Origin of the sequence: Paenibacillus typhae (assembly GCF_900099765.1) — a bacterium.
GTDB lineage: Bacteria > Bacillota > Bacilli > Paenibacillales > Paenibacillaceae > Paenibacillus_AQ > Paenibacillus_AQ typhae.
In genome coordinates this window covers 1-57,671 of record NZ_FNDX01000014.1, presented here as the reverse complement: position 1 = coordinate 57,671, position 57,671 = coordinate 1, and the positions used below count along the sequence as shown (strand labels likewise).

Annotated in this window: 46 protein-coding genes (1 of these 46 running past the window's edge); 7 read left to right on the top strand and 39 right to left on the bottom strand. The window is 53.8% G+C overall.

What is annotated here, in order from left to right; genetic code table 11:
* The 25 genes from atzF to BLR64_RS13920 all read right to left on the bottom strand — a co-directional run.
* Nucleotides 1-1,792, bottom strand: partial view of an allophanate hydrolase gene (atzF, locus tag BLR64_RS14030; RefSeq protein WP_090715020.1) — the 5' portion only. The gene continues 68 nt to the left of window position 1, outside the view; only the first 1,792 of its 1,860 coding nucleotides appear in the window; its start codon is at nucleotides 1,790-1,792; the stop codon falls past the left edge of the window.
* Nucleotides 1,793-1,796: 4 nt separating this feature from the next.
* The gene (locus BLR64_RS14025; protein WP_090715018.1) at nucleotides 1,797-3,431 is read right to left on the bottom strand and encodes a PucR family transcriptional regulator; all 1,635 of its coding nucleotides are present in this window, start codon (nucleotides 3,429-3,431) and stop codon (nucleotides 1,797-1,799) included.
* A gap of 15 nt (nucleotides 3,432-3,446) precedes the next feature.
* Nucleotides 3,447-3,878, bottom strand: a complete 432-nt coding sequence (locus BLR64_RS14020) for a cupin domain-containing protein (protein ID WP_090715016.1) — start codon at nucleotides 3,876-3,878, stop codon at nucleotides 3,447-3,449.
* 24 nt (nucleotides 3,879-3,902) lie between these two features.
* Nucleotides 3,903-4,973 (bottom strand): cyanuric acid amidohydrolase, encoded by a 1,071-nt coding sequence (gene atzD / locus BLR64_RS14015; RefSeq protein WP_090715015.1) that lies wholly within the window; start codon nucleotides 4,971-4,973, stop codon nucleotides 3,903-3,905.
* A complete protein-coding gene (locus tag BLR64_RS14010; protein ID WP_090715013.1) occupies nucleotides 4,973-5,725 on the bottom strand; it encodes an ABC transporter permease in 753 nt (250 codons plus the stop codon). Before BLR64_RS14010 ends, atzD begins: the two co-directional genes overlap by 1 nt.
* Nucleotides 5,722-6,543 carry an ABC transporter ATP-binding protein gene (locus BLR64_RS14005; protein WP_090715012.1) on the bottom strand — a complete coding sequence of 274 codons (822 nt, stop codon included), beginning with the start codon at nucleotides 6,541-6,543 and terminating at the stop codon, nucleotides 5,722-5,724. Before BLR64_RS14005 ends, BLR64_RS14010 begins: the two co-directional genes overlap by 4 nt.
* 11 nt (nucleotides 6,544-6,554) lie before the next feature.
* Nucleotides 6,555-7,568, bottom strand: a complete 1,014-nt coding sequence (locus BLR64_RS14000) for an ABC transporter substrate-binding protein (RefSeq protein ID WP_090715010.1) — start codon at nucleotides 7,566-7,568, stop codon at nucleotides 6,555-6,557.
* Nucleotides 7,569-7,608: 40 nt separating this feature from the next.
* Entirely contained in the window at nucleotides 7,609-8,310 is a 702-nt protein-coding gene (biuH, locus tag BLR64_RS13995; protein WP_090715008.1) for a biuret amidohydrolase, read from the bottom strand.
* A gap of 346 nt (nucleotides 8,311-8,656) precedes the next feature.
* A complete protein-coding gene (locus BLR64_RS13990) occupies nucleotides 8,657-9,457 on the bottom strand; it encodes an ABC transporter ATP-binding protein (RefSeq protein WP_090715007.1) in 801 nt (266 codons plus the stop codon).
* A 30-nt stretch (nucleotides 9,458-9,487) separates the two neighbouring features.
* A complete protein-coding gene (locus BLR64_RS13985) occupies nucleotides 9,488-10,606 on the bottom strand; it encodes a taurine ABC transporter substrate-binding protein (protein WP_244157702.1) in 1,119 nt (372 codons plus the stop codon).
* 30 nt (nucleotides 10,607-10,636) lie between these two features.
* Nucleotides 10,637-11,497 (bottom strand): ABC transporter permease subunit, encoded by an 861-nt coding sequence (locus tag BLR64_RS13980; protein WP_090715005.1) that lies wholly within the window; start codon nucleotides 11,495-11,497, stop codon nucleotides 10,637-10,639.
* Between the two features lie 95 nt (nucleotides 11,498-11,592).
* Complete coding sequence (locus BLR64_RS13975; protein ID WP_090715004.1) at nucleotides 11,593-12,501, bottom strand: LysR family transcriptional regulator; 909 nt, start codon at nucleotides 12,499-12,501, stop codon at nucleotides 11,593-11,595.
* Between the two features lie 97 nt (nucleotides 12,502-12,598).
* Complete coding sequence (locus tag BLR64_RS13970; RefSeq protein WP_090715002.1) at nucleotides 12,599-12,979, bottom strand: thioredoxin family protein; 381 nt, start codon at nucleotides 12,977-12,979, stop codon at nucleotides 12,599-12,601.
* A gap of 7 nt (nucleotides 12,980-12,986) precedes the next feature.
* Entirely contained in the window at nucleotides 12,987-15,044 is a 2,058-nt protein-coding gene (locus tag BLR64_RS13965; protein ID WP_090715001.1) for an alkaline phosphatase family protein, read from the bottom strand.
* 161 nt (nucleotides 15,045-15,205) lie between these two features.
* Nucleotides 15,206-17,554, bottom strand: coding sequence for a glycoside hydrolase family 95 protein (locus BLR64_RS13960; RefSeq protein ID WP_482194140.1), 2,349 nt, complete (start codon nucleotides 17,552-17,554; stop codon nucleotides 15,206-15,208).
* A gap of 328 nt (nucleotides 17,555-17,882) precedes the next feature.
* Entirely contained in the window at nucleotides 17,883-19,022 is a 1,140-nt protein-coding gene (locus tag BLR64_RS13955) for an SGNH/GDSL hydrolase family protein (RefSeq protein WP_090714997.1), read from the bottom strand.
* Nucleotides 19,023-19,054: 32 nt separating this feature from the next.
* Complete coding sequence (locus BLR64_RS13950) at nucleotides 19,055-20,722, bottom strand: type 2 periplasmic-binding domain-containing protein (RefSeq protein ID WP_167360678.1); 1,668 nt, start codon at nucleotides 20,720-20,722, stop codon at nucleotides 19,055-19,057.
* A 98-nt stretch (nucleotides 20,723-20,820) separates the two neighbouring features.
* Nucleotides 20,821-21,726 carry a carbohydrate ABC transporter permease gene (locus BLR64_RS13945; protein WP_090714996.1) on the bottom strand — a complete coding sequence of 302 codons (906 nt, stop codon included), beginning with the start codon at nucleotides 21,724-21,726 and terminating at the stop codon, nucleotides 20,821-20,823.
* 15 nt (nucleotides 21,727-21,741) lie between these two features.
* Nucleotides 21,742-22,674 (bottom strand): ABC transporter permease, encoded by a 933-nt coding sequence (locus BLR64_RS13940; RefSeq protein ID WP_244157701.1) that lies wholly within the window; start codon nucleotides 22,672-22,674, stop codon nucleotides 21,742-21,744.
* A 393-nt stretch (nucleotides 22,675-23,067) separates the two neighbouring features.
* Nucleotides 23,068-23,850 (bottom strand): helix-turn-helix transcriptional regulator, encoded by a 783-nt coding sequence (locus tag BLR64_RS30790; protein ID WP_244157700.1) that lies wholly within the window; start codon nucleotides 23,848-23,850, stop codon nucleotides 23,068-23,070.
* Complete coding sequence (locus BLR64_RS13935) at nucleotides 23,777-25,357, bottom strand: cache domain-containing protein (protein ID WP_244157699.1); 1,581 nt, start codon at nucleotides 25,355-25,357, stop codon at nucleotides 23,777-23,779. The genes BLR64_RS30790 and BLR64_RS13935 overlap by 74 nt, the downstream gene beginning before the upstream one ends.
* A gap of 141 nt (nucleotides 25,358-25,498) precedes the next feature.
* A complete protein-coding gene (locus tag BLR64_RS30330) occupies nucleotides 25,499-25,666 on the bottom strand; it encodes a hypothetical protein (protein ID WP_167360677.1) in 168 nt (55 codons plus the stop codon).
* The gene (locus tag BLR64_RS13930) at nucleotides 25,647-29,525 is read right to left on the bottom strand and encodes a X2-like carbohydrate binding domain-containing protein (RefSeq protein ID WP_090714994.1); all 3,879 of its coding nucleotides are present in this window, start codon (nucleotides 29,523-29,525) and stop codon (nucleotides 25,647-25,649) included. Before BLR64_RS13930 ends, BLR64_RS30330 begins: the two co-directional genes overlap by 20 nt.
* Nucleotides 29,526-29,756: 231 nt before the next feature.
* The gene (locus BLR64_RS13925; RefSeq protein ID WP_090714992.1) at nucleotides 29,757-30,278 is read right to left on the bottom strand and encodes a MarR family winged helix-turn-helix transcriptional regulator; all 522 of its coding nucleotides are present in this window, start codon (nucleotides 30,276-30,278) and stop codon (nucleotides 29,757-29,759) included.
* A 37-nt stretch (nucleotides 30,279-30,315) separates the two neighbouring features.
* Nucleotides 30,316-30,747, bottom strand: coding sequence for a MarR family winged helix-turn-helix transcriptional regulator (locus tag BLR64_RS13920; protein ID WP_090714990.1), 432 nt, complete (start codon nucleotides 30,745-30,747; stop codon nucleotides 30,316-30,318).
* 138 nt (nucleotides 30,748-30,885) lie between these two features.
* Here BLR64_RS13920 and BLR64_RS13915 point away from each other — a divergent pair, with 138 nt between their 5' ends.
* Nucleotides 30,886-31,341: a CBS domain-containing protein gene (locus BLR64_RS13915; protein WP_090714988.1), complete on the top strand. Its 456-nt coding sequence runs from the start codon at nucleotides 30,886-30,888 to the stop codon at nucleotides 31,339-31,341.
* A 74-nt stretch (nucleotides 31,342-31,415) separates the two neighbouring features.
* On the opposite strand, the gene BLR64_RS13910 is transcribed toward BLR64_RS13915, so the two are convergent.
* Nucleotides 31,416-32,702, bottom strand: a complete 1,287-nt coding sequence (locus BLR64_RS13910; protein ID WP_090714986.1) for a Gfo/Idh/MocA family oxidoreductase — start codon at nucleotides 32,700-32,702, stop codon at nucleotides 31,416-31,418.
* Nucleotides 32,703-32,841: 139 nt separating this feature from the next.
* On the opposite strand from BLR64_RS13910, the gene BLR64_RS13905 reads away from it, so the two are divergent.
* Nucleotides 32,842-33,672 carry a helix-turn-helix domain-containing protein gene (locus BLR64_RS13905; protein ID WP_341833382.1) on the top strand — a complete coding sequence of 277 codons (831 nt, stop codon included), beginning with the start codon at nucleotides 32,842-32,844 and terminating at the stop codon, nucleotides 33,670-33,672.
* A 268-nt stretch (nucleotides 33,673-33,940) separates the two neighbouring features.
* On the opposite strand, the gene BLR64_RS13900 is transcribed toward BLR64_RS13905, so the two are convergent.
* The 6 genes from BLR64_RS13900 to BLR64_RS13875 form a co-directional block, all read right to left on the bottom strand.
* On the bottom strand, nucleotides 33,941-34,795 hold the full coding sequence (locus tag BLR64_RS13900; RefSeq protein ID WP_090714984.1) for a carbohydrate ABC transporter permease: 855 nt from the start codon (nucleotides 34,793-34,795) through the stop codon (nucleotides 33,941-33,943).
* A gap of 3 nt (nucleotides 34,796-34,798) precedes the next feature.
* Nucleotides 34,799-35,770: a carbohydrate ABC transporter permease gene (locus BLR64_RS13895; RefSeq protein ID WP_090714982.1), complete on the bottom strand. Its 972-nt coding sequence runs from the start codon at nucleotides 35,768-35,770 to the stop codon at nucleotides 34,799-34,801.
* Nucleotides 35,771-35,836: 66 nt separating this feature from the next.
* Entirely contained in the window at nucleotides 35,837-37,249 is a 1,413-nt protein-coding gene (locus BLR64_RS13890; protein ID WP_090714980.1) for an ABC transporter substrate-binding protein, read from the bottom strand.
* 195 nt (nucleotides 37,250-37,444) lie between these two features.
* Nucleotides 37,445-38,773: an extracellular solute-binding protein gene (locus BLR64_RS13885; protein WP_090714978.1), complete on the bottom strand. Its 1,329-nt coding sequence runs from the start codon at nucleotides 38,771-38,773 to the stop codon at nucleotides 37,445-37,447.
* Nucleotides 38,773-39,573: a response regulator transcription factor gene (locus BLR64_RS13880; protein ID WP_090714976.1), complete on the bottom strand. Its 801-nt coding sequence runs from the start codon at nucleotides 39,571-39,573 to the stop codon at nucleotides 38,773-38,775. Before BLR64_RS13880 ends, BLR64_RS13885 begins: the two co-directional genes overlap by 1 nt.
* Nucleotides 39,570-41,339 carry a cache domain-containing sensor histidine kinase gene (locus BLR64_RS13875; RefSeq protein ID WP_244157698.1) on the bottom strand — a complete coding sequence of 590 codons (1,770 nt, stop codon included), beginning with the start codon at nucleotides 41,337-41,339 and terminating at the stop codon, nucleotides 39,570-39,572. The genes BLR64_RS13880 and BLR64_RS13875 overlap by 4 nt, the downstream gene beginning before the upstream one ends.
* 432 nt (nucleotides 41,340-41,771) lie before the next feature.
* On the opposite strand from BLR64_RS13875, the gene BLR64_RS13870 reads away from it, so the two are divergent.
* The gene (locus BLR64_RS13870) at nucleotides 41,772-42,746 is read left to right on the top strand and encodes an aldo/keto reductase family protein (RefSeq protein WP_090714973.1); all 975 of its coding nucleotides are present in this window, start codon (nucleotides 41,772-41,774) and stop codon (nucleotides 42,744-42,746) included.
* Between the two features lie 109 nt (nucleotides 42,747-42,855).
* On the opposite strand, the gene BLR64_RS13865 is transcribed toward BLR64_RS13870, so the two are convergent.
* Nucleotides 42,856-45,618, bottom strand: a complete 2,763-nt coding sequence (locus tag BLR64_RS13865; RefSeq protein WP_090714971.1) for a YhgE/Pip domain-containing protein — start codon at nucleotides 45,616-45,618, stop codon at nucleotides 42,856-42,858.
* Between the two features lie 211 nt (nucleotides 45,619-45,829).
* On the opposite strand from BLR64_RS13865, the gene BLR64_RS13860 reads away from it, so the two are divergent.
* The gene (locus tag BLR64_RS13860; RefSeq protein WP_090714969.1) at nucleotides 45,830-46,360 is read left to right on the top strand and encodes a hypothetical protein; all 531 of its coding nucleotides are present in this window, start codon (nucleotides 45,830-45,832) and stop codon (nucleotides 46,358-46,360) included.
* Between the two features lie 227 nt (nucleotides 46,361-46,587).
* The gene (locus tag BLR64_RS13855) at nucleotides 46,588-47,442 is read left to right on the top strand and encodes an AraC family transcriptional regulator (RefSeq protein ID WP_090714967.1); all 855 of its coding nucleotides are present in this window, start codon (nucleotides 46,588-46,590) and stop codon (nucleotides 47,440-47,442) included.
* A 301-nt stretch (nucleotides 47,443-47,743) separates the two neighbouring features.
* On the opposite strand, the gene BLR64_RS13850 is transcribed toward BLR64_RS13855, so the two are convergent.
* From BLR64_RS13850 to BLR64_RS13825, 6 genes are all read right to left on the bottom strand, one after another.
* The gene (locus tag BLR64_RS13850; protein ID WP_090714965.1) at nucleotides 47,744-48,703 is read right to left on the bottom strand and encodes a glycoside hydrolase family 43 protein; all 960 of its coding nucleotides are present in this window, start codon (nucleotides 48,701-48,703) and stop codon (nucleotides 47,744-47,746) included.
* 33 nt (nucleotides 48,704-48,736) lie between these two features.
* On the bottom strand, nucleotides 48,737-50,212 hold the full coding sequence (locus BLR64_RS13845) for an alpha-N-arabinofuranosidase (RefSeq protein ID WP_090714963.1): 1,476 nt from the start codon (nucleotides 50,210-50,212) through the stop codon (nucleotides 48,737-48,739).
* 37 nt (nucleotides 50,213-50,249) lie between these two features.
* Complete coding sequence (locus BLR64_RS13840; RefSeq protein ID WP_090714961.1) at nucleotides 50,250-51,629, bottom strand: arabinan endo-1,5-alpha-L-arabinosidase; 1,380 nt, start codon at nucleotides 51,627-51,629, stop codon at nucleotides 50,250-50,252.
* The gene (locus BLR64_RS13835; RefSeq protein ID WP_415841075.1) at nucleotides 51,629-52,465 is read right to left on the bottom strand and encodes a carbohydrate ABC transporter permease; all 837 of its coding nucleotides are present in this window, start codon (nucleotides 52,463-52,465) and stop codon (nucleotides 51,629-51,631) included. Before BLR64_RS13835 ends, BLR64_RS13840 begins: the two co-directional genes overlap by 1 nt.
* A gap of 24 nt (nucleotides 52,466-52,489) precedes the next feature.
* A complete protein-coding gene (locus BLR64_RS13830; RefSeq protein WP_068721719.1) occupies nucleotides 52,490-53,380 on the bottom strand; it encodes a carbohydrate ABC transporter permease in 891 nt (296 codons plus the stop codon).
* A gap of 103 nt (nucleotides 53,381-53,483) precedes the next feature.
* Nucleotides 53,484-54,881, bottom strand: a complete 1,398-nt coding sequence (locus tag BLR64_RS13825; protein ID WP_090714957.1) for an ABC transporter substrate-binding protein — start codon at nucleotides 54,879-54,881, stop codon at nucleotides 53,484-53,486.
* 450 nt (nucleotides 54,882-55,331) lie between these two features.
* On the opposite strand from BLR64_RS13825, the gene BLR64_RS13820 reads away from it, so the two are divergent.
* A complete protein-coding gene (locus tag BLR64_RS13820) occupies nucleotides 55,332-56,288 on the top strand; it encodes an ArsR/SmtB family transcription factor (protein WP_090714955.1) in 957 nt (318 codons plus the stop codon).
* Between the two features lie 272 nt (nucleotides 56,289-56,560).
* Nucleotides 56,561-57,388, top strand: coding sequence for a carbonic anhydrase (locus BLR64_RS13815; protein ID WP_090714953.1), 828 nt, complete (start codon nucleotides 56,561-56,563; stop codon nucleotides 57,386-57,388).
* Nucleotides 57,389-57,671: the final 283 nt, after the last annotated feature.

The following is a 57,671-nucleotide window of genomic DNA, read 5'->3' as shown; positions in this document are numbered from 1 at the left end:
TGAAGCCCATAACCTCAGAGCCGTCCTCAAGCTCCACTCTCCCAAGCCCAAGCGGCGCTGGAATCAAGGCTGCAAATGCACCGACCGATTGCACCGGCATCTTCCATAGCTCGAGCTGAATGGACGCTCCGCCCTGAGCTTTTTTAATCAGCCCCGGTTTGGCAGGAACAGTCTGCAGTCGGATCATGTCATAGCATGGCGCCGTTCTCGTCTCCCGCCAGAAATAAGCGCCATGGGCCGTCATCTGCTTCTCAAGCGGGTAACCCCGCATGTGCAGACCGCAGACGGCAATTATCGCATATTGCTGAGCAGCAGCCGCTGATGCTGTGTCTGCTGTTATCGCTGTATCTGCTGTTTCTGCAGTCTTCGCTATTTCTCCGGATTCTGCCGTTTCCGCTGTTTCAACCTCTCCAGCCAGCTCCGCATCCTTCAGCCCGGAAGCCCCAAGGCCAAGGAAAAGGCCTGCCGTCCCCGCCAGCAAATGCTCGCTGTCCGCGAGTGCGAACAAGGTGATCCCGAACGGCAAATCCTGCGCTGCATCTCCGGCAGGAACGGCCACCGCAGACAGATCAAGCAGATTGCAATGATTGGTGTAGCGGCCCATATCCGAATTGGTGCCGACCGGATTCAGCTCCACCTGCTCTCTGGTCCAGGTGCCTCCACAGGTGGGCATGACCAGCACCGCATCCTGCAGCAGCTCGCGGGTTTTAGCCTTGTACCTCTGCAGCCGGTGCATGGCCTGGAACAGACTGGAGGCTGTATGCCGAGCCCCTTTTCCCGACGATAAAATCTGTTCTGTTACAGGAAGCACGGAGGCACGGTTATTCTCCACAAATTCACCCAGACCGGCCCAGCGCTCGGCTACCCAGGGGCCATCGTACAGGATGGACGCGGCTTCGAAGAACATCGTACAATCCACGTATTCTACCGGAATGCCAAGCTTTTTGAGCGAGTCGCCTGCTGCCTGCCAGGCCAGCCGGTATTCCTCCTCATGAGGGCCATAGAAGCCAAGCGGATCTGCCGGTAACAGCAGCCTGGCAGGAAGCCGGTCCGCCTGCCGGGGGATGCTGCGGGACCAGGGATCGGAGGCATCCAGGCCGCGCACCTGCCGGTCAACCAGCAGTGTATCCTCCAGGCTGTTCGCGAACACCGTGACACAGTCCAGGCTGGCGCAGGCCGGAACCACCCCCAGGGTGGGCCAGGCTCCCAGGCTGGGCTTATACCCTACCAGGCCATTCAGCGCTGCCGGTACACGCCCGGAGCCGGCAGTATCCGTGCCCAGCGAGAAGGCCGCCTGGCCGCGCGCAACAGCAACTGCCGAGCCGGAGCTGGAGCCGCCGCTGATATATTCCGGTCTGAGCGCGTTATGCACAGCCCCATGCGGACTTCTTGTGCCGACCAGTCCGGTGGCGAACTGATCCAGATTGCTTTTGCCTACAGGAATCGCCCCGGCACCGACCAAACGCTCCACCACAGAGGAATGCCTGTCCGGTATATAGCTGAATTGCGGACAAGCGGCTGTTGTAGGGAAGCCCTGCACATCGATATTATCCTTGACCGCAAACGGAATTCCCCAGAGCGGATACTTCTCCCTGTCCAAATGGCTTATAGCCTCCAGATAGGGCTGTATCCGCCCGTAGTCCGGCGGCTCAATCCAGATATTCAGCTCCTGATCCTGCTGCGAACGCCGGATAATTTCACGGATAACCGCCTCCGGCGTGAGCACTCCGCTTCTGTATTGGTCCCGCAGCCATCCTGCTGACAGCTTGAGCGGCAATTCGGCCATATCCATGTTGTCATCTCCTATTCTGCGGGGCCCGCTGCTTGTCATAAGGCCTCATCTCATGCAGCTTGAGTGCCAATTGAAGCTCAAGCATATCGTCCCCGTCATCCGAGTTTAAGTTCAGCAGCTCACAGGCACGTTCAATCCTGTAGGTCACGGTATTATAGTGAGTGAATAATGCGGCTGAGGTTTTTTTTACATTGCGGCTGTTCTTGAAGTACTGGGTCAGTGTCTGCAGCAGGGATACGTTGTGCTTGTTGTCGTAATCCAGCAGGGGAATCAGATACTGATCCCGGTAATCGCGAATTTCTTCAAGCTCCGGCAAATGGTACAGCAGCCTGAAAACACCCAGCTTTCTATAATCTATGAATGGTTCACGGAAATCGCAAATCTCGCGGATATGATAAATCTTCCTGGCTGACTCATAGCTCAAATGAATCTGATCAGGACGGCTAACCTTATCTCCAATGCAGAAAACAAACGTATCTTTGGCACAAACCGCACTCAGCTCCGTAAGCAGGCGCTGCAGAGTGTCGGTAAGCGGACGGTCCCCGTTGTCAGCTATCGTAACTGCCAGATCACCTTCCATGATCGTCATCTTCACATGCTGTAAATCCGCCCTTGTCCTGATTCTCTTCACCGCCTGCTGCAGCTGCTTCACCTCAGGCTTCATGTCCAGCCAGCCTACCACCGCTGCGGTCATAGCCTGATCAGGCAGCGGACAGCCGCAGGCCTCTGCTCTCAGCTTCAGATCCTCGCCGGCAACAATCCTGCCGCTGATCCAATCCTGCAGAAACTGGTCTACGTACTTCAGCTCGACTTCTCTGCGGGCATTCGCATTGATCATTTCCAGTCCGACCAGAACCCCTACCCGGTCTATAGTCAGCTGATCCACCATAGTCAGCTCCTGGTTCCATTCCAGCAAGATCAGCAGGCACTGGTTCATTTGCTTGTCATTGACTGCAGATACATAAGCCCTGATCCGCCGCTCTCCAAGGGTGATGAAACAGATGCCCAGACTAGCCTCATCCCTGAGCTGAATCCAGACCTGCGACTGGCGGTGAAATCCGAGCTCCTCCGCCTGCGGAGAGCAGAACAGATGGTCCATATCATCCAGAAGCACAATCGGATTGTGCAGCATCCCGTCCAGCGAGCGCAGAAAGTCCTCGATGCCGTCACCGTGCAGCAGCTGCTTCGACAGCTTTTGAAACCGGCTCTGGAGCTGGGAGAGCTCCCTGGCTTCCTGAACCAGCACCCGCTCCATGATATCCCTGACTACGTCAGAGAATGATGTGGACGAGGGCAGCTCAAAAATCGGAAAATCCAGCTGGTCGGCAAGCTCAAGCGCCCTGGGCGGAACCTCATCAATAAAACGTTTGGTCTTGATGCCCAGGGCGGAAACGCCCTTCTGGTTCAGCTGGGGAATCATGTCTGATATCAAATCCGGCTGGTCACGGAAAGGGAACCCGCTCGTAATCAGAAATTCCCCCGGCCGGACCCAATCAATTACATCCGGGACCTCCATCACATTTACGCGATTTATGTAACGGTGCAAACCGCCCGCTCCGGCAAGCACTACTGCCTCCTTGAGATCGGGAATCAACAGAATGTCGCTGCAGGTCAGACCTGTGATTACATTGTTCGCCATGGAGCTCCGCCGCCTTTACTTTAGCTTTGAGGAATAGATATCTTCAATAATGGTTGTGCCGAAAAAGGAGTTCGGAGCCACCTGCGCTTCTGCCGGCAGAAAAATGCTGATCTGCTCAGACGGTGAATCCCCGGCATTAGCTACCGAATGGACAACGCCGGCCGGCACATGAAAGGTATCTCCGGCCCGGTAGCTGCTCCACTCGCCGCCGCTCAGCAGCTTAACCTCGCCAACGGTAATATGAATAATCTCCACCACGTCGTGATAATGGGGAACCACCTGCCCGCCGACACCGAGCTTTTCCCATAAAATGGAGCTCATCCGTATCCCCAGCTTATCCGCCTGCGCCGCCGAGACAATCTCCCGGTGATACAGCTCGATATGGTTAGGCATCAGCTCCCATGTCATTTCCTCTGCCGTCAGAACCTCGGTTTCCTGTGTAAGCATATGTCATTCCTCCATAAGATGAATTTATTGATTTCTGCGGAAAATGGCCGCTACCGGTCCTCCGCCTGCCGGTCCCTGATGCTCTCCGCCGCCGGATACATAGATCATCGGATCTCCGCATACATAAGCCAGAACACCGCCGACAACAGCACGCGCATGACGGGTATGGTTAATATCTGAATCATCCAGCATCGTATGACGCCGTTCCCGCACATAGCCCGAAGGGTCAGCCTCCGCCTTGGCCAGCACCTGAATCAGCTCATCTCCGGCATGCCGGTCGATCATCCGCTGCAGCGCTGCTCCGTCAATGGAGTCCTTCATAACATCATGGTCAATGAAATAAGGGCCCTCCGCTGCGGAAGAATTGCCGAATACAATGATTTCACAGCAGGAAAGCTCACTCCCGGCAGACGTCGAAGCAACCGTACTGTAAAGCTCCCAGTTCACGCAGATTTGCTCATCCCGCAGCCCCTCCCGGCCGACTTCTCCAAGCGCTACAGCCACACCAAGGGCCGAAGCGCCTCTGGAATACCCCATCGACTTATAGGTATCCTCTGTCACAAGCTCAGCCTTTCTGCCATGGGCCTCATGGATTTGTTCTGCAGTCAGAAGAGGGCATTTAATCTGTACAAAATGTACATCCTCCGCAGACGCAATACCGGCATCATGCACCGCACGGGACACTGCTTCAGCCACTGCATCGACCTGGCTAAGACGCCCCAGCTCCTCCGGCAGGAAATCTCTGGTCCTGGAAACGCCTATTGCGAGTGATTTCAGCCCAAGCCCGGCCTCTGCAGTCTCCGGCAAGCCGCTGCGGCTCATTACAGTGAAATGCGGACTCAGGATGCCTTCCGTGCCTCCTGACATGATATAGGACACAGCCGCCTGGCCGTCAGCGGAATGCGGAGCAAAAAACTGCTTCAAGGCCATCACCGCGTACCCCCGGGTAAAATCGTTAACACAGCCGTTGCCCTCGGTCTTGCCCAGCACGGCAACTACATGTGCCGGATCAATGATTCCTGCCTCGATAGAGGCTTTAAGGCCTGACGTATCATGCGGAGCCGCTGCAGGCACTTTTATCACTGAGCATTTCATCACAGATCATCGCTCCTTGTCCAAAAGATGACTTTCTTCTCGAGCAGTCCGATACACCAGAACAGCAGCAGCCCGCAGGCCGCCGAAGCGATAATCGCCGAGAACATCACCGGAGTATCCATATGATAGGACGAGACCAGAACAACATATCCAAGCCCCTTGTTCGCGCCGACGAATTCGCCGACAATAGCTCCGACGATCGCCAGGGAGGTCGAGATTTTGAGTGCTGAGAAAATATACGGCAGACTTGTCGGCAGGCGCAGCTTCCAGAAAATTTCCCATTTCGTCCCTTTATATGTGGAAAACAGCTCCCAGGCCTCATATTCAATCGCCTTAAGTCCTTTGACACTGTTCACCAGGATCGGAAAAAAGCAGATCAGCGTGGAGGCCACTACCTTGGAGGAATATCCGGTACCGAGCCACACCACCAGCAGAGGAGCGAGAGCCACAAGCGGTGTTGTCTTGAGGGCAATCGCCAGCGGAAAAGCCCCCTTCTCGATCGGTTTGGAATGCACGAAGATAACGGCTGTAACAAATCCCAGAATATTGGCGAGCATAAATCCGGCCAGAGATTCCATCAGCGTAACAAGCATATGTGAGCCTAACGAAGCTTCAACCGCTGATAAGACCGCTGTGGGAGCCGGCAGCAAATATACCGGAATGGAGAAGAGGCGAACGGCCAGCTCCCAGAGCACCAGAAACCCCAGGCCGAATCCGAGCGGATACAGGCTATCTTTAAGCTTGGCTGTCATAAATGCTTCACCCTCTTTCTCAATTCCTTGACCGTATAGTGGAATTCCGGCAGTTCTTCCATCCCCGCCTCCCGCGGCGAGGGCAGCGGTACCGGAATAATATCTGTAACTCCGGCGGGCCGGGGCGACATCATCACCACCCGGTCAGACAGCAGCACCGACTCCTGAATCGAGTGTGTAACCATAACGATGCTGCTAAGGCTGGTTTCGGGGCTCTCCCATAGACGGAGCAGCTCGAAATTCAGCTTCTCACGGGTTAGTTCATCCAGGGCGCCAAAGGGCTCATCCATTAAAAGCACTGCCGGATCGGCTGCAAGCGCTCTGGCGATTGCAGCCCGCTGCTGCATGCCGCCGCTCAGCTGGTGGGGAAAATGATTCATGAAATCCTGCAGGCCTACCAGGCGCAGCGCACTTTCCGCTTTTTCCCGCGCTTCCTGCTTCGTGAACTTTTTCTTGTTGCCGAGCTCGAGCGGAAGGGTGACGTTCTGGAGTGCCGTCAGCCAAGGCATAAGCACCGGCTTCTGAAAGACCATGCCCAGCGACAAGTCGGAGGAAGCATACGTGACCTTCCCTCCCTTGTCGGGACCGAGCAGCTGAAGCATCAGCCTCAGCATGGTCGATTTTCCGCAGCCGCTCGGCCCGAGTATGGAAATGAATTCATTCCGGTATACATCCAGATTCACCCGGTTAAGCACCTGCACCTCTCCAAAGGACAGGGAGCAGTCTGATAACGAGAGCATCACTTCACGCGCTTTGGATTCCTGTAAGGGACGATGTTCTGCAATGAAGCTCTTCTGTTCCTTAATTACCGCCGTCATAAGACCGCCTCCTATTCCAGGTATTCGTTCGTAAACAGTGACTTCAGATCCTGCTCTTTCTTCACAAAACCAAGCTCAATCAGACTCTTCTGCAGGGTACCCCATGCCTCTTCCTCTGTCGATCCGAGCGGAAGCTGCTCCGGCTCCAGCAGCGGAATGCTGGCTTTCATCATCGCTACCTCATGCTCAAGATTCAGCTTGTCACCATACTTCAAACCAAATTCCGCCGCTTCCTCCGGATTCTTCAGCGCATAATCCCAGCCTTTCATGGAAGCCTGCACGAAGCTCTTGACCAGCTCAGGGTCCTTTTCAATGACAGATTCAGTAGTAAACAGCGTATCCGCATAGAAATTGATGCCGTAGTCATTCGGATCAATAATGTTTACCTCTTTGCCCTGCTCCTGCACAGCCAGCACTTCATTGATCACGTACCCCGGCCACGCCTTCACCTGCCCGGTGAGCAGCGGACTAAGATCATATTTGATCGGCATTTCCTCAATTTGCGAGGTTTCGATGCCTGCGCTTTTCTCCATGGCCCGGAATGTCAGTTCTTCATTGCCGCCCAGCTTAATGCCTACCTTCTGGCCGATAAGATCCTCCATCGTGGAAATTCCCGACTCTTTGAGCGCGAACATTACAAAGGGGGTTTTGCGGTAAATCGTGGATACAGCCTTGACGGGCACTCCCTTTTCCCGGGCAATAATAATCTGGTCCGCTCCGGTTACCCCGAACTCCTCACTGCCGGAAGCGACCATCTGCACCGACGGAAAATCCGATCCGCCCGGCCGTATCTCCACATCCAGTCCGGCATCCTTGTAGTAGCCCTTCTCCACAGCGGTGTAAAAGCCGGCAAACTGGGCCTGATGAATCCATTTCAGTCTCAGTACAACCTTCTTCAGCCCACCGGACTCACCCTGGCCGCCGTCAGCTTTGATTGTCTCATTGGAGCCGGAGCCGCAGGCGGTAATTAGCAGCATAAGTGACGATAACAGGACGAGCATTGCTTTTCTGGACATTTTCCACATAGGATATTCCCCCGTTATGATGTAATGGTTTGCCAAGTGATTAATAACGTTCAGCGGCCTGATAATGCTCCAGTGCTTTGAGAACCTCTTCGGAATGGCTGACACTCCCGAATACGCCTCCCTGCATCTTGACCATTTCCAGCGCGGCCTGATGATTGCGGGGATCAGTAGCTCCGGTGCAATCCTCCAGAATGAGACATTCGTAACCCCGGTCATTCGCTTCCCGCATAGTCGTATGGACACATACATCTGTTGTGATGCCTGTAAGAATCAGATGGGTGATCCCCCTGTTCCGCAAGATCAGGTCAAGGTCCGTTGCGTAAAAGCTTCCCTTGCCGGGCTTATCGATGATAAATTCGCCGGGTGCCGGTGCAAGCTCCTCAATAATCTGCCAGCCTCGTTCGCCCCGGACAAGAATCCGTCCCGCAGGACCAACAGACCCGATCTCTGCCCCGATCTGTTTGCTGCGCCACCGTTTGTTGGCAGGCAGATCGGATAAATCCGGCTTATGCCCTTCCCTCGTATGAATGACAGTGAAGCCTTCAACACGGCGGATACGCTCAAGCAGCTGCTGAATGGGCTTGATTGCCTGAGCCGTCAAGGAAAGGTCGTAACCCATCTGCTCTACGTACCCTCCCTTGCCGCAGAAGTCGGTTTGCATATCAATAATCATGAGCGCTGTCTTCCGGGGATCCATGGCCCCGTCGTAAGGCCACATATAAGGTGATGCTGTGATCTGCATAATATCGTTTCCTCCTCTAAATAAGCACATTATTTGTGTTAGTTTATATAACATTTGTTTTCGCTTCTCTCTTATGAGTTAGATTATATTACAACAAAACTGATATGTCTTCGTTTTTATTACAAGATTATTAACTTTTGTTTCGTGTTTTTCTACAAACATTACTTATTGGGTTATATAAATTAACATAAATAACATGCCTGTACACAGTTTTTGGATGAATAAGGAATATGAGGTATGGATGCGCGTCTACCCCCGAACGCCGTAGCTGTTAATTGAACAGCAAAAAAGCCGTCCAGGACACCAGGTCCCGGACAGCTTGCTGCAATCCCTTCACTTTACAGCTTCATACAAATGTATTCACGCCGTCCATCCGTGTTAGCAAATGTTCCCGCAGCGTGCTGTATTCTGCGTTGCTGCGAATTCTTGCAAAAGACTGATCTTCTGCACCCGCTGTCAGCGGATTGGCGAAATCCTCCACCACTCTGCCCGGTTCAGGGTGCATTACGATCAGACGGCTGGACAGGAGCAGCGCTTCATCCACATCGTGGGTGATGAAGAACATACACTTGCCCGTTTTGCGCCAAATCTCCCGCAGATGCAGCTGCATATTCTCGCGGGTCAGGGCATCGAGTGCGCTGAACGGCTCATCGAGCAGCACAATCTCCGGCTCGGCGGCCAGTGTACGGGCTATGGCTGCCCGCTGCTTCATCCCGCCGGACAGCTGGTGCGGCAGCAGCTTTGCGGATGCTTCCAGCCCCATAAGCTCCAGAAAATAAGATACCCGTTCCTTGCGCCGGGCTTTGGGAAGATTCTGCATCCGCATGCCGAACTCGATGTTACGGGCCAGGGACAGCCACGGGAACAGGTTCGCCTGCTGGAAGACGACACCCACCTCCGGATCGGGCCTTGTATGGCGTTTGCCGTTAATGCTAACCGTTCCCCGGGTCGGCCGCAGATAACCTGCAAGGATATTCAGGAGTGAGGTTTTGCCGCAGCCGGACGGGCCAAGAACAGCCACGAATTCTCCGGGTGCCAGCTGCAGGCTGATGTCCCGCAGCACATGGCGCTCCGCCGCTCCCTTGCCGTAGGCAAGGCCGATTCCGTCCAGCAGAATCCCCTGCTCCCGCTTTTCTTCATAGATCACTCTGGCTCCCCCTTTCCTGCTGCAGATTGTTTATTCCGCAGAATACAGATCATTGCGCAGCGCCTTCTGATACACGGATAACTCGGGCGATTCCGTAATCGATTTCTGCTCCACCAGGAAATCTGCGGTCTCCTTCAGCAGCTGGCCGAACGCACCCGGCTGATCCGGAGTCCCCATATACTCGGGCGCCGTCTGCTGCGAAGCATCAAGCACAATAATTTCGTTCATCGCTTTAAGGGTGGCTTCCGGTGTCAGCCCGAGCTCTGCAGACAGCGCCTCTGCCGACTCCTGCGGCTGATCGCGGTAGAGCTTGACCGCCTCATCCAGCACCGAGATGTATCCTTTGACCACATGCGGATACTTGGCGATAAAGTCATTATGCACGACACCGAACTCGCCGGTAATTCCGCCTTTGGCTGCAACCTCGGCAGAGCTGATAATGATCTTTCCTCCGTCCTCAACCAGCTTGGACTGGCTCGGCTGCCAGGTATATGCACCGTCAATATCGCCGCGCTGCCAGGCGGCCACAATATCCGGAGCCTGCATATCAAGGATGGTAAGGGTCGCCGGATCGATGTTCTCCTGCTTCAGCGCCGAGAGCAGGCTGAAGTGGGAGGTGGAGCCGAAGGTGGTGGCAATGGTATGCCCCTTCAGATCCGCAAGTGAGGCAATCCCAGAGTCACTCTTGACGACAAGCGCTTCGCTCTGGCCGATTACATCATGAATATAATAGACCTGATCCGGCAGACCTTGGGCAATGCCGGATGCCCCTGGCGGTGTTCCGAGCAGGCCGAAGTCAATGCCTCCGCTGGCAATCGCCACATTCACATCACGGCCGGAGTCGAACTTCAGCCAGGTAACAGTGACATCCGGATACTTCTTTTCCAGCAGGCCCAGTGCTTTGGCGAGCAGCTCCCCGTTCGGGGATACCTGGTAGCCGATGCGGATCTCCTTCGGCAGCTCCTCCGCAGCAGCGGCCGGCTCAGCGGCGGCCGTTTCCGCAGCAGCCGTTACGGCTGGCGTTTCCGTCGCTTGCGCCGCATTTTTGCCGCTTGCCTGATTATTATTGCCGCAGGCGGTAATCACCAGCAGTACTGCCAGCACCGCCAGCAGCGGGGTAATCCTGAATAATGTGCGGAATTGTCTCAAAGCATTCCTCTCCCTTTTGAATAGATAGTCTTATTGCTCCGTCCACGGCGAGACTAGCCGGATCAGGCTGCGGATTACAAGATCAATGGCAATGGCGATAAGCGCCATAATGATAATGCCCAGATACATAATGTCACTGCGTAAAAACTTGCTCGCATCCAGTACCATCCAGCCGACGCCGGATACAGCAGCAACCATTTCAGCGGCAACCAGTGTAGCGTAGCTTACGCCGACAGCTGTGCGCAGACCGGTCAGAAGCTCCGGGAGCACCGACGGGAAAATAATGAACGCATACAGCTTCCAGCCCTTTGCCCCAAGCGAACGTGCACCGTTAATCCGGTCGGGGCTGAGCCGCTGAACACTGAATACCGCCGTAATGAACAATGGGGCAAAGGCGCCGAGAAACAGCAGCAGCACCTTGGACACATCCGTGATCCCGAACCAGAGAATCAGCAGCGTATAGTAGGCAAGCGGCGGCAGCGGACGGTAGAATTCAATAAAAGGGTCCACAATTGCCCGCAGCACCCGGTACCGTCCGCACAGAATACCCAGCGGAACCGCCGTGGCAAAAGCCGCCGCCAGCGCCAGAAATAGCCGTCTCATGCTGGTGCCGATATGGTTCAGCAGCGTATGCCCTTTGTACCCGTCGCGGAGCACATCCATAAAGGCGTTCCATACGGTCTGCGGCTTGGGCAGAAACAGCGGATTGACCCAGCCGAACGTGCCGGCGCACCACCACAGCAGCAGCACCGCCAGCAGGGAAGCGGCGGAGATTCCGCGGTACAGCCATTCCTTTGATATTTTCCCGCCGGCACCTTTCCTTGCGGCAGCCGGCGCAAGCCGGTCCTCTCCATTTGTCAGCGGCACTGCGGCCTGTGTGTTGCTCTGCATATCAGCATCTCCTTCATTCAAAAAGGCCTGCCGCTCAGCAGGGCATACTTCACCCGTATTGCTGAGACGGCAGGCCTCCGGTTGTCCGGTCAGCGCTAACCGATAAACTCAAACATTGCACAAAAGGATTTGATCGTCTCCATCATTTCTTTTTCAATCAGGGACAGGTGATGCCGTTTGGTCCAGGCCAGAACAATGGAAACATCCAGCTCGGCACCGGTGATTTCAAGCGGAACAATACTGCCCTTATTCACAAAATAATCACTCATGAACCTGGGGGCAAAGGCTGCGCACAGGTTCTGCGAAATTACTTTTTCCAGCATCGGAAAGCTGTCCAGCCGGTAAGCCACATTGCATTCGCCGTAACCCCCAAGCAGCTCGGAAACCCAGCAGTCAGTAGCAAACTCCGTATTGTATAACACCAGCGGCTGAGCCATCGCCTCCTGCAGCGTAATGCTCCCGCCGTCGGCCAGCTCCGACTCCCTGCTGACCAGCAGCACCAGCCGGTCCCTGAACAGCTCCCTGAAGCAAAGATCCCGTTCCCCGCCCGGGCTGCAGCTTTTCATCACCACGCCGAAATCCGCTTTGCCCGCCGCAATATCACGCAGGTTGTTATTGGACTCCCCGACCTTCATCAGCACATTTACATTAGGATGCCTGTATTTGAACGTTGTCAGGGCATTGACCATAATGGTGTTGCTGATAAACGGCTCTACCGCCAGATGAATGCTTCCGGTCATACTGCGTGTGTTCTCCTCGGCAAGCGCTTTGATATCCTCAAGCAGATCAATGGCCTCCATAGCCTTGGCGATAACAGCCTGTCCAATTTCTGTAGGATGCACGCCCTGATTGGTCCGCTTGAACAGCGGAACCCCCAGCTCAACCTCAAGCTTGGATACCGAGGAGCTGAGTGCTGGCTGTGATATGTAGGCGCGTTCAGCTGCCGTCGAAATGGACCCCGTCTGGGCAATCGCCACAATATGATAGAGCTGTTCCAGGCGCATAAGCGTCTCCCTCTCTCAACGTAATAGCCTCATTATATAATCATAAATCCAATGTGACTACTAGGAAAAAGATCGCAGATAAGCCGCAGCCTTTATCTTATTGCCTTGGCTGTTGCCCGTTACCCGGCTGTTCTGCAGGTACCCACTCCTCCAGCTTGTCGGCCAGCGCCTGCCGCGGATGATACCCGCCGATTCTTACCTTCACCTCTCCGCCCAGAAACAGCACCATATGGGGAATCCCTTTCAGCCGCAGCCTGTTGAACAGGTGGCGGTATCTGTCGGCATTTACCCCGTATACCTGCAGCCGTCCTCTAAAATCATGGGCCACCGCCTCGGCGACCGGGAAAAGCTCCCGGCAGATTTTGCAGCGCCGGGAACCGAAAAACACCAGCACGGGCTCTTCACTGCCAAAGGTCAGCTCATCAAATTCACGGTCCGTAATATGGGGCACATGCTTGCGGGGCACCTCGGTCCGCATCCTGTGCCTAACTTCCTGCTCCTGCCGTAACAGGCTCAGCCGCAGGATCGGCAGCTCCGGACGCCCCGTCTGCTACCCCGGACAGAATCTGATACAGGATTCCGCCTTCGGCATCCTTAGGTACAGGTGAGCCGGTCAGATGGCAGATGGTTGGTACGATATCGACTACTTTGACCTTACGGCCGATGATCTCTCCGCTCTTCACTCCGGCTCCCAAGGCAATGAACAAGGCCTGCATGGAATAGCCCTGCAGCGTATGATTGCTGAGGCCGTTGCCGTGGCAGCGGGTGAAATCCGGCTCCAGAATGTAGAAGATGTCCCCGGAATTTTCGCCTCCCAGCCCCACCAGCTCCATATCATTGCGGTTCAGGGCAAAGCTGATTACCCGCCTGCCGGTTTTCGGATCGCGGTAGCTGTACAGGTCATCAATAATCTTCTGGACCGTCCGGTCATAATCAGCAGGATCAACGATGCCCTGCGGGTCGCGTCCTTTTAAATTGAGATAGATGAAGGTAGCGCGCTGGGCGACAGCAACGGTATTGCTCCAGTCAATCTCCACGCTTCCCGCATTATCCTTCAGCCTGGTATACCCTAATTCGCCCATGATGCCGACGTTGATGCCCCACATGTCCCCGATCAGCGGGTGATCCGTTTCAGGATTTTTGGCTACTCCTGCATGGTCTGAAACGATGAACACCGCCGTCTCGCCGTCCAAACGGTCCAGCAGCGCACCGATGAAGCGGTCGCTGATTTCATATATTTTGTAGATAATCTCCTCATAACGTTTATAATCCGGTGACGCGGCAGGCAGCGTATGATCGAGATAGAAATGGTTGAACATGTCGATCCCGTGCATATGGGTATAAAATAAATCCCACTCGTTGCCGTCCAGCAGGTAGTTGATCGCATCCACATGCCAGCCGTACATTTCCCCGATGGACTCGAGCAGCACCTGATCGGCTTGCGGATTCAGACGGCTGTAGTTGGAGGGCTGCAGCATCGGTCCGACCTTGCTGTACAGCTCTTCCCCGATGCTCTGGGGGTGGAAATACTTCCCGGTCTTTAAATCTAATACATAAGATGAATAGAATTTGAAGCTGCCGCCCGCCGGGTCCAGCTCCAGCACACGGATCTTGTAGGCAACCGGAATGCTGGTTCCGTCAATGGTATAGCTGTCATATATCCAGCTACTCCACTCCCCTAGCACCGCTTCTCCAAGCGGGGCTTCCGCTGTCTTGGATGCATAGATCGAAATCCGGTTGTAGGTTACCCCGTCATCGGCGGTCAGCAGTCCCCAGCGTCTGGCCTGACCGTTGTTGACCGGCACCGGAAATTCTCTCGCGCCTGCCGGGGCAGTGCTCCATCCGGCGGCCGGCTGGACCGGAGTCAGAATCTGGTCAGCGGTTGGGGTATCGGCTGATAATTCTCCGTCCTGTGTCGTGGTGACCAGCCCCGGCTGGGTATAGCCATAGCCCTCATAAGTCTCTTTGCTCAGCTCTGCCTTCTGGGTCGTTTCCTCCCCTTCAAAACGGCAGTTGGCTCCTGTATTGTCAACTACATGCGGAATTTCAACTAACTCAAAGTCGCCGGTTTTGCCCTCATAGAGCTTCTCATAGTCGATATAGCCGCGGAGATTTGTGTATATGCTGGTTCCGTCTACATAGATCGCATCCTGCACCTGCGGCGGCCATGAGGTCGGATAGTTGAAGATGATACTCTTCTTGCCTGCTCTGGCATAAGCCTCCCAGATCGTCTCGGCCTTTAGGAGGCCGGAATCAAAGCCGTAGTCCAGCACATCCAGCTCGTTGCCCAGCGTATGGTTCCAGAAGCAGGTGATACCATGCGTCGCCGGATACGCTCCGGTGGCAATCGATGCCCAGTTGGGCGGGGTAATCGCCGGCAGCACACTTTGCATGCCTAAATCGCCCGAAGCCGCGCCTGCTTCGATCGCCCTCCGGAAATTGGGAAGCTTCCCTTCCGCCACATAACGCCGGATCACTGACGGGTCGGCCCCGTCAAGCCCCAGCAGCATTACCTTTTTCGCTGCACCCTTGCTGCCTGCCATGTCATTTCACTCCGTCCATCAATATTGTAGATATTCCAATGAGACAACTTGGAATTAATCTCTGAAGCCATTATAGACAGAGAGTCAGGCAAAAGTTAAATAGACGCTGCTTATACTGGTATAAGCAGCGTCTATCCCGTTACAATAATTAGTCAGACTCTTCAGCATCTTGCCGTCTGCTGCTGCAGGCGGCCATCCAGCGTATAGCTGCTGCCTGCTTCAGCATGGATTACTGTCTGTTGCTCCCGGACGCGCACAAATACTGTACCGGTTGAATGAGTGCGCAGCACGGCCCTGACCAGCAGCCCGTCCGCCCACTCGATGTCCGCTTCGATATTGCCTTTTGCCCGAAGCCCTGACACCGATCCGCTGCCCCAGGCTGCAGGGAGCGCCGGCAGCAGGCGGATTTCTCCCGGCCTGCTCTGCAGCAGCAGCTCGGCAATTGCAGCCGTCCCGCCAAAGTTGCCGTCAATGACGAAAATATTGCTTTCCGCTCCGGCGATACCAGCCTTGGAATAGGTAAGCAGATTATCGAAGCACAGCCCGCTGATCAGATGGGCAATATGCTTACAAGCCTGCTCCCCGTCATGCAGGCGGGCAAAGTAAAGTGCAAACAGCGCTGCAGTAAACTCCACATCCTCCAGATCATCCTGCTGCATCCGGTTCTCCAGGGTGATTCTGGCCGCAGCGCTCAGGTCAGGCGTCTCTTCAGGCGTAATCTGGCTGGCCGGATATAACGCGCACAGATGGGAGAGATGGCGGTGCTCCGGCTGCGCTTCGGCATAGTCCTCCAGCCATTCCTGCAGCTGGCCCCGGCTGCCGGTCAGCAGCGGCGGCAGCTGGGCAATCGCCCCGGTCAGGCGTGCCTGCAGCTCTTTGTCCTGCCCCAGCAGCTCCGCCGCCCGCAGGCAGAAGGTAAACAACTCACGGATCAGCACCTGATCCAGCGTTACGCCCATCGACAGCTGCTGCGGTTCCCCGCTGCTGTCAGGATAGAAGCTGTTCTCCGGTGAATTGGACGGCCCGCTGACCAGCCAGCCCTTGTCCGGATGAACCGTCATGTAGCTGAGAAAGAAAGCCGCCGCCTCTTTAAGCACCGGATAAGCCTGGCGCTGCAGGAACTCACGATCCTGGCTGTATTCATAGTGCTCGATCATCTGGACAGCAAGCCATAGCCCCCCGGTGACATTCAGCCCCCATGAGGTCTCCCAGCCGGGGGCGGTAAAGCCCCAGACATTGGAGAATACGTGGGCTGTCCAGCCTTCACTCCCGTAAAAATCCTGCGCGCTGCGTCTTCCCGCCTGTGCCAGCCGCTCCAAATAATGCATCAGCGGCAGATGGCTTGCTCCCAGATTCACGGCTTCGGCCGGATAATAATTCATCTGGGTATTGATATCCAGATGATAATCGCAGCTCCAGCCCATCCGGCAGGCTTCACCGTCATTCCAGATGCCCTGCAGATGCAGCGGAAGCGGCGAATCCGCCCGTGAGCCGGCGATCATCAGATACCGCCCGTATTGCAGGAACAGTGCGAACAGTCCCAGGTCACCTGTGCCGCCCCCTTCAGCCAGGCGGCGGATGCGGCTGTCGGTGGGGATTCCCGGGTCGGCAGCTTCACCCAGCCGGATTGACATCTTGGCAAATTCTTCGCGGTAATCAAGGATATGAGCTTCCCTCAATACCGCGTATCCCTTAGCAGCAGCCTGTTCGAGACTACGGGAGCACTGCTGTTCCCAGCCTTCTGCCTTGTTGGGATAGTCGGTACAGACGGTGAAGTATACGCGTGCCTCATCCGCCCCCGCGACCGTCCACCGGCCGTCCTCCATAGCCAGCCTGCCTCCGGTAAGCTCCAGCCTGATTCTCCCTTCAGCCCATACCCCGCAGGTACCGTCACTGTGTACCTGCTCGGTAGCCTGGCAGCGGAATCGCAGTGTACAGTCGTCCAGCCGGCTGACTGTGAAGGAATCCGTTCCGCCGCCGGCGCCCAGCGTAAAAGACAAGCCGCCGGGCTGTCCGCTCCAGATTCTCGCCGCAATGACATCATCGGCATGGGAGGCAATAACCTCCCGGAACAGTGTATATCCGCCGGGATAATGGCACTCGCTCCGGATAACCGCATTCTCCAGATCCAGCTCACGCCGGAAGCGAAAGCCCTTCTCCTCCAGCCCTTCAACCGGCTGGTCAAAAGAAAACTCCAGCTCACACAGCGCCAGATTCGTGCCGAAGTTCCGCTTCACAGGCTGCAGATACTGCTTGGCAAGCCGGTCGCCCTCTGCATAATTACCGCTCAGAAAGTATCTGCGCATCTCTTCAAGCGCTTCGCGGCCCCCGAAGGGACCAGGAATCACTTCTTCCCGGCCGGACCAGTAGGTCACTTCATTCATACTCCATACTTCGCGCCGCGGTGATGCCATAATAACAGCGCCCATTCTTCCGCTGCCTGCCGGCAGCCCCTGTGACCAGCCTTCGGCAGGACTGGTATACCACAACTTCAAATCGCTCACTTGCATATCCTCCTGTCTGATTGAACCCGAAACCTTTAGATGCCGCTCAGGCTAAGTGGAAATTCGCCATCTATTTCTTAATCAGACCTCGAAATGAGATTACTAATTGGAAAAACGTCACTTCATTTCATGGATGTCGCGCCATTAGCCGTTTTTGAGCTGAAATAAGTGACGTTTTTCCACCTAAATGGTCCTATCAATGAAAAATAATAGAACTAAGTAGCAAAAATCCAACTAGATATGAGAAGCGTGTGGAATGGGCAGATTACAACCTGCCACGCCTGATCCGGGCAGAGCCCGGCATCCATTTATACAATAAAACGTAGCCGGAGCCTCAGCTGTGCAGCAGCTTCAGCACCCGCAGGCCCATGCCGGTGCTGCGGCTGTCCCGGCGGCCCGTATTGCGGATCGTAATCCGCATCAAGGCGCGCTCCGCCTGCAACGGAAACATGAACGGCACCGGCCGGTAAGCACCCGGGCACCATTCATCAAACAGATTAACCTCGGTAAACGCTCCGCCGTTCAGCGAGTACTCAAAGATTCCAGTGTCCGGCCCGCACAGCAGGACAAGCCCGGCACGCTGTCCGGTCACCTCAAAGCTGAAGCCGCCAACCGGATCATCTGTCCAGGCATGCACGGTCGGGAACCGCCAGTTCATCAGCGGCTCACCGGGCGGAAGCTCACCTATACAGAATTCCGGGGAATACGAGGCAATGCTGCAATCCAGCATCCCTCCATATTCATAGTTACAGTGGTCAAGCGGAACATACGGCAGAAGATTTTCCGCCGCCGCCTCACCGGGAGAACACTCTACCAGCAATGCCTGCTCCAGATACCTCCTCACAAAAGCTGCATACAGCGCTTGCCCCCCATCCAGCGGGTGATACCCATCAGGCGCGCATTGCTTCCAGTCCAGCTCGCCGGCCTGGATCATGTCATATACTCCGGCAGCACAGTCGACTGACGGGATGCCATAATAGCCGGCCACCTCTTCATGCACCGCGATGTTGAACGGCTTGCGGCCGGTCAGATTCTTATCGGCCGCCGTGTAGATGAAGATCAGGTCCATGTCCGGATTCAGCCGCCGGCACTGCCGGACAATCCCTTCCATGCCGCGCACTGATTCTTCCCGGTCATCCCCGTCATTCACGCTGAACTCAACGAACAGCAGGTCAGGCTCCCCTTCGTGAAACACATGCTCCGCCAGCCGGTTGGCCCCGAACGAGGAATCGGTGCCGCCGACACCGGCATTGATGCAGCGCAGCTGACGGCCTTCATACACCGACTGCAAATACGCGCCGGTCAGCGCCCGCCAGCTGGACGTTTCAGGCTCTGAAGCACCGGCTCCTTCCGTAATGGAGCCGCCTAGAAAGGCAACAGTAAGCGGGGAACTGCCTGCAAGCTTCCTGCGCATGCCGGGCAGCCCCCGGCGCGGGGCAATGATATCATTGACGCCGCTGCCCCGGTGACTCATCTTTTCACCTCCGTTCGTCAGCCGCTCAGGCCTTATTTTGCTGAAGCATCATAGGCCTTTTGCAGAATTTCAAGGTAACGGTCCAGCTTCAGATCCTTCAGGCCTTTGACATAGGCATCCCAGTCCTTGTTCAGGTCCTTGTTGCCAGTAATAAACTGCAGCTCATTCTGCTCGATGTAATTTTTCAGATTCGTCTGCAGCATGCTGGCTTCATCAATCTCTGAAGGATCGATCCAGATCGCCCAGATCGGGAACAGCTCCTTCGGCTCATGGCCTTCATAGAGCAGGGTTGCATCGTAAAGCCTGCGTTCATATCCGTCCGCTGCATAAATATCGGTTCCCTGAACCCAGGTGTCGCGGTACTCCTTAGGCATATAGAAATGCCCCATGCCGCTCCAGCCCGCATTGCGCGGGGATTCGCCTTCAGCTACCGGTATCGCCTTGATTACAGGCTTCACATCCTTGCCGAGTGCCACATCCCCCTCTGCCGGATCGGTCCAGTCAATCCCCTTCATGCCGCTGGCCGCATTGGTCTGGCCCTCCGGAGTGAACATGTAATCGACCATCTTGATCAGGGCGACCTGCGCCTCTTTGCTGGCTTTGTTGGTAATGACGAACTTGGCGCCCGGTGATACGCCGCCGGCATCATGTGTCGCATAGGAGATGCCCTGCGGTCCGGTGAGCGGAGCCAGCGGATTATAATGCGCCGAACGGGTATTGCCCGCGTCGATGTTAACGAAGATCGCCGGATGCATGCCTGCACCCGCACCGAGGATTTCGGCCTCGGCATTTTCACCGATTTTTTTGAAAGCCTCTGCATTCTGGGTAAAGGCTCCCGGATCAATCAGGCCGGCATCGTACAACGATTTGATATAGGCCAGACCTTCCTTCCACTCCGGCTTAATCGCTGCGGACTCCACCTTGCCATCCGTCAGATTCAGGTAATTGCGGTCATCGTCATAGACGAAGCTGTTCATAAGATAAGGTATGATGCGGACGCCAAAATCTTCAGTTGATCCGCTCAGCGGCACTTCATCAGCCTTGCCGTTGCCGTTCGGGTCCTGTGTTTTGAAGGCCTCCAGCATCTGCTTGAATTCCTCCGTTGTCTTCGGCGCCTCCAGATTCAGCTTCTTCAGCCACTCCGTATTGATCCACATTTTATTCGGGTAGGAGCAGTGGAAACATTCGGCATACGCTCCCAGTCCGTAAATGTTACCGTCAGGCGCAGTTATCAGCGACTTCATCGCCGGTGTCTTTTCCATGGCAGCCTTGATATTGGGCGCGTACTGCTCAATCAGGTCGTTCAGCGGAATCAGCACGCCCTGCTGCCCGTATTTCAGCACATCGCCCTGGGAGAACTCGTCAATGTAGGCGGTCAGCAGATAGGCATCGGGATAATCCCCGCTGGCCAGGGAAATCTGGCGTTTCTCCTTGGCGCCGTCGGACGGATTGATCTGCCAGTCAAACTTGATATTAAATTTATCCTGAATGAAGGTGGTGAATTTATTAGTGGGGATGTCGATGCCTGATTCCTGGACGGCGAACACGCTGACCTCAACAGGCTGTGAAGCGCTCCCCGCATTACTGCTGCCGGATGCTGTAGGGGACGGGCTTTCTGTATTGTTGTTGCCCGAACAGCCGCTGAGCACCGCCGCAAATACGGTAGCCAGCATTACGAAACCTAACAGACTTTTTCTCAAAGCCGATCAACTCCCTTTTTATTGTTGGACAAGGCGGAAATTTAATAGTGCTGCTGTACCGTAAAAGGCCTCACCCCCTTGCCGCAGGCATGCAGCCTTCAGCCCTTGACTGAGCCGACCAGCATTCCCTGTACGAAATACCGCTGTACAAAAGGATAAATGACCAGCACAGGCAAGGTGGCGACGACGATCAGCGCATATTTCAGTAACTCCGCCATCTGCTGCCGCTCCACCATCGCTATTGCATCCATGTTCCCGGCACTGTTGTTCTGGATGATAATACTGCGCAGCACCAGCTGCAGCGGGAACAGATTGGCCGATTTCAGGTAGATCAGGGCATCAAAGTAGGCGTTCCACTGTCCGACTGCATACATCAGCACCAGCACCGCCAGAATCGGCTTCGACAGGGGCAGCACCACACTGAGAATAAACCGCATATCACTGCACCCGTCAATCTCGCTGGCCTCCAGCAGCTCCTCGGGAATCGAGGCCTGGAAGAAGGAACGGGCAATGATCACCTGCCAGACCCAGATGGCATTTGGAATAAGCAGCGCCCAGCGGGTGTCGATCAGATGCATCTCTTTTACCACCATATAGGTGGGAATCAGCCCGCCGCTGAAGATCATAGTGAAGGTAATTATCATCATTAACGTATTGCGTCCAAAAAAAGTTCTGCGCGACAGCGGATAAGCGATCATGACCGTCAGAATCACACTGATCAGCGTACCGGCCGCCGTATAAAAAATAGAGTTGCCATACCCGCTGATAATCTCGGGCGTATTGAACAGGACTCTGAAGCCCTTGAAGGAAATATCGACCGGCCAGAGCCAGACTTTGCCTGAGGTGACGGCTGCCGGAGAGCTGATTGAGCTGCTGATAATAAAAATAAGCGGATACAGCACAGCGATTACCACCAGAATAAGCAGCGTGTACACTGCGGCCAAAAAGATCCGGTCACCGGCGGACTCTCTGATTTTACGGGAAACTGCGGACGATGCTGCCATACAGAAACTCCTCTCCTACCAGATACTGTTGCTGGTGATCCGCTTGGCAAGCCCGTTTACAGTTACCAGCAGCACCAGATTAATCAGTGAATTGAACAGTCCGACGGCGGTGGCGAAGCTGTAGTTGGCATTCAGCAGGCCGATCCCGTAGACGTACGTGGCTATGATCTCCGAATTGACAATATTGAGCGGATTCTGCAGCAGATAGACCTTTTCAAAGCCAATCGCCATCACATTGCCCACATTCAGAATCAGAATAATGACAATCGTCGGCACAATGCCGGGCAGGTCCACGTGGCGGATTTTTTGAAACCGTGAAGCCCCGTCCACCTTGGCTGCCTCGTAGAGCGTCGGATCGATGCCGGCGAGTGCCGCCAGATAAATCACTGCACTGTAGCCGGCCGTCTGCCAGATATCGGACCATACATAAATTGAGCGGAACATCCCGGGTTCGCCCAGAAAGTTCACCGACTCCAGCCCGAAGAAGTTGAGCGCAATATTGGCAAAGCCCAGACGCGGTGCCAGGAATAGCATGATAATCGACACCATAACAACCGTGGATATAAAATAGGGCGCGAACGAGACCAGCTGGACGAACCGCTTGAACCGGCCGCCGCGGATTTCGTTGATCATCAGGGCCAGCAGAATCGGGATCGGGAACCCGGCCAGCAGCAGATAGCCGCTGAGCAGCAGCGTATTTTTGACCAGCGTCCAGAACATCGGATTTTCAAAAAACAGCCGGAAATGCTTGAGCCCGACCCAGGGGCTGCCCCAGATTCCTTTAATAACGTTGTAATCCTTAAAAGCCAGAACGGCGTTCGCCATCGGATAATACTTGAAAATAAGAAAGAACAGCAGCGGCGGGATGACCAGCAGATGCAGCTGCCAGTGCTTCAGTATCTTTTTTCCGGCGACCTGCAGTCTGGCCCGGCCCTTGCTGCGGGGCACCGTCCGGCTGCGCAGGGCTATATCTTTTTGCAGGTTGATCTCCCCCTCAAAGTTTTGTTAGCGTATACTTCAGTGATTAGCTTCGTACAAAACTCGCCTCGGAAGCATACGCTTTGTTTTGTGTTTCGCAAGCATAAGCTTTGTTTTGTGTGATAGCGCTTTCTACACGAGTTGATCATAGTGGATAACCGCCGTCCCTGAACAGGTACACTTCCGTATTTTGCGTACATTTCACCCTGTTTGCAGGGGGCAGTACTTCCTGGTACGGCCTCTATTCCAGTAATTTGTAAGCGGATTCATATCATTCCGGCAAAATAGAACGGCTGCACCCTCCCTACCGGATGATGCAGCCGTAAGCGGTAATACATATTTAAGCCTGAGCGGAGCCGGCCTCTATTCAGTACCCGATTGCCGGTACGTACTCGGTGAGATTCCTGTTAAGCGCTTGAAGGCTCTGCGGAAGGAGTGTGAGCTGTTATAGCCCACCAGGGCGGCTATTTCATCGACAGTATACCGGCTATCCCTCAGCAGAACCGCTGCACGGTCCATTCTTACCTTCACCAGATGATCGGAGTAATTGACCCCGGTCACCTCCTTGAACAGCTGGGAGATGTATTTTTCCGGCCGCTCCACATGCTCTGCCACCCGGTAGAGGGTCAGCTCGGAATCAGCGTACATTTCCTCGGTATACTGATACATCTGCTTGACGATCTGGGTATGGGCCGCTTTTTTCTTATTGGCAATGTAACCGCAAAGCTCCTCCATAACCGTCTGGAACTCGGCTCTGATCATGTCCGGCGGCTCCGCAGAGCTGATGTCAATGATCCGCCGTTTGGCTCCCTCGAAGAGCGGCGATTCCATAAAAGCCTTCTGATCCAGCAGCTTGAGGAAGGTTCCCTTCATCTCCCCGATCAGCTGGTGCTTCATCTCGACGGACAGCTCCCGCCCGCCCAGGTTCTGCTCAAAGGCCCCATCGAGAATCCGCACCGCCTCCGCCAGCTCTCCGGCCCGCAGTGTACTGATCAGCCGCTGCTCTGTATCGAGCGGATAATAATAAGTGCTGCTGTTCTCAAGCTGTGCTTCATGCGCCCAGAGAACCCCTTTATTGTTCGTATAGACCGCATACTCCAGCGCCTGCTTCGCCTGCTCGAATGAGCCGCTGACCTCCGTAGCCAAAGGGAAGTAACCCCCGAAGCCGGACTGGATGGAGATCCGGTATTCCTTCAGGACGAACTGGGGCCATAATGCCGGTAATACGGACTTCCTGCTCCGGTCCCGCCCCCTCTTCTCCGCTGTTCGTAAAGAACAGGACGACGATTTTATCAGAGCCCAGATCCGTTACCGGCAGGCTTCCGGCCATGGATATAAACGCCTGCTTCACCAGCAGCCTGGCCGCGTTCAGCTCATTCAGGATTTCTACACTGTCCATGCCGTTATAGCCGCTGATCAGGATTACTCCGGCATATCCAGCCCCCTGATTAAGCCCGATATCGGCCTGGGCAGCTGCAGAGGCGATTTCTTCCCGCGACTCGAATTCCCCGGCAATCAGCCGCTTGACAAAAGCGTCCCGTACGAGCGGAAGCTGGCGTGTAAGCTCGCTTTCCAGCAGCCTGTTCTTGGAAATCATATCGGCGATATTTCCGCTCAGGAAATCGAACTCGCTCTGCTCCGCCGATTCCTCCTTGCCGAACTGCTCCTTCATCACACTGAGCAGCCGGTTGATCGGAGCACTGTTGCGGTAAGCCAGCACCAGTCCGGCCAGCAGGCCGAGGAACAGTGTGCCTCCGGTTATCAGCCAGGACGTATATTTGATCCTGTTCGCATTCTCCATCAGGCTGCTGCGGGGAATTCCGGCCTGATACACCCAGCCGTTCTTATCTGAAGCGGTCGTAATGACCAGATCGTTCCGGTAGAACTGGCTGACCCTGCCGGGATCAAACGAAGCGTCAGCGTGCAGCTCCTCCATATAAGGTTCATCCTGTCCCTGCAGCACAATCGTTCTGCCCTGCGCATCGCTGATATGGACCCAGCCCCCGTAACGTTCGGTCAGGCCGGAGAGGAGGCTGGCGATAATTTTTTCATCAATCATTACAACCACTACGGCAGGAGATGAATCGTTGAAGCTGTCGAGCGGCAGCGACTGCATATAGGTAATAACCGAGGTCTGTACACCCTTGCCGACAAAGGCGCTAAGCGGCCTGATTTCGCTGCGGTGTGTTTGCTGCAGCACCTCCGTCCGCCACTTTTCAAGCGGCAGCTCATTATAATGATAGATCTCATAATAATGCTCCGGGCGGTAAGATGAACCTGAGGTCAGCACCAGGTCGTAGTTGGCGAGATAAATATAATAATTCTGCAGAAAATCATTGGTCTGTCCGAAGGTGAGCACATTGCGCATTGTTCTCCAGATCCCGTAGACGTTCTTTTCCCCGCTTCTTTCATTCAGCAGCACATTCAGCTCCGGGTTGATCGCCAGCTGCCGGGTCAGCCCCTCCACTTCAGCCATCCGGCGCTCCAGCAGCTCCTGGCTTTTCTGCAGCTGGATCACGCTATTCTCAATGGAGATGGATTCCGTTACGGAAATGGAGGTACGGTAAGACATATATCCGCCAATGCCGGGAATGATCAGAATCACCATATAAGAGATTAGAAATCTGCGGAATACCTTGGAGTACTTGAGCATGGATTCATTCCCCTCCCGATTGATAGCGCTATCATTATATAAGCTTAAAAGAATTTGCCCGGCAGTCAAGTCCCTTGTCAGGCGCTGCCCGGTCTGAATCAGCCTTAGCCCTTCACAAGGCTAACTTATCTGCAGCCTATTTTATGGCAGGTTCTGCAGCACAATGCCGGAATTCTCCAGCTGTCCGGGCACTAGCTGCCCGGCGAAAAAAGGAGCCGCTGCCGGCTCCTTTACGCTTTCATTCCTTGCATTTGTTCTGCCCCAGGTCCTTAACAGGCCGGCAGAAGCATCAGCCGCCCAGTTCTTCACCGCCCCCACTCTTTTCCGTGTAGGTGTGATCCATGGAAGCCTCCAGAATATCGCCGAAGGCCCAGTGTGTCAGCGGTACATCGAGCCAAGGGGAAGCTGCCGCACCGGATAATGGGCCCCTGCCGAACGCCCTGTTCACGGCTGTCACTGCTTCAGCGCGGGTCACCGCCTGACCGGGGCGGAAGGTGCCGTCTGCATAGCCTTTCAGAATGCCGGCTCCCTGTGCCTGCCGGATAGCAGATTCAGCCCAGTGACCGGCGGTAACATCACTATATCCGGCCCCGGGTGCCGATGTAATATTCCCAAGCAGCACTACGAGGCTGGCCAATTCTGCCCGGGTAATCTGCCGGTCCGGCCTGAAGCTGCCGTCCGGATAACCGTTCATCAGCCCCATAGCGGCTGCACCGGTTATGGCCTCTGCGGCCCAGTGACCGGCCTTTATATCACTGAACGCCGGTACTGCTCCTCCGCTTTCACGGGCAGCTGCTTTAACCAGCAGTGCTGCCATCTCCGCCCGGGTAATCTTCTGCTCGGGCTTGAATAGTCCGTCAGGGTAGCCGCTGATATAGGCTTCATGCTGCTTCCCGGCATCCTGATCTGCCGCCGGTGACGCGCTTGGCCCAGGCGCTGCAGAAGGCGTTGCGGACGGAGATACCGATGGAGATGCCGTTGCTGCCGGAACCCCGCCCGGAACTGCCGGCACCGGTGACGGAGCTGCTGTCGGCGCCGGAGTTGCTGTAGCTGACGGCGCAGGTGTAGGCTGCCCGCCCGGATCTGTAGGGCCGCCGGTTCCGCCGCCGACAGTATAACTGAGCTGGTCGCTGAGCATCAGGCTGCCTGAGGCTTTAACCGCCTTCAGCACATGGACTCCGCTGCTGAGGCCGCCCAGGCTGAAGAGCTTTTGCAGCACCTGCCGTTCACTGCTGTAAGCACTCACTGTCTGGATAAACTCACCATCCAGATAGATATCCATATTGCCGAGCTCAGGCCCCTTGGGACCGCTCATAGAAATGCCGGTGCCGCTGAACGTATACTCCAGATAATCCCCGTCAGCTTCCGTATAGTGGACATCGTTCAGATAATCTCCGTTAAAAGCAAACGTCAGCTGAAGCATGCCCTCCGGCTGTGCGGCCAGATACTCCTGCTTCACTGTTACGGTATCACCTGTAAGTGTATAATCTGTCCCTTCAGCCAGTGTATAAGTACCCTGGCGGATGCCTCCAAACAGGGAAGGCTCGCGCAGCAGCTTTACCTCAAGTCCGGCTGGCGCAGCTTTGTCGAAGACAGCCTCCACCGGATTGATCAGATCCGGAATTTCCACCTTCAGCATATCCAGCAGCATGAAGCTGCCTGATTTTTTCACCGCCTTCAGGGTATGAAGCCCTTCCGGCAGTCCTGTAATGCTGTACAGGTTCTGCTGGGCCAGGCGTCCGTTATTGTAGGCACTGACCGTCTCCTTAAATTCTCCGTCGACATAAATATCCATGTCGCCCTGGGAAGCGTCTTTTTCGGTATACAGCTGGATGCCCGTACCGCTGAAGGTATATTCGAAGGAGTCGCCGTTCTGCTCGGCGTACTGCACATCATCCTTGTAATCGCCCATGCCCCGGCCGGTACTGCGTGACCAGGAGCCGTTGTAAACAATGGCCGGATCATCATTATTTATGAGCGAATAGCGGACCATCGCCGAGCCAGTGATGCTTATCTCAAGCACAGCGCTCGCTCCTCCATCGAACATGAAGGTCAGCTCCGCTTTGCCTGAAGGCAGATTATACAGATAGTCCTTACGGATGGTGACCCCGTTCCGGCTTACTGTATAGTCTCCGCCCTTTGCCAGCACCGCTGTCCCGTTTCGGACCTCCAGCAGCGAATCACTGCCCGCCGGAAGACTAACCGTCACATCCGCCTGTTTGTCCGGCGCTTTATCAAATTCAGCTGACGCCGGGTCAAGCAGCCGGCTGACGCTGATTCTCAGCGCATCCAGCAGCATGTATTGGCCTGAGCCCTTTACTACCTTCAGCGTATGCTCTTCATCGGCAAGCCCTGACATGCTGTAGACAACCTGCTGGGCTTCCTTGGCCCCCGGTGTATAGGTGCTTACCGTCTGCGGGCTGGCTTCATCGTCCAGATAGACCAGGATATCCCCTTGCGAGGAATCCTTCTCCGTCAGCAGGTCGATGCCCGTTCCCTTGAAGGTGTATTCAAAATAATCGCCGTCCGTCTCGGTGTAGTGGACATCTCCCCGGTAATCCCCGTGGGGTCTGCCCGACTGCGAGGACCAGGCTCCGCTGTAGACAATCCCGCTGTCGCTGTCATTGATATAGACCGCCTGCGTCACTGTGCCGCCGCCTGGTTCAGCCGGATTCCCGCCGCCAGGGGGCTGTGCCGATTCTGAAACGGTCACCGCAATGTCCTGTGAGGCCGGAGTCTGCTCCTTGCCGCCATTCCGCTTCCAGGAGCCGGTATAGCGGACATTCGTATCATCGTCGTTGACGATGGATGCTCCGCTCTTGGCCGTAACCTTGAGCAGCCTTGAGGCATGCGGCTCCAGCGGTCCGCTGCTGAAGCCGGTCCCGAATGTCCCCAGCTCGCTGCGGCTCCACAGATCGCGGACAGAAGCCGGGCCCTCCAGGCCGATGTCACTCCAGTTCACATCCACTGCGGCGCTGCGGCTGCCGAGATTGAACAGGGCCACATTATAAGTCCCGTCACCGTTATTGGCATACCAGACCTGCTGCTGGCTGTTCATCGATACCGGATGCGCCGGATGTCCGGCCTGGTTGACGGCGATGACCTCCTCATTGGTCAGCAGCTGCATTCCGTAATCATCCAGCCGGGTCATATCATTGCCGATATAGAGCTGCGCCGCCGATACTGCCCAGAAGGTCATGGCCGTCTGCCGCTCATCCCGCGTAAGTCCGTCCATCGCACCGTTGCCGACATTGAGGGAATCAAAATCATTCCAGCCCCCGGGGCCGGCCTCTCTCCACCAGATCGCAGCCTCCGGGAACAGGCGGGCGATATTGGCCCACTGGGTCAGCCCGACACTGCTGTCATACGACTCCACATCCCAATGGATCCGCCAGCCGTTGGCATACTGCTTCCAGAAATCCGCATAGTTGTGGTCCAGCGCCCATGACAGCTCGAACCAGATATCATGGCGGTCCAGCGCCTTGGACCAGGCCTCCACATCCCCGCGCGCATCACGGCTAAGATTGTTGATGCCCGAGCCTGGAGTAACACTGTCGAACTTCACGAAGTCGATGCCCCATTCACCGAGAAGATCAGCGATCGAGTCCACATATTTTTGGGCACAGGGATTAGTGAAATCGATTTTGTAAGTATAGGAGTTCCAATAGTCCATAACCGTCAGCGGCTTATAGGTGATGTCCTGTATCCTGCACTCCCCGTTGGTGCCGTAAATTTCGAGATTCTGGTTATAGGCGTCGATCGATACACCCGGAATCAGATAAATCCCGATCTTCTGGCCGTTGTTATGCACATAGTCGATAACCTCCTGGAACCCGTCCGGATAGCGCTCTGCGTTAGGTATAGGCCGGCCGTATTCATCCATTCCGCCGTTCCAGCCTGCATCAATATTGATATATTCATAGCCGTAGGCCTGAAGCTTCTCGTGCATGGCATCAGACTGCTCCTTGATGCGCTCTGCCGATATCCAGTTGCCGGATGGTTCATACACCTGCATGCTGTAGCTGCTCCAGCCCATATACGGCTTCTGGGCGAGCGCTTTGTCCGCCGCTTCCGCCACATTCCCTGTGATTCCCGCCACTCCGGCCTGTACAGCTACCATCATGCAGAGCAGCAGACTGACCCCGATTCTTTTAGCCAAAGACTTCAAATTATCCCAGCTCCCCTCGCAGTTTATGAAGCGCTTCCATTTTGTTATACGAGAAAAGCATAGGGGCTGACGCCCGGCTTGAACAGGTACATCTGCGGTCCCCGGCGTACAGCATTCCCGGTTTACAGGGGGCAAATCCCGCAGAGACAGCCAATTTTCCTTATCCCCAAAAAACCTTGCCGAGATGATCACTCTCCTGCAAGGTTCACCGGGTGAATCCGGATTTCGCTGTCACACTGCTCCCGCGGTCTGCTCCCGGCCTTCCGGCCGGACTGCGGTATAACGCTGTCTTACTTCCTCCACGACATTGCGCAGCCGGTCGCAGGTGGCGAGCAGCTGGTCAACCTCTTCCCGGCCCACCTTCTCAATAATTTCACTCAGGATGCCGGAATAATACACCATCCGCTCGCGGAATACGGCCTGACCCTCACCGGTAAGGCTTATATATACGGCTCTCCGGTCGGCTTCGGAAACGGTCCGCCGGATAAAGCCCTTATCCTCCAGCGCACTGATGGTCTGTGAAGCGGTAGGCCTGCTGATCTGCAGCAGCTCGCTTAACCGGGACACCATAATGCCGCGGCACTCCGGCGAATCCGGCCGGGCCTCTTCTTTTTTCATCATCACATCGATCATGAACATCATCAGAAATTCACCGTAGGGAAGCGGATCATTCCAGTTTGTACGGTTCGTTAAACTTCTGATATTCTCAAATACCTTCAGCAGCTGCTCTTCCTGATGATCCTGGGAATTCATAAGATACCTCCGTGTATGGTATTAGTCAGTCCGGCCGTTACATAACCCGAAATACAGCATCATTCAGCTTCTGCAGCAGCCGCCCCAGCTGCTCACGCTCCGCCTCATTAAAGTCCTGCAGCAGCTGCGCGAATTTGTCCCGGCGCACTTCCGTATCACTCTTCAGCGCCTCTGCGCCCAGCTCTGTCATCTGCAGCGTATACGCTCTGCCATCCTGGGGGTCGGGAACGCGGAACACATAGCCTTTTTGCTCGAGGGCAGAAGCCTGCCGGCTGATGGTTGAAATGTCCAGATGGAATTCATCGGCCAGGGCCTTTACCCCGGCGGAGCCGTTCGATGCGATCTGATGAAGCAGCAGATAGGCCGAATGATCAAGAATTCCGTACTTTTTGTAGGTGCTGATGGAGGTCAGCCTGCGGCTGAGAATGGTCATTTCCAGTTCAATTGCTTCTAGCGGGCTTCGTTCCATAATGTGCAGCAGCCTCTCTTTCTTTGCATATCCGATATTTATTGACTTCAAATGCGCAGCTTGTATAATACAAGTATATAGTTTCATTATACAAGTTATTTCAGCAAAAGCTAGTCCATTTACAGTTGGGGGAACCTCATGAAAGCTCATGAAATCATGATCCGGCAGGTGTACAAGGTGAAGGAATACGATACCGTGCGGACCTTTATCGAGAAATGCCTGGAGCACCGGATCAGCGGCATGCCGGTCATCAACGACCGGAACGAAATTGTTGCCTATATCAGCGACGGGGACATCATGCGGTATATCGGGAAGCATGATGATCTGATCGTCGATTCCTTTTTTCAGATCAATGTGATTAAAGGCGACGAGGATGAATTCGAGGAGCGGACCCGGCGGCTGCTGAACCTCAACGTCATGTCCATTGCCAGGAAGAAGGTCATCACGGTACCCTGGGATGAGGATATTGAACGGATCGCTGCAGTCCTTGGCAAAAAACAGATTAAAAAAGTTCCGGTTGAACGCAACAATGTGCTTGTCGGCATCATCAGCCGCGGGGATGTCATCCGCCATTCTTTTAAAGCCTTGTTATAGCAGCAGGCAGCAGCACAAAGAGACCGCCACGGCTCAGGACGGCCTCCAGTGCATTATTCTTTTAACAACGCAGGTTACAGCTTGAGCAGCTGATCCACTTTGACCGGCATCCCGGTGGCAATCGACTGGTTGGCAGCAATCCCGGTCAGAATCGACTGGGCACCGTCAATATGTGAGGCTGCCCGGTTAAAGCGGTCATCCGCCGGACGCTCGAAGATATCGCGCAGCATCACCGGGTCCCCGCCGCCGTGTCCGCCTACGCCCTCCTCAATCTCCACCTCATACGGGGCAGCAAACTGCGGGAAGATGGTGATCCGCTTGTCTTTTACCGCACCCTCCTGATCCTTGCCGCCTCCGGCATTGACGTAGGATTGCTCCACAACCTTGACCTCCATCCGGCCTTTGGTGCCGTTAAAGACGATATTGAAGCCTTCCCACGGCAGATAGGCATTGAGGGAGTAGTTCATGATTGTCTTGTTCTTGTATTTGACCATAACGCCCATGGTGTCCTCAATGCTGATATTATCGCCAAAAACGCTCTGGTCGCGCAGGTACCCGTCCTCGTGCTCGGTGTCCAGATACATCTTTTTCAGCTGCTCATTGTCCTTGAGATGCAGGGCAAACGGATCATTTTCTGCCGCCTTGCTTCCGTGCACCCGCTGGTAGAACTCGGTAACCCCGCGCTTCTCGGCATTTTCCCGCCCGTAGAAACGCAGATCGCCCATCGCAAATACCGTATCCGGCTGCGAGCCGAGCCAGAAATTCATCAGGTCAAAGTGATGCGTCGATTTGTGGACCAGCAGCCCTCCGCTGTTGCGCTTGTCGCGGTGCCATCTGCGGAAATAATCTGCCCCGTGCTGCGTGTTGAGCAGCCATTCAAAGTTGACGGACAGCACCTCGCCGATCGTCCCGTCCATCAGCAGTTCGCGGATTTTGGTGTTGTGCGGCGCATAGCGGTAGTTGAAGGTTACGCGCAGCTTTTTGCCGGTACGTTCAATTGCATCCAGAATCTCCTTGCATTTTTCCACATCCGTAGTCATCGGCTTCTCGGAAATCACATCGCAGCCCAGCTCCATGGCCCGGACAATATAACGGTGATGTGTGCGGTCAACACTGGTTACGATCACGGTATCCGGCTTCGTCTCTTCGATCATTTTATCAAACTCATGGGCCTTATACGCTGGAACAGCATGGTAATTGTATTTGTCGGTCAGCAGGGTATTCACGTAAGCCATTCTCGCCCCGTTGACATCACACAGGCCCACGATCTCCGCGGTCTCCCGGTAATTCGTTGTAATCTCCCCGTAAAAGAATTCGGCCCGGCCGCCCGTGCCTACAAAAGCATATTTCTTGCTTCCCACTGTTATCACTCCATCGCTATTGTTTTGAATGCGTTTACTACGTATATTGTAAAGTATAAAATCCATTCATTTCTAAACGGTTTTTGCTGAAAATAAGCTTTTTTATGCATATATTATCCTTAATGTAGGAGTGGGCAAAGTGCAGGAGGAGAAGCAGGAATTTTTGTTTTGTGTGGAGCAGGTGAAAAGGGCCGGCGCCTTCAGCATGGACACCGACCATTTTCATGAAACCTATGAAATTTATTATCTGCTTGCCGGGGAGCGCAGCTACTACATCAATAATCTGGTCTATTCCCTGCGCAAGGGCGATCTGATCTTCATTAACCGCAATGAGCTGCACCGGACGATGGCCAGGGGCACCGTACGCCATGAGCGCATCCTGATCAACTTCCGCCGGGAATTTCCGCAGGAGATGCTTGGCGGCAATAGCCTTACGCTTCCCTTCTTCAGTGAGCAGTGCCTGCTGCTGCGGCCGGATGCGCACGAACAGGGCACCATTGAGAACCTGCTGTTCGCGATGCTGAAGGAGCAGCAGGAGCCGCGGGGCCACCAGAGCCTCTACCTGCAGACGCTGCTGATCCAGTTCCTGATTGAAATGAACCGTATCCGCGAAAGCGCGCAGGCCGCAATCGCCCCGGCCAATGACGAGAAGCAGCGCAAGGTATATGAGATTATCGAGTATCTCCAGGCCCGCTACAGCGGAACTGTAACGCTAGAGGAGCTGTCGGAACGCTTCTTTCTCAGTGTTCCGTACCTGTGCCGGCTGTTCAAGCAGACGACCGGCTTCACGATTATTGAGTATCTGAACACGATCCGTGTTCAGGAAGCCCAGCGGCGGCTGCGGGAGAGCAGCGACTCCGTTACAAGGATCGCCGAGGACACCGGCTTTGACAGCATCGCCCACTTCGGCCGCGTGTTCAAGGCAATTGCCAAGCGCTCGCCGCTGCAGTACAGGAAGCAGAACCGGTGAAGGAACTGCCGTGAGTGGAATAGTAGTTGGAACAATGCTACTTAAATCAGACGCTTTTGTTCCAAAACGGGGTTACAGCCTGAACTAAGTGTCGTTTGTCCACCTAATGATTGCAACATTCAAAAAAGGTCAAAATGAAGTAGCAAAAACCCACCTAAATCCCACTTACGCCAAAAAGCCCTGTTGAGAAACATTCAACAGGGCTCGGAAGCTCAAATAAATGTGCTGAGCTCCACAATAAAACTGCGTAAAACGTAGCCTCAACCAGCTATTCCTTCACGCCTCCCAGCGCCACGCCTGCGATGATATATCTGGATAACAGGAAATACACCACAAACAGCGGCAGGGCCGTCAGCGCCAGACCCATATAAATCGAGCCAAATTCCATTTTATATATATCGCCGCGCAGCAGGCTCACCATAACCGGCATCGTATACTTTTCTTTCTGTGTCAACAGAATCAGCGGCATGAACAGGTTATTCCAGTTCGCTACAAAGGCAAAGATTGCCTGTGTTGCTACTGCCGGCATCATCAGTGGCAGGATGATCCGGTTAAAGGTTTTGAATTCGCCGGACCCGTCGACACGCGCAGCTTCCACGATCTCCAGCGACAGGGTTGCGAGCAGATATTGGCGCATGAAGAAAACCACAGCAGGTGCTGCAATCGCGGGCAGGATCAACGGAAGGAAGCTGTTGGTCCAGTGGATTTTATACATAAACTGATAGAACCCGATTGCACTTGCCTGGGAAGGAATCATCATCACACACAGGATAAAGGTAAAGAACGGCTTCCGCAGCTTCCAGTCATACGTTACCAGTCCATAGGCTGACAAAGAGGAAAAGTACACAGTCAGGATGGTGGCTGAGCTGGAAATAATGAACGAATTCAGAAAGCCCTGTATGGGATCAAAGCTTTTATCCAGCAGCACTCTCAGATTGCTCATCATGTGAGACGAGGGAAGCAGCGAGAGTCCGCTCTGAATCTCCGCTGTAGAGCGGGTAGCATTAACAAACATGATCCAGAACGGGAAGATGCTGAGCACCGCCAAAAAGATGCAGACGATATAAACAATCGTTTTGTTGATTCTACGGGTAACGGTTTCACCTTTAGGATTCGGATTCATGCACTACACCTCCCTCGCAGCTGATGCTTTAGCAGCTTTTCTATAAGTTTTCTCTGCTTTTTTCAATTTCTCGGCGTCGCGGTCCCGCATTAAATAGAACACCAGACTGGACAGTACAGCAGCAATAACAAACATAATCATGCTTGCCGCAGCAGCTCGGTTATACATATAGCTTCCCTTGAAGGCCTGCCCATAGATGAACATCGACGTAGTAAGCGTAGAGTCATCCGGTCCGCCCGCCAGGAACAGCTGAGGGATATCAAACATCGTCAAGCCGCCAATCATCGATGTAATCAGTGTGAACAGCAGAATGGTCCGCAGACTCGGGAGTGTAATCCGGAAAAAGGTCTGGAAGCCGTTCGCGCCGTCGATCGCCGCAGATTCGAAGAGAGCCGGGTTAATGCCCATAACGCCAGCGACCAGGATAATCATGGTGTTGCCGTACCACATCCAGAACTGGATGAACGCCACGATGCCGCGCGCTGTTGTCTTGTCCTGCAGGAAGAAGATTGGAGCATCAGACCAGCCCATCAATTCAAACAGGCTGTTCATGGGCCCCATCGGATAGGCAAACAAAGAGCTGAACAATACTGCAATTGTACCCGCTGTGATGATATTGGGCATGTACAGCAGCACTTTAAATGCTCCTTGTCCCTTTATGTTGAGGCGCTTGTTCGTGAACCATGCCGTGAGCAAAAGCGCAAGAGCAATCTGAGGGATAAAGTTGATGATCCAGAGCAGTCCGGTGTTGATCAGGGATTTCCTAAAGGAAACGTTGTCGAATAGCAAATCCTTAAAGTTTTGAAAAGGGTTATCCAGAAAATGAATCGGTTTGGGTATCAGCCCCTGCATATCTGTAAATCCGATGACTGCGGTGTAAAGAATGGGATATAACGAAAAAATCAGAAAGGCCAGGACAAACGGAAACGTAAAAATGTAGCCGAATTTTGCGTAGCTCACACCTTTGCGGCGCATGATTTCACCCCTTGTTATATGAAGGGACGGGATGAATTCCCGCCCCTTCCATTTCTTCTTGTCTTCTTATTCGCTGTCGATGCCAAGCTGGTCCTTGACCTGCTGCTTGAACGTTTCGATTGCTTTATCGCGGTCTTTGTTGCCTGCCGTATATTCACGCACCTGATCGCGCCACAGCTTGTTAATGGTTTCATCATACTGGGTCAGGTTCTTACCCGAAGCGTTGGCGTTGGCCGGAACAAACACGTCGAACATGTTCTGACCGCCGAGCAGCGGCACTTCACCGTTGGATTTCGCCATTACCACAGAGGAGGCAACGCTATCCTTGGTACCCTGTTCGCCATCTTTCATTGTTCCGTTGGCCCAGTAATACTGCAAGCCGGTTTCGGAGGTATCAAGTGTCACCCATTTGATAAAGTCCGCAGCTGCTTGTTTCTTGGCATCGTTCTTGGTTACTTCCTGGTTAGCAAGCAGCCAGGTGCCTCCCCAGAAGAAGCCTGTCGGTGATTCAGTAACAGCCCAGTCGCCATTTGTGTCTTTGACCTGTTGGCTCATTGTATAGTTGATGAGCCAGGCGGGACCGAAGAAACCGAAGATTGGCTGGGCGCCGGCGCCGGACATATCCGCGAACCAGCCTTCAGTCCAGTCTGTTGTATCGTTGTGGTAGCCGTTGTCCTTCAGCTTTTTGGAGAGATCAAGGAACTCTTCGCGCTTGGGATCGATATGCAGCTTGCCGTCGACAATCCAGCCTTTTTCCGAGCTGTTCTCGATGGCGTGCCAGATATCCCCGTCACCGGAAACGATGCCGTAGCCTTTGGCCTTCAGCTTCGCAGCGGCTTCATAGAATTTCTCCCAGCCTGGTCCAACTTCAGTCTTGATAGTTGCCGGATCGTCAGTTCCAAATACATCCTTGGCAATCGAGCGGCGGTAGATAAAGGCACCGCCTGTCGCCTGGTAGCCGAGGCCCTTCAGCTGGCCGTCCTTGCTGCCGATATCAACCGAATATTGGGCGATGCCCGCATCCTTAACCATTTGATCGTCAAGCCCGAGGTCCGCATAGTTAGCCGCATATCCGGAAGCGTCACCTTGTGTATATTTGAGGACGAAGGCCGCTTCAGCTGCAAAAATATCCGGTGCATCCTTCCCGCCGGCTGCCAGGGCCTGGTCAAGCGCAGGCTGATAAGCGCCGTCAGTCGTTGCAATTACCGTTGTTTTGAATTCCACATTGGCGTCGGGATGAGTCTCCAGGTACTTTTTAGTCATGTTCGGAATCTCGTCGGTGAAGCTCCAGAGATTGATCGTCACCTTTTCCCCGCTACTCTTGGCCGGAGCCTCGGATGCAGCAGCCGATGCTGCCGGACTTGCCTCAGAGCCGGAAGAGTTTGAGCCGGAATTAGAGTTGCCGCCACACGCTGCAAGTGCAGTTGACATCACCAGCAGTGCAGAAATCCCTGTAAACACACGTTTCAACCTTTTCATACTTTGCCTCCCCTTTTTGTTTGTGCCTACGGTTTATGTAACCGCATACATGATTATATAGCTGATTATGCTTCTCCGTAAGGAACCTGTGATTGGGAAAACTTCCACTATTTTTGGATTCCACTGCCAGCAGGATGCCAAAAGACATCAGGGGAACAACCCTGATGTCTTTTAGCGTACGTACTATTCGTTTTGCTACTTATCCGCTTTCAGCGCCTCATCCTGCTCCCTGATGAACTCCTCAGGTGTTACCGCCTTACCGAACAAAGCCTGGACCTGGTTAATGTGTACACCCGAAGCGCCGGGCTTCATTTGGGTATCCAGATAAAGCGTTACTTTGCGGGCTTTACCCAGTTCATCCAGCAGGTCAATGAACAGCCACGGCAGCCTGATAGACGCCGTGTCTACTTTGGTAGCGGGGATGACACCCGCATCCACAACGGAATGCTCGCCCCATTTTTCAATGAAAAAGCTGACAAAACGCTTAGCCTCTGCGGCATGCTCCGAATTCCGGGATACAAATAAACCGGTGCCCGGTCCGCCAACCCAATCATCTACACTTCCTTTACCGCCAGCTATGGCCGGAAACTTGAAGTATCCAATGTTGTCCTTGAATTCCTGCGGGATGCCTACAGTAGTCGTATAGTCCGGCAGCTCCCAGGTCCCTGTAACGAACATGGCCGCTCCCCCGTTCAGAAACTGGACTTTGGCTTCATCATTGGATAATCCGTTATAGCCTTTTACGAAGGCGCCCAGGTCAACCAGCTCCTGCACTGCTTTGGCGGCTTCAAGGAGAGCTGGGTTCGTAAAGTCCTGATCTGCTACAGCTTTATCCAGCAGATCAGGCCCGCCGATCCGGTCAGCCAGATACATGTACCAGAAGGAGGACGGCCAGCCTTCCTTGCCGCCGAGGGTAACCGGAGTAACTCCGTTATAATCCAAAATGCGGATAATCGTCTTCAGCTCATCCAGCGTCCGGGGAATCCGCAAGCTGTATTTTGCAAAAATTTCTTTGTTATAGTAGACCGGAACAATGTTGAGTTCCACCGGAAGAGCATACGTTTTCCCGTTAAAAGAATAGGCTTCCGTCGTGCCGCCTACGAACTTGCCGTTCAGCTCCGTCTGTAAAAGATCGTCCAGCGCTGCAAATTTGTTGCCCTTAACATAAGGGTCCATCGACCCGGCTGCCCAGGTGAATCCGATGTCCGGCAGATCATTGGAAGCGGCCAGCACCGTGAGCTTGCTTTTGTACTGCTCGGTCTCCAGTGCCTCCGTCTTAACGGTAATGTTCGGATTGGCCTTTTCAAACTCGCTGATAATATCCTTTACCATTTTGTTCTGCGCTGATTTGTTGCTGTCAGGCCATGAATGCATCATTTTGAGGGTGATTTTTTCACTTCCGCTTTCGGCGCCGTTCCCGTTGTTACCGTTGCAGGCTGTCGCTGTCAGCAGCAGGGCCAGGAGCAGGGCACAATATAATCCGATTTTTTTCGTGGGTATCCCTCCCCTGCGGGTTCTGATCATTAACGGACTTCCGCTTTCGTCTCGTTCCTCATGGACCGGTACTGTCCCGGACTCATCCCCTCGTGCTCCTTAAACAGCTTATTGAAATACTTTACCGCCTGATAGCCTGTACGGCTGGCAATTTCCGCTATCGGCAGATTGGTTTTGAGCAGCAGCTCCTTGGCCTTCTGCAATTTTCTGCGGGCGACATATTCGCTGAAATTGATCTGGCACTGCTCTTTAAACAGCGCGCTGAAATAACTGCCGTTCAGATGCACATGCCCGGCGACCTCCTGGAGGCTGATTGCCTCCTCTAGGTGCATTTCCACGAATTGAATCGCCTGGCGGACCGGATCGCTTAATGCGGCTTCCTCATTCCTGACTTCCAGCAGCTGCGGGTCGGCCATCTTCCGCATGAAGAGGAGACGTTCCCGCTCCTCGCCCGCCTTCAGGGCCTTTTCCACCGATTCCACCAGCTTATCCCGGCTGACAGGCTTCAGCAGATAGTCCACAACAGACAGATGAATGGCCTGCTGGGCATATTCGAACTGGGCGTAACCGGAAATAAGAATGACGGACGGCTGGGAGCGGATTCCTCTTTCCCGCAATTGGCTGACCAGGGCAAGACCGGTGATTTCCGGCATGCGGATATCGGTTATCATCAGCTCGACTGGAGTCTGCTCGAGAATCTGAAGCGCGTCCACTCCATTGCTTGCGGTGAGCACCTCAAATTGGCCGGCTGACCACACCCCCAGCATCTTCTTTAAGCCTTCTCTTGATTTCGGTTCATCATCGACGATAAGAATCGTTCGGCTCCTCATGGCATTGTGCCTCCTTGGACAGGTATTTCGATGCTGATGGTGGTGCCTTGGCCCTTCTGGCTGTCGATATGCATAACTGCAGCATGCTCCCCCGTTCCCGGGAAAAACAGCTGAAGCCTCTTCTGGACATTGGCAATTCCAACCCCGGAAGCCTTGGAAGAAGTTACCCTGCCGCTGTCCAGTTCTTCCATAAGGGACGACAGCTTCTCTTCATCCATTCCGATGCCGTCGTCCTCTACTGTAATGACAATCCGTTCTCCTTCGCGTGCAGCCTTCAGCTTGACCCTGCCGGGCTCAATTCTGCTCTCCACGCCATGCAGAACAGCATTCTCCACAAGCGGCTGCAGCAGCAGCCGGGGCAGCTCGGCATCCTGTACTTCGGGAGAAGCCTCGATCTCCCATTCCAGGCGGTCCTCGAACCGCACTTTCATGATGTACAGATACTTGCCTATATGCTCCAGTTCATCCCGGAGCCTCACCCAGCCCTCTTCACTCTGGCCGGTAATGGTATAGCGGAATAAATCAGACATGGCCACAACATACCCTGCCAGCTCGTCTTCATCTTTATCCAGCAGCGACCAGTACAGCACATCCAGTGTATTGAATAAAAAGTGCGGATTAATCTGGGCCTGAAGCGCTTTCAGCTCCGTGTGGCTCCGGGAAAGCTCCTTCTCATAAACCAGCTGAATCAGCTCATTGATATTATCCACCATTTTGTTATAGGAATAATTCAGCTCCTGAATTTCCATAGTGGATGACGCCTTCTCGGTCGTTCTCAGAATACCGAGCCGGGTGCTTCTCATCGCTTTGATCAGCTTGAACACAGGACGGGTAATGAGCGTGGACAGGAAAAAAGAAAGCACAGTGAACAGTACGGTGCCGATAACGGCCGATACAACGATTGTGGTCCGCAGGACAGAAATCCCTTGGGTAATCACGTTAACCGGAGTCAGGATAAGCAGCGTCCACCCGGTTACGGCAGACCGCTGTTTCACAACGACGAAGGAACGGTCCCCGATCGTTGCAGTCTGATCTCCTGACCTCCCGGCAAGCAGGGCTGCTGTTTCCTGCGAAATGGTATCATCGTTTGAAGTGATGAGCCGGCCGTCGGAATCCAGCAGCAGTATCGTCTCTTTCTCCCCCTCCCCGGACAGGGAACCTTCCAGCGCAAACTTGCTGCGATCCGAGCGGATAAGCAAATATCCGCCTGTTGTGAAATACCGGTCGATCAGGCTGATCTGCCGCACCGCCAGCAGCGAAGTGGGGTCGAGCGGATCAATCCCGTACCAGACAAGGCTTCCTTCCTTTTGAGTCGCAAGCTCAATCAGATTTTCGGGCACCTTCCCTTTCAGGCTGCTGCCGTCGAGCGGGTACAGCCTCGTTCCGTCTTTGTTGTACAGCTCAACAGATTTGATATCGTCCGTGTATAACTGGACCAGGTTGATAATGGGCGGCAGTGCCTGACGTTCAGCAAAGGTTGGCTGCTGCCCCTCCAAATCCCGCAGCAGCAGCTGCTGGATATACTCATTGGTGGATACCAGTGTCGTCAAAGAATTAATCTGCTCCAGAATGCCTTCCAGACGGCCGTTGGCCTGAACGGCGGTTTGCTGAATATGCTTTTCGGCGTTGTTTTTGAGCAGCGTCGAAACCGAATGAAAGGTGAGATAGCCGACGAATGTGAGGATCAGGAGCATAACGGCGAGAAAACCGAGCAGCATCTGATTCCTCAGCGTATTTAACTTTAATCTTGATTGCAGCCACCGCACGCGGCCTCTTCCTCCCCTTGTCACAAGGCCATACCATGGCGGCCTGAAATAAAGTAAGGGCTTTCAACCAACCCTGACTGCATTATATTAGCACGCCTGCGGACGACCGGGAACCCCTTATATTAGTGAGATTTATTCTGAGATAACGATATCCGGACTGACCGCTCTTTTTGCAAGATATCATCAGCTGCGGCAGCACGGCCGGGCATTATGAATGTCCGTTGTTGCAATTAACGCTTTCCTTCATAACGCACTGCCACTGTTATAAAATGGAACGGGTCTTTTCACCATTTGAACATAGTTTCGGCTGATCAGCAATGATTCTCTCCCAATATAGCAACTCTGTATCCGAATACCCTATAAAGTTGTGATAGTATTAACTTGTTTGTTTCATAAACGACTACCTAACCGTACAGAAAGGAATGGAACAGTATGAAATACAGACGACTTGGCAATACCGGACTGAAGGTAAGTGAGATCGGGCTTGGCAGCTGGCTGACCTACGGGACTGCAGCGGAACAGAAGGCTGCCGATGAGTGTGTGGCCGCTGCTTTTGAATGCGGTATCAATTTCTTTGATACGGCCAACGCTTATAACCGCGGTGAAGGGGAAAAAGCAATCGGGGCAGCTCTCCGGCCGTATAAACGCTCCGATTATGTGCTGAGCACCAAAGTATTCTTCCCGATGGGCGACGGCGCGAATGACCGCGGCCTGTCACGCAAGCACATTATGGAGCAGTGCGAAGCCAGCCTGCGCCGTCTCGGCACCGACTACATTGACGTCTATTTCTGTCACCGCTTCGATCAGGACACACCGGTCGAAGAAACGCTGCGGGCGCTGGATGATCTGACCGCCCAGGGCAAAATCCTCTACGCCGCTGTCAGCGAATGGAGCGCGGCGCAGATCGCTGCCGCCAGCGGCATCAGCCACCGGCTGAACCTGCGGCCGCTGGCCTCCAACCAGCCGATCTACAACATGTTCGAGCGTTACATCGAACAGGAAGTGCTGGAGGTTTCCCGGGAAGCCGGACTGGGGCAGGTCGTCTTCTCCCCGCTGGCCCAGGGCATCCTGACCGGCAAATACAAGCCGGGCCAGCAGGCTCCGGCAGGGACCCGCGGCGCCGATGACTCAGTCAACGGCGTCATCCGCAGCTACCTGCGCGACGATGTGCTGGGTGTGGTTGCCCAGCTCGATGAAGTCGCGGCCGGCCTCGGCGTGAAGCTGTCGCAGCTCGCGCTGGCCTGGGTGCTCCGTCAGCCGGGCGTCAGCTCCGCGCTGATCGGCGCAAGCAAGCCTGCGCAGGTGCAGGAGAACGCGCAGGCCGTGGACATCGTACTCCAGCCGGACACGCTGGAGACGATCGACCGCATTCTGAGCCAGGTGGCGGGCTTCGCACCGGCGAGATAAGGGGACGGCCGGCTGAAATCAGCAACGGCCGGATACACACAGCAGAGCAGCGGTTCCCTTGGGGCCGCTGCTCTGCTTGCTGTTCAGCGTTTCCGCGCTGATAATATCGTTATGAAATCAGCTTTGACTTCTCAGCCTGCTCTGCGGATTTACGGATAAAGGGCGCAAGCGGTTTTTGCAGGGTCAGCGCCAGGAGCAGGGCCAGCAGGCCAAAGAGGACAAGGAGTAGCGCATCGCGGACCGCCACCTCCGGCAGGATGCCGCCCACTGACTCGCGCAGCAGGCTGATTGCATAGGTAAAAGGCATGAATGGATTCAGCACCTGAAAGAAATGTCCGGTTGTACTGACAGGAAAGGTGCCGCCTGAGCTGGAAAATTGCAGGATCATGAACACAATAGCAATTCCTTTGCCGATATTTCCGAACACAGAGACGAGCGTGAATACAATAGTAACAAACACAATGCTGATCAGCACCGCAAAGAGGACAAACCAGACCTTATCCGCGACGTAGCAATGGAGTATAAACAGGTTCCCCAGTACGGCAACCAGCGCCTGCAGAATACCTACCGTCAAAAAGGTAAGCAGACGGCTAAAATACAATTCATATCCCCGATATGGTCTGCCCCCCGTGTCGACTCCGGTCCGTAATAGTGAAATGAGCAGTGTTCCTCCAACCCACAGAGACAATACAACGTAGAATGGTGTCATCGCCGAACCGTAATTGGGAATCGGATACAGCTGATGTTCAGTTAACACAACCGGGTTAGCCAGAAAATCACTTTTACTCTTGATGTCCCCGCCCAGCAGCTGGGCAATTTCATCCAGATTCACCTCTGCTTTGACCCGCCGGACAGTATCTGCCGCTTTGCGGACAGCTTCCTCCAGTGTAGGAAGGTCTTCCCGTACCAGCGAGGCAGCCCGCTGAACACCCTGATCCGCCCGTGGAAGCCCTGTGCGGATCAGGTCAGCTGCGGTGCGGAGCTTCTGCTCCGCAGCCGGCAGGTCATTGCGGGCAAATTCGGCCGCTTCATGCACAGCACGGCCGGCAGCGGGTAGCTCCTCCAGAATACGCGGCAGGTCATTTGCAGCGAAGCTGTTCATTGCCGTCATATGTTCAGTTATACCGCTCGCCGCTGCGTGTACCTCTTTGCGGATAGCAGGCAAGTGCTGCTGCAGCGCAGTCAGCACCTGCTGTCCGGACAGAATGATACTTCCCGCTTCTGCCAGCATCGTGTCCAGCGATTCCAGCCGGCGGGGAGCCTGCTGCAGTGCCTGGGCGGCCGACCGGGCATTATGGCTCAGCCGCTGCAGCCCGTTCTGTACCGCTGGCAGTGTCTGCGCGCCGATGCCGGACAGCAGGCCGTCCGCGGCAAGCCTCGCCCGGCCGGCCGCAAGGCTGAGCTGCTGCAGTACGTCATTGTCCGGCTTCGAGCCGCCCTGCAGTGCTGAAGCCAGGCGGCCGGCCTGTGAAGCGGCAGCCGAAAACCGGGCACGCGCTGCACTCAGCGCGTTTAAATCGCCGGCGTCCACAGTTCCGGGCTCGAGCGCGTCAACGGCACGAAGCAGCTTGGAGGTATGCTCCAGCATCTCGCTGCCTGCGGCAAGGCGAGCTGCTGCTTGCTTGAGCCCGTTAACTTCCTCCGTCCGGAGGCTCGTAAGCATCTTTGCCCCCAAAGCCCCTACCCCGGAGCTTTCTGTGCCATTCTGCTGTTCTGCCCCCTGCACTCCGCCGGCTCCTGCAACCGCCGCCTGCATCTGCCCGGCAAGCTGCTCCGCAGCATCCGCCGCCTGCTGCAGCAAATATAGATTCTGCCGCACCGCCTCCGGCACGGCAGTGAACGCCGAACTGCTGTCCGTCAGGAACTGCTCCAGTTCCAGTCCAAAGCTGCTTCCGCCTTCAGTCAGCAGGGTTGCCTGCGGCAGCGACTGTGCTGCCATATCCACAACCTCCTTCGCATCTGCCATTCTGGCGGAAGCCCGTTCCAGCACAGCGTCCACATCGCTTAAGCTACTGTCCAGCAGCGCCACAAACTCCACAGCCTTCTCCAGCTCCGGCAGACGGTGTTCCAGATTCTGCAGCATGCCAGCCGCAGCGCTGATTCTCGACCAATGCGCATCCAGCAGTTCCGCTGCCGCACCGGCCTGTCCGGCCAGCGGCAACTTGTCCTGAAACGAGGCGATCCGTAAGGCGGAAGAGACCATTTCCGGCCAGTCCTGCTGCAGCTTGAGCACCAGCCGGCCCGCCTTTTCAATCTGGGGCAGACTGTCTTCAAGCTTGAACAGCCCTTGCTCCACCCTGCGGATCACCGGAAGCTCTGACTGGAATTCCTGATCGATCTCCTTTAAGACAGTGAGTACTGTACTGCTGAGCGTTTCCGTAAATTTTTCACTGATCTGTGCGGTGATCGTCGAGGCGCCCTTCTCAGTGATTTTGGGGGCAATCGCGTTTATTTTTTCATTGACGGTATATTGCACCTCAGGCTTCACCAGCCTACCTTCCAGTATCCCGGCCATCCGCTGCGAAAAGTCGGCGGGGATAAGGATGCTGGCATAATAATCGCCGCGACGGACACCGGCAACCGCTGCCTCAGCCTCAACGAAAATCCAGCCCAGCGAATGATTAGTGTGCAGGCTGGCCAGGAGTTCTTCGCCTATATTAATGCTCCTGCCCTTGACCTCAGCTCCTTTGTCCAGACTAGACACGGCAATCTGGATTCCCGAAGTATTACTATACGGGTTCCATACGGCAGCAATATTCACCCAGTCGTACAAGGAAGGTAGCACAACAAGAGCAGCAGTTAGCAGTACCGCTACGGGAACCTTGAAGAGGTTCCGCCAATCGCTTCTATAGAGTTGCCAAATATTTTTCAAACCTGCTCACCTTCCGCCCGTCATTTGGATATTTTAATATGCCCCGGGAAGGAAGTTTTTACAAACCGGCTCGGCGTCAAAAATAATTGCAACATTTCCGGATATTCAACGTTAATAATGGTACATCCCCCGTTTGAACATTAGAGCGGCGGGTAATGAAAGAGTATGAGCGAATTTTTGGATCACATCTTGCCAAGGGGGAAACAATGAAATGCTAATGAACAAACCGAAAGTTTTACTGCCTGTGCTGGTCCTGCTGTTCCTTTCCCTCATTACGACGGCAAGCACGGCAGGTACGAGAGCTGAAGCACAGAGCGGTGCTCAGACAGAGCGCCTGACAGTATATATACAAGAACTGCAAAAGAATGCAGACGGCAGCCTGAAGCTGACAGCCGATCCGATTGAGTGGTATGAAGGCGCTGAAGCGGACCGCATCTTTGCCGAGCGGGAGCCGGAAGCTGCCGCGGAGATCGGCGGAACGCCGGACGGCTATTATATCGTAAATGACAGTGAGACGCTAAGTACTTATCCGGTAGCCGCCAATGCCGCGGTGATGATGCAAATCTACGACCATACGGGTAACCTGGAAGATCTGGACATCAACTGGAACGAGAGCATTACGCTCCAGAAGTTCACTGAGGAATTTGCTAAGACGGAAGTGTTCGATCTCAGCGGATCGCCGTATCATCTCACCATCGAGAACGGCGTCGTTACCTCCATTGTCCAGCAATATACTCCTTAAACCTTATACAAGAGGCTATTCCACAGCAGCTGCTGCTAACGGAATAGCTTCTTTTTATTTGCACAAATTCACCTTATCCCTTAGGCCTCAAGGTAAACCGGCATGTGTAAAAAGGTTAGCAGATTTCACAGCCTTTTCTGCAGTAAATGCTTTACTCTGGCCGTCCTTTCCCCAATAATGGGGAGTAGCAGTTAAGTGTAGAAAAGTCAGAAAAAAGGGGTATGGGCATGATTGCTTTTGAGCTGAACGTGGGTTCACCGGTTGATTTGGAGATGACAGGCAAATTTGTCGCCCCCTCCAGCGACTGGATTCATCTGAGCCGGATTTTGCAGGATTATGAGCTGATCGTAATGACGGAGGGCGTGCTCTATCTGGCCGGTGACGATACCCGTTATTCCCTCTCCAAAGGCGAATACGTGCTGCTCCCTCCTTACACCAGGCAGTACGGCTACAAAGCCTCCGCCTGCAGCTTTTACTGGCTCCATTTCAAGACGCCCGGCGGACTCAGCGTTACGGACAGTGCCGGCCCTATTGCTGATCATGCAGACAACCGGCTGCTGCTCCCCCAATACGGCAGTGTAAAAAGCCTGGAGAAAATGATCGTTATGATGAAGCAGCTCCAGGATTCCGTCCGGGCTTATAATCAGAAAACGCTCAACAACTATATGACTACGGTCATCCTGTGCGAGCTGTACAACCAGGTGTTTCAGATTGAGCATCATCCGGTCAGGAAAACCAAGCAGGAGCAGCTTTACAACGATATCATAGACTACATTAAATGGAGCCGCAGCGAGCACATTAAGGTATCGCAGATTGCCGCCTATTTTGGCTATAACGAAAAATATCTGTCCCATCTCTTCAGCACCATCTCCGGCATTCCGCTCAAGCAATATATCCTGCAGCAAAAAATGGAGCTGGCGAAATTTCTGCTGTCCGATACCAACCAGAACATCAGCGAGGTCTCGCTCCAGCTCGGCTATAAGGACTGCCACAATTTCATGAAATCGTTCAAAAAAATCGTCGGCCTCACGCCCACTGAATTCCGCAATGCGTATGCGAAGCGGCTGTTATTTTATGAGTAGACACAATCTCAGGTTAAGCAGGCAGAACCGGGTCTCACGGGAAGAGCCTTGCTATGAGAGACCTGCCTATGGGTACAGCCTATGCCCATCTGGACCGGAAGCTGATTCGTAACGCGGACAGGGCGAAGACGGATAGATGTTAATTAGAATAAGTAAAAAACAGCGGCAGTTTATGGACAAAAACAATGTCCATCACTGCCGCCGTTTCTATTCAAGGGAATTTTGCCCTGCATTCCGCCAACTTAGCCGCGCCGGCCGGATTCAAGGGCAATAATGCCCTTTCACACCCGGCCAGGGCCGGTTACTTATTGTCCGGCAGCGGCACGCCGAAGTCCGGTGTGCCGTCTTCCTTCCAGCCTATTACCTTGGCACGGGTGTGGCGGTTCGGATCGTACAGCGGATCGCCTGTAATCTCCTTGTAGCTGCGCGCATGGTAGATCAGCACATCCTCCCCGTTCTCGCCCACGGTAAAGCTGTTATGGCCCGGACCGAACTGGCCGTTCTCTTCGCTGGTCTTAAACACCGGCTCCGGGTGCTTGCTCCACGAGGCAGCATCCAGCAGATCGCTGTCCTCATCTGCAGTAAGCAGTCCTATGCAGTAGTTGTAGTCGGTGGCACTGGCTGAGAAGCTAATGAAGACCTTGCCGCCGCGTTTCAGCACGGCTGCACCTTCATTTACGCTGAAGCCGATTTTTTCCCAATCGTATTCCGGATGGGCAATCATCGTCTGCTTCCCGGTCAAGGTCCACGGATTGCTCATCTCCGAGATATAAAGATTGGAGTTCCCCGGGATTGCCGGATCCTTCTGGGCCCATACATAATAGAGAATCCCTTTATGCTGGAAGGTCGTCGCATCCAGGGCAAAGGATTCCCAGGCCGTCTTGACCTGGCCCTTCTCCACCCAGCTGCCTTCCAGCGGATTCGGCGATTCGTTCTCCAGCACATACATCCGGTGGTCGAACAGTCCATCCTTTGTTTCGGTAGTACGCGCGGCAGCAAAATAGATATACCATTTGCCCTGCAGATAATGGATTTCCGGTGCCCAGATGTTAGCGCTGAGCGGCCCGGTATCATATTTGCGCCAGGCTACAACAGGAACGGCTTCGGCGAGGTTTTCAATTGCTGCGGCTCTGCGCACCTCAATCCGGTCATATTCCGGTACGGAAGCGGTAAAGTAGTAAAATCCGTCTGTATGCTTATACACCCAGGGATCAGCTCGCTGCTCCACAAGCGGGTTGGTATACTCTTTGCCAGTGCTCATATCAGTTTCTCCTTTGGTCCATTTATGCTGGATCTATTTAAGTGTTAGTACAGTAACCGATGCCGGCGGGAGCGTGCAGCTCAGGATGCCATCGGTCAGCAGAGCGCCTTCATAGGCTGAAGGTGCTATCGTATCCGGCGCTTCGAACGTGTTATGAGCACCAAGCTCGGCATGAGTCAGGATCTCGCCTGTTACTGCACTTACCTGCGCGCCTCTGATGTCAAGGCTCAGGCCAGCGTCTGCTTCATGACTCAGATTACAGATGGAAACATAAATGCTGCCCTCTTGATCGCGGGATGCAGAGATGCTCAGCTGCGGAACCGTTACTCCGCCATGGGTATACAGCGGGCTGTCAAAAGCAACCTCCAGCAGCTCGTTATCCTGATGCACCTTATACATCCGGAATACATGATAAGTAGGGGTAAGCAGCAGCTTGTCGCCTTCCGTCAGAATCAGTGCCTGCAGCACATTGACCATCTGGGCGATATTCGCCATATGCACCCGGTCGCTATGATGATGAAAAATATTCAGGTGGATGCCGGCAACCAGTGCATCTCTGAGGGTATTCTGCTGGTAGAGGAACCCGGGATTCGTTCCCGGCTCGTTCAGGAACCAGGTACCCCATTCATCTATGATTAATCCTACCCGCTTCTGCGGATCATATTTGTCCATGATCGCCGTGTGGCGGGTAATGAGTTCGTCCATACGAAGGGATTTCTGCATCGTCTCAATCCACTCGGCTTCATCGAAGCCGAGTGCCGCACGCTTCTCCTCCCAGCTGCCGGGGATGGTGTAGGAATGGAGGCTAAGGCCGTCCATCATGCCGCCCGCTTCCCGCATCACAACCTCCGTCCAGTTGTAGTCATCCACATTGGCTCCTCCGGCAATCTTGTACAGCCGGTTATCGCCGTAATTTCGGACATAGGTCTGATAACGCCGGTAAAGATCCGCATAATATTCAGGGCGCATGTTGCCTCCGCAGCCCCAGTTTTCATTGCCGACGCCAAAATATTTCAGCGCCCACGGCTTCTCCCGCCCGTTCTCCTGCCGCCAGGCAGCCATCGGGGATTCACCGTCAAAGGTCATATACTCGACCCACTCCGACATCTCCTGAACCGTACCGCTGCCGACATTGCCGCAAATGTAAGGCTCACATTCCAGCAGCTCGCACAGGCGGAAAAATTCATGCGTGCCAAAGTGATTGTTCTCTACGACACCGCCCCAGTGGGTGTTAACCATCCGTTTGCGGCCTTCCTTCGGGCCGATCCCGTCTTTCCAGTGATATTCATCGGCGAAGCAGCCTCCCGGCCAGCGCAGCACCGGAATGTCCAGCTGCTTCAGCGCAGCGACGACATCGTTACGGATGCCATCCGTGTTCGGCACAGGCGAGTCTTCGCCTACCCATAAGCCTTCATAGATACATCTGCCAAGATGCTCGGCGAAATGCCCGTAGATATGTCGGCTGATCTTGCTTTTTGCGATATCCGCATTAAGTACGGCCTTTGTCATCGTTCTCTCCTCCATCCTTCTGCTCCCTGTTGTCTGTTTAGGCTTCGGAAGCTTGTTTACCCCAGACAGCGATCCCGCTGTCATTCAGCCCTGTAAAGACCAGAGCCGGCTTGTCTTTCTCCCAGTCCCAGGCCGGCAGCAGCTGCACCTTCTCTTCCCGTCCTTTGCCCTCTGAAAGATCGCTCCAGCTCAGCGTCAATGTCCGCCGTCCGTCAAAGGACCATACGCCTATGCCGTGCTCGCCCGTCATCTCACCGCTCTCCTGCAAAGTAAGCAGCTGCGGACTCACCTGGCCGTGGGCAGACGGATCATGCACCAGCCGGTCCCATGGACCCGGGATACGTCCGGCAGGAATATCCTGCTCCGCCTCTCCCGCATAACGTTCCGGTGAAACCACCGGCCAGCCGTCTTCTGTCCATAGGATTTTGCGAATATGCAGATAAGGCCAATGCTTGTTCTCTCCGCCGCGCGCATGGTGCACCATATAATAGGCTCCGTTGTCGTTTAACACCGAGTTATGCCCCGGGGCAATCCAGCCGGCATCGTCACCGAACCGGTATCCGCCTAGAATTTTGACACCTACCTCATGCTGCGGCATGTATGTGCTGTCCTTCATATCCCGGCCGTGCGCATCCAAATAAGGTCCGGTTATGGAATCTGCACGCGCCACCCGCACGTTGTAATCTTCAAAAAGCGAATCATACGAGACAAACAAATAATACTTTTTAAACTGTTCATTATAGACGATATAAGGGCCTTCCACTGCACCGTCCTCTGTAGTTTTGTCACGGACAGCCAGCAGCCGGCCGAAGCCCTCCTCAAGCGGTTTGCCAGACTCCTTATCCAGCTCTACAATATGAATCCCGCCGAAAAACGAGCCGTACACCATCCACATCCGGCCTTCCGCATCACACACTACATTGGCATCAATGGCATTCAGATGATCCTCTTCACGCGTCTTGATTACTGCACCTTCATCTGTCCACGGACCCTCAATGGAATCTGCCGTCTGCAGCCCGATCAGCGACTGGCGGCTGCCAAAGGAGGAAGCCGAATAATACATCCGGTATTTCCCGTTATGCCGGACAACGTCAGGCGCCCACAAATTTGTTGCCCGGGCCCACTCTGCTGCAATCTCCGGAATACCGGGCAGCGCATAGTGCACCCATTCCCAATGAATCAGGTCTGCCGATTTGCGCACCATCACACCAGGTACCGGCTCTCCCCCTACTCTGACATCTGTAGAAAAGATATAGTAGCCGTCAGGCGTTTTGATGATACCGGGGTCATGGGCATTATGTGTCCCCCACGCGGATTCTTTATCCAGAATGGAAGTATCATAGAGCTTCTGTTCACCCGGAGATTCCGGAAAAAGAAGGCTGCCGTCCGCTTCGCTGCGATGAACCGGCGTACCCATCAGCCTTTAACCCCGGAGATGGCCACAGATTCGATAATCTGCTTCTGGAACACCAGGAAGATAATCAGCATCGGCAGCAGCGCGATAATCGAAGCGGCCATAATGAGCGGATAATCCGTCTGGATGGCATAGGTCGCATTAAAGTTGGCAATGACCAGCTGCAGCGTCTGTTTCTCCGGTGAATTCAGGTAAATAATCGGCGACAGATAATCATTCCAAATCCCCATAAACCACAGGATCAGCTGAGCGGCTACCGCAGGCTTGATCAGCGGGAAGGTAATGGAGCTGTACAGCCGGAAATAGGAGCTGCCGTCGATTTTGGCGGCTTCAATAATGGCGTTAGGTACACTGCTGAGATACTGCCGCAGGAAGAAGATCATGACGATGTTGCCGAACAGGCCGGGAACAATCAGCGGAAGCAGGGTATCCACCCAGCCCAGCTTGGAGAACATGAAGAACTGCGGGATCATCACGGCCGGATACGGAATCATCAGCGATGAGAGCATCAGCAGGAAAATTTTATTTTTGGCCGGGAATTTAAGCTTCGCAAAAGAAAAGGCTGCCAGCGACGAGGTAAACGTTCCTACAAGGGTTACTGAAACAGCGATAATTACGCTGTTCTTGATCCCGCTCAGCAGCGGGCCGGCTTCCCAAATCTCTTTATATTTTCCGAAATGAACCGGGTTTGGAATCCATACCGGCGGCAAGGCAAAGACGTCCTGCTTGTCCTTCAGTGAGGTGGACAGCATCCAGAGCAGCGGGCCGATCATGAATACTGCACCGATTAACAGCAAAATGAAAATAAGGGTATTGGTAATTCTTCTTCTGCTCTTCAACGTTATTCGCTCCTCCCTCTCATATCAATCAACATCGAACGACTGCTTCTCGTTCATTCTGAATTGGATAAGAGTCACGACAAATATAAACGCGCCCAGAACAACCGCCATGGCGGAAGCATAACCCATCTGGAAGTTGCCGAAGGCTTTTTGCCAGATATAGAACACGACTGAAGCCGAAGCATACTCCGGTCCGCCGGTTGGGGTCATAATGTTCATCTCGGTAAAGATTTGCGATCCTCCGATAATATTGGTAACGATGATAAAGAAGGTAACCGGGCGCACCATCGGCCAGGTAATATGCCAGAAGGCCTTGAAGCTGTTCGCCCCGTCAAGCTCAGCGGCTTCATAGTAGGATCTCGATACACTTTGCAGCGCCGCCAAATACAGCAGCATCGTATAGCCGACACCTTTCCAGACCGCCATAATGATCAGTGCGGGTTTGACCGTATACTTGTTGGCCATCCAGTTGGGTCCCGTAATGCCGAACAGGTCAAGGAACTGGTTAACCAGTCCATAGTCCCCGTTATAAGCCCAGTTCCACATGATGGATACCGCAGCCAGTGATGAGATTACCGGAACATAGTAGATGACGCGGAAAGCTGTTGTCCCGGGTACACCGCGGTTAAGTCCCAGCGCCAGCAGCAGGGCCAGCACAATCCCGATTGGAATGCCGAGCATCATAAAGAGCGTATTGAAAAGCGCTTTATGGAACAGCTCATCCGTCCACAAATCCTTGAAATTGCTTAAACCGATCAGGTTCATCTGGCCGAGGCCGTCCCAATCCGTAAACGAGCCGTAGATGGAATAAATCATCGGATACAGGGTAAAGATCAGAAGCCCCAGCAGCGGAGGAAGAATGAACAGAAATCCGTAGATTTTCTCCTTCCGGTAGAGGTTAGACTTTTGATTCATGGCAATCACCTCAAATTCGGATATCAGATAAAAAGGATGCCGGCCGGTGCTGCTTTAAGGGCCGACATCACTTTTTTCTGGGGTAAAGAAGGTTTACCGGGAATTATTTCTTGGATTTCGCTTCCTGCTCAATCGCCTTATCCAGCAGCTTCTGCATCTTAGGCTGTTCCTCTTTTACATACTCTGCAGCCGTAATCTTTCCGTCCAGCACAGGCTGGATATCGGTGAAGAACAGGTTGTACCATTCAGCATTGTAAGTATAGTGGCCTGGCAGTACTCTTCCGTACTCTTCAACAACCTGCAGGAACTCTTCTTTGTTCGCTGGTTTGGTTGTAGTGTCCGCTGCCCATTCTTTAGCCATGTCGATCAGGTTAGGAATCTGGACTTTGGCCTTAACCAGTGCTTCCATGCCTTCCTTCGAGGCTGTCAGATAGTTAATCAGCTCAACGGCTTCTTCCGGATGCTTGGTTTTGGCGGATGCGCCGATACCAAGGGAGCCTGTCCATGTAGCGGATTTGCCAGTGGAACCGGCAGGGTAAGGAATCAGATCATAGTCGAAAGGCAGTGTTTCATAAGTGCTCATATCCCATGGACCAACAGGGAAGAAGGCCATTTCGCCTTTCATCCAGCGCTGGTAGGTATCCAGTGTCTGCGCCTGCTCGGTGGATGGTGTGATGCCATATTTATTCTGCATGTCTGCAAAGAACTGAAGCGCTTCCGCAAATTTCGGATCATCAATGGTAACTTTAGTTTTAGTTGCATCAATCCAGTCCGCACCATTACTCCATACAAACGCCTGCAAAGCCCAGTTCACGTTAAAGCCTGCGCCGAACTGGTCAAGCTTGCCGTCTCCGTCCTTGTCAATAGTAAGCTGCTGGGCAACCTTGATGAACTCATCCCAGGTGTAAGGCTTGTCCTTGTCAGGCAGCGGAATGCCGGCTGCTTCGAACATCGTTTTGTTGTAGCCGAGTGCAAAAGGGCCAACGTCTTTAGGCATACCGTAAATGTTGCCCTGACCGGCCATAGTGCCGTCATAACGGTACAGGTCCACGCCATATTTCCAGATATTATCAAGATTAATGTTAGAATTGCCTTCAATATAGCCGGTCAGATCCAGCAGAACGCCACTGTTGACATAAGCCTTGAGGTCACCGGATTCAAAATAGAATACATCCGGTACGCTGTTACCCGTAATAGAGGCCTTCAGTTTGGTTGCATATTGGTCTGCTGCAGTAACCACGATCTTGACCTTCACATTCGGGTGGTCAGCTTCGAATTGCTTGACAACGCCTTCATAAGCCTTCTGCTCATCTGTGCCGCCTCTGAACATAAACGTAAGATTCTTGGTTTCCTGCGAATTGCTGCTTCCCCCGCTATTTCCTGTGTTGCTTCCGGCATTATTGCCTGACGATGCATTGTTGTTCCCGCCGCAGCCCGCCAGTACAACCGATACCAGCAAAACTAACGACAGCAGTGTAAACCAGCCCTTTTTCTTTAACACTGAAACCCCTCCTAGAGTGTTGTGAACAATTGCGAAGCTTATATAGAAAGAACTAAAGTAACCGTTTGCGGTTGTTTATAGTTCAAGCTATCTTTTTGGGTTGATCCATTTTATATTTATCTTAATCAGTTAAAAAACATTTGAATGTATTCGCTTACAGATATAAAATAACATATATAAGGTTTGTTGTAAACATAATTATATAAAACTATTTAAACTTATTCAAAATAAATTCGTTTTATAAGCTTTTACTGAAAAAAAATGCGATTTTCATGTATGATTTAGCCGTCATTCTTCTAATAAATCTAAAATAAAAGGCTTAATTATACAGAATTTAGCTTAAATTTAATTATAATGCACAAATAAAGGAAGAAAGCTTTCCTTTTTAGCTCAATTAGTTTATAATTTTATAAAATAGTCATTAATGACGTCTGCGGAAGAAGGTTTGAGATGATATATATCAAAGATCTAATGAGTGGCATCGAAATTTTCAAAGCGCTGAGCTCTGAAATCCGGATTCAAATTCTGGAGCTGCTCGCCGGCAATCAGGCCCTTAACCTGAATGAAATCGCCAAGAAGCTGAATCTGAGCAACGGTGCCATCACAATGCACATCAAGAAGCTTGAGGAAAGCGGCCTTATTGAAATCAATACATCCGTCGGCAAGCACGGTATCCAGAAGGTCTGTTATCTGAACAAGGATAAGCTGATGGTCGATCTGCGCAGCAAGGATGTAGACAATCTGTATGAAGTGGAGATCCAGGTCGGCCACTACAGTAACTATCAGGCGGTTCCGACCTGCGGACTTGCTACAAAGGACAGCATTATCGGTGACTTTGACGAGCCGCGTTATTTCGCCGATCCCCAGCGGATCGATTCCGAGATTATCTGGATGGCCGAAGGCTTCCTGGAGTACCGTATTCCGAACTATCTGAAGGCCAACCAGACCTTCAGGGAGATCCAGTTTTCTATGGAGATCGGTTCAGAGGCTCCGGGTTTCAGCGACAACTACCCTTCCGATCTGTATTTTTACCTTAATGGTATCGAGATCGGCTACTGGACCAGCCCCGGCGACTTCGGAGACCAGCGAGGAACCTTCAACCCGGACTGGTGGCCGCCGCATCTCAACCAATACGGAATGCTGAAGCTGATCCGGATCAATAATGAAGGAAGCTTCATTGACGGCTGCCGCATCTCGGACATTACACTGGACGATATCAAGCTCGATTACAAAAGCGAGCTGACCTTCCGCATCGCCGTCACCGACAAGCCGGTCAACAAGCGGGGCCTGACCATCTACGGCAAACATTTCGGCAACTACAGCCAGGATCTGCTGGCCCGTGTGCTCTACAATGTGCATGAGGTGGAGGAAGTGAACCGGCGCGTTCCGGTCTCAACTACCGAATAGCCTGCTTTCGGAAGATCAAAGGCTCCCAAGAAAACCTCATTTCAGACTCTCTGCCCTTTCGCTTCCGTTATGGATGCGAAGGGGCTTTTATCTTTTACAGTTCCAAAATCCCCCTTTCTCGCCTATTGTCCCGGACTATACTGGATTTTTATGGACAATTTATGGATAAATAGAACCAATGCGCAGCTGAGTCTTTATTCACTAGTTATAGAATAATCCATTATTTACAATATAAATAATAATGTTCCAACTAATAGAGAGAAGGATGACGTATGCAAATCAACAAATGGGGATTACGCCTGTTATTCCCGGCCGCAGTCCTGACTGCGATGGCCGGCTGTGGAAACAACAGCAATCTTAATCATGGTGCAGAAGCCACACACGAGGCCTCCGTCCCGGCCTCCGCGCACCAGACACACTGGTCTTACGAAGGAGATACATCCCCGGAAAACTGGGCAGAGCTGGATCAGCTGTTCACAACCTGCAGTACCGGTAGGGCTCAGTCGCCGGTTAATATTCTTCATGACAAAGTGAAGGCAGATGAGAGTCTCTCCCCTCTAAAAGTGGAGTATTCCCCTTCACCGGTGTCCATCATCAACAACGGTCATACCATTCAGGTGAATCTTAACCATCAGAACAATAAGCTCACTATTGAGGGCAAGACTTACCTATTGCAGCAATTCCACTTTCATCTGCCCAGCGAGCATGAGGTTGACGGCAAACATGCGGAGATGGAGCTTCATCTGGTTCATAAAAGTGAAGACGGCTCACTCGCTGTACTGGGAGTAATGATTCAATCCGGCAGCGAAAATACCGTGCTGAACAAGCTTTGGTCCGTGCTTCCGGCCGACGAAAGTGAACAGGAAACGGTGGTTGACGGGCCTTTCGATCCGGCCGGGCTGCTGCCCGCCGATTTTCACTCCTTCCGTTATCAGGGCTCGCTCACTACACCGCCGTGTACCGAAGGCGTCCAGTGGATCGTCCTGGAGAACCCGGTTACCCTGTCCGGGGAACAGATCGGCAAATTCGCTGCGATTTTCCCGCATGACAACCGTCCTGTTCAGCCGCTGGGCAGCCGGGAGATCGGCAGCGATGAATAAGGATTGATTCAGTGTTCAAAAAGGCGATCCCCGCGGTTGCGGGGATCGCCTTTTTGGGACGGTTGCATAAGGGAGGCCGGGTAAGCTCGCGGATGCACGCCGGCAGACAGCCGAATCCCAGGCATTTTCTCCTTTGTTGGGCTCGCCCGGAGCGGCCGGCAAAGAAAAAACAGCTCATCCGCAGATGAGCTCAGGCTGTCGAGAAAGTCTCGACAGCCTTCTTTATGTGATCTTGGTTTCACACGACACCGCGTTAATGTTGTATAATATAGGTAACTATTTA

Excerpts from the sequence above, each read along its gene's own strand:
- BLR64_RS14025 (WP_090715018.1), bottom strand. The coding sequence starts at position 3,431 with ATGGCGAACAATGTAATCACAGGTCTGACCTGCAGCGACATTCTGTTG.
- BLR64_RS14020 (WP_090715016.1), bottom strand. The coding sequence starts at position 3,878 with ATGCTTACACAGGAAACCGAGGTTCTGACGGCAGAGGAAATGACATGG.
- atzD (WP_090715015.1), bottom strand. The coding sequence starts at position 4,973 with ATGAAATGCTCAGTGATAAAAGTGCCTGCAGCGGCTCCGCATGATACG.
- BLR64_RS14010 (WP_090715013.1), bottom strand. The coding sequence starts at position 5,725 with ATGACAGCCAAGCTTAAAGATAGCCTGTATCCGCTCGGATTCGGCCTG.
- BLR64_RS14005 (WP_090715012.1), bottom strand. The coding sequence starts at position 6,543 with ATGACGGCGGTAATTAAGGAACAGAAGAGCTTCATTGCAGAACATCGT.
- BLR64_RS14000 (WP_090715010.1), bottom strand. The coding sequence starts at position 7,568 with ATGTGGAAAATGTCCAGAAAAGCAATGCTCGTCCTGTTATCGTCACTT.
- biuH (WP_090715008.1), bottom strand. The coding sequence starts at position 8,310 with ATGCAGATCACAGCATCACCTTATATGTGGCCTTACGACGGGGCCATG.
- BLR64_RS13980 (WP_090715005.1), bottom strand. The coding sequence starts at position 11,497 with ATGCAGAGCAACACACAGGCCGCAGTGCCGCTGACAAATGGAGAGGAC.
- BLR64_RS13975 (WP_090715004.1), bottom strand. The coding sequence starts at position 12,501 with ATGCGCCTGGAACAGCTCTATCATATTGTGGCGATTGCCCAGACGGGG.
- BLR64_RS13970 (WP_090715002.1), bottom strand. The coding sequence starts at position 12,979 with ATGCGGACCGAGGTGCCCCGCAAGCATGTGCCCCATATTACGGACCGT.
- BLR64_RS13965 (WP_090715001.1), bottom strand. The coding sequence starts at position 15,044 with ATGGCAGGCAGCAAGGGTGCAGCGAAAAAGGTAATGCTGCTGGGGCTT.
- BLR64_RS13960 (WP_482194140.1), bottom strand. The coding sequence starts at position 17,554 with ATGCAAGTGAGCGATTTGAAGTTGTGGTATACCAGTCCTGCCGAAGGC.
- BLR64_RS13955 (WP_090714997.1), bottom strand. The coding sequence starts at position 19,022 with ATGAGTCACCGGGGCAGCGGCGTCAATGATATCATTGCCCCGCGCCGG.
- BLR64_RS13945 (WP_090714996.1), bottom strand. The coding sequence starts at position 21,726 with ATGGCAGCATCGTCCGCAGTTTCCCGTAAAATCAGAGAGTCCGCCGGT.
- BLR64_RS13935 (WP_244157699.1), bottom strand. The coding sequence starts at position 25,357 with ATGCTCAAGTACTCCAAGGTATTCCGCAGATTTCTAATCTCTTATATG.
- BLR64_RS13925 (WP_090714992.1), bottom strand. The coding sequence starts at position 30,278 with ATGAATTCCCAGGATCATCAGGAAGAGCAGCTGCTGAAGGTATTTGAG.
- BLR64_RS13920 (WP_090714990.1), bottom strand. The coding sequence starts at position 30,747 with ATGGAACGAAGCCCGCTAGAAGCAATTGAACTGGAAATGACCATTCTC.
- BLR64_RS13915 (WP_090714988.1), top strand. The coding sequence starts at position 30,886 with ATGAAAGCTCATGAAATCATGATCCGGCAGGTGTACAAGGTGAAGGAA.
- BLR64_RS13900 (WP_090714984.1), bottom strand. The coding sequence starts at position 34,795 with ATGAATCCGAATCCTAAAGGTGAAACCGTTACCCGTAGAATCAACAAA.
- BLR64_RS13895 (WP_090714982.1), bottom strand. The coding sequence starts at position 35,770 with ATGCGCCGCAAAGGTGTGAGCTACGCAAAATTCGGCTACATTTTTACG.
- BLR64_RS13890 (WP_090714980.1), bottom strand. The coding sequence starts at position 37,249 with ATGAAAAGGTTGAAACGTGTGTTTACAGGGATTTCTGCACTGCTGGTG.
- BLR64_RS13885 (WP_090714978.1), bottom strand. The coding sequence starts at position 38,773 with ATGATCAGAACCCGCAGGGGAGGGATACCCACGAAAAAAATCGGATTA.
- BLR64_RS13880 (WP_090714976.1), bottom strand. The coding sequence starts at position 39,573 with ATGAGGAGCCGAACGATTCTTATCGTCGATGATGAACCGAAATCAAGA.
- BLR64_RS13870 (WP_090714973.1), top strand. The coding sequence starts at position 41,772 with ATGAAATACAGACGACTTGGCAATACCGGACTGAAGGTAAGTGAGATC.
- BLR64_RS13860 (WP_090714969.1), top strand. The coding sequence starts at position 45,830 with ATGCTAATGAACAAACCGAAAGTTTTACTGCCTGTGCTGGTCCTGCTG.
- BLR64_RS13855 (WP_090714967.1), top strand. The coding sequence starts at position 46,588 with ATGATTGCTTTTGAGCTGAACGTGGGTTCACCGGTTGATTTGGAGATG.
- BLR64_RS13850 (WP_090714965.1), bottom strand. The coding sequence starts at position 48,703 with ATGAGCACTGGCAAAGAGTATACCAACCCGCTTGTGGAGCAGCGAGCT.
- BLR64_RS13845 (WP_090714963.1), bottom strand. The coding sequence starts at position 50,212 with ATGACAAAGGCCGTACTTAATGCGGATATCGCAAAAAGCAAGATCAGC.
- BLR64_RS13840 (WP_090714961.1), bottom strand. The coding sequence starts at position 51,629 with ATGGGTACGCCGGTTCATCGCAGCGAAGCGGACGGCAGCCTTCTTTTT.
- BLR64_RS13830 (WP_068721719.1), bottom strand. The coding sequence starts at position 53,380 with ATGAATCAAAAGTCTAACCTCTACCGGAAGGAGAAAATCTACGGATTT.
- BLR64_RS13820 (WP_090714955.1), top strand. The coding sequence starts at position 55,332 with ATGATATATATCAAAGATCTAATGAGTGGCATCGAAATTTTCAAAGCG.
- BLR64_RS13815 (WP_090714953.1), top strand. The coding sequence starts at position 56,561 with ATGCAAATCAACAAATGGGGATTACGCCTGTTATTCCCGGCCGCAGTC.